Raw genomic sequence first — 57,671 nt, 5'->3', positions numbered from 1 at the left:
AACGGCGCCCGGTGACCCAAGCGCTTGCCGGAATTATCGGCGTCGGAATTTCTGCGTGGTTCGCCAACAGCACCGGTAAGGCTGCGGACTTTTATCTTCCCGGCTTCCTGACTAATAGCGCGTACATCGTTGCGATGGTGATTTCAATTGCTGTGAAGTGGCCGGTTGCTGGCTTGTTGTTTGGTTTTATCCGCAATGAGGGCATTGAGTGGCGCAAGAACCCACTACGTGTTCGCGCCTATCAATGGGGCACGTGGATCATCGTTGCTGTACTGGCCTTGCGCCTAGCTGTCCAGGTTCCGCTCTACTTGATGGGCGACGCCGGACTAGCGGCGCTGGGGACAACCCGCCTTTTGATGGGTGCACCGCTGTACATATTGGGTTTGTGGGTGGCATGGATCCTTACCCGCGACGAGGCTGCTAAATACGACGAGTCGACAAAGAGCTAGAACTTAAAGAACTAGAGCTTAAAGAACTACGGCGCCGCTCGCCCTGAAGGCGACACGGCGCCGTAGCGCTACCGGGACTGGCGAATCTAGCCGTCGAAGCCGTCGTCCTCAGGGGTTTGGGGATCTTCAGCCAAGGTGGCGTCTGGCGCAACTGCCCGAGGCTCGTCGTCCTCGTTGATACTGGCGGCGAGAAGTTTCCGCAGCCCGTCCTCGGCCGCAATGGTGGTAACGAGGAACAGCTCATCTCCACCCTCTAGGACGTCATCAAGGCTGGGCGTAATGGGCGCTTGGTCACGCAAAATAGCCACGAGGGTGGCATCGAGCGGCCACTCGATGCCACCAACAGTTTTGCCAATCAAGTGCGAATCGTGCGGAACCGTGAATTCCACAAGGGAGGAAACACCGGTTTGGAGGGTGAGCAGGCGCACCAAGTCACCAATCTCCACGGCTTCCTCAACTAGTGCTGTCATCAACTGCGGTGTGTTCACTGCAACGTCTACACCCCAAGAGTCGTCAAACATCCAGTCATTTTTGGGGTTGTTAACACGGCCCACGGTGCGGCCCACACCGAATTCGGTTTTGGCCAGCAAGGAAACCACCAGGTTGACCTTGTCGTCACCGGTAGCCGAAACAACAACGTCCGCTTCTTCAAGCTTTGCGTCCTTGAGTGTGCTCAGTTCGCAAGCATCGCCAACCAGCCAGTGGGCCCCGCGCAGTCCGCTGCGGCCAATGACTTCGGGCTTCTCATCGATCAAAAGAATTTGGTGCTTGTTGATGAGCAGCTCACGGGCAATGGAGCAGCCAACGCTTCCCGCCCCTACGATCACAACTTTCACTGTTCCTCCTTGGCGGGAGCCTTAGCCAATTGGTGGGACGCATGGTCCAAACCGTCAACGGGGACGATTGCGTGGATGGTGTCGCCTTCTTGATAACTGCCAGCGGGGTCAACCATCACGCCCTCACCAAAGCGGGTTAGGTAAGCAATTCGAATTCCTCCAGCAGCCTCGATTTGGCTCAGGCGGTGACCTTGCCAGTCTTCGTGGAGCTGCATTTCCGCCAACATCAGGCGGCCCGAAGGTTCACGGAAGTCCCCGGTGATGGTCTGCTCGGGAAGAATCCGGCGGAGCACCTGGTCGGCGCTCCAGCGCACAGCAGCCACCGTGGGGATACCAAGTCGCTGGTAAATCTCGGCCCGCCCTGGATCGTAGATTCGGGCTACAACGTGAGGGACATGAAACGTTTCGCGGGCAACGCGAGTGGCCAGAATATTGGAGTTGTCGCCTGAAGAGACAGCTGCAAAGGCGTAGGCCTCTTCAACACCAGCTTGTTTGAGCGTTTCACGGTCAAACCCAACGCCTGTTACTTTGCGTCCACTAAATCCGCCTCGTAGCCGGCGGAAGGCTCGGTCATCTTGATCGATGATGGCTACCGAATGGCCCGCGTCTTCGAGGGTGTGCGCCAGTGTTGCACCCACCCGGCCACAACCCATGATCACAAAATGTGCCACTTGGGAATCCTTACTGTCTATACGCCACTGTTAGTCCGCCCACCCCGGCGTGTCCACGCCACCACATTCGCTGCTAAAACATACAAATGCTGGGGCAATAGCTGGGTCTAATCTACCGGCGGCGACCCAATTCATGACATTGGCCCGCAAGACGACTAACTTTAGTCAGGTGCTCTCACTATTGAACGCTATTAAACGCGTCCTCGTTGGGCGGCCGTTCCGCAATGACAGGTTGGCGCACACCCTCCTGCCCAAGCGGATCGCCTTGCCGATTTTTGCTTCTGACGCCTTGTCATCGGTGGCTTATGCCCCGGACGAGATTCTGCTGACCCTAGCCCTCGCTGGTGTGGGGGCTGTGGCGTTCTCACCCTTGGTGGGTCTGGCAGTGATGGTGGTACTGCTGACGGTTGTTGCGTCCTATCGCCAAAACGTTCATGCCTATCCTTCCGGTGGTGGTGATTACGAGATCGCGAACGTCAACCTTGGCAAATATGCCGGCTTGACGGTGGCCTCGGCACTTTTAGTGGACTACGTCCTGACGGTGGCTGTGTCCATGTCGTCTGCGGCAGCGTATCTGACAACGGCCGTGCCCATACTTCACGGGCAGCAAGCGATGATAGCGACTATCGGCGTCGTTATTTTGGCGCTTGTGAACCTGCGCGGTATCAAGGAAGCAGGAACAGTATTTGCTGTTCCCACCTACATTTTTATGGCGTCCATATTGGGGATGACCGTTATAGGTATCATTCAAGCCCTGACCGGGAGTTTGGGCCAGGCACCGTCAGCAGCGTTTGAAATTGTTCCCTCACCCGGCTTTGACGAGGGCCTTGTTGGATTGGCTGGCGCGTTTTTGTTGCTGCGGGCATTCTCCTCTGGTGCGGCAGCCCTGACGGGCGTTGAAGCCATCAGCAACGGTGTACCCAACTTTCAAAAGCCCAAGAGCAAAAACGCAGCCACCACCTTGCTGCTGCTTGGCGCCCTTGCCGCTGCGATGCTCGCGGGAATTCTGTACTTGGCCAACGCCACCAAAGTGCACATTGTTCTAGACCCGGCCAAGGAATTCTTGCTCAACGGCAAGCCGCTTCCCGAGGGGTACATCCAGAATCCGGCCATTAGCCAGATTGCGCAGACAGTTTTTGGCGCAGGGTCAATCCCGTTTTACATTGTGGTGGCCGCAACTGGCATCATTCTGGTTTTTGCCTCCAACACTGCGTTCAACGGCTTCCCAGTTTTGGGGTCCATCCTGGCGGAGGATGGCTACCTCCCGCGTCAATTGCGTACCCGAGGCGACAGGCTGGCCTACAGCAACGGTGTCCTAGCCTTGGCTGGCGGGGCTTTGGTCCTGATCTTGGCCTTCAACGCGGACGTCACTAAACTCATCCAGCTGTACATCGTTGGAGTGTTTATTTCCTTTACGGCCAGCCAGCTGGGCATGATCCGGCACTGGGGCCGGGAATTGCGCCGCGTTAAGGACAAATCACTGCGCCGGCGAATGATCAAGTCCCGCACCATCAACATGATCGGTTTTGGAATGACCGCGTTGGTGCTCGTCATTGTCCTGATCACCAAGTTTGAACAAGGTGCCTGGATCGCACTGTTGGCAATGTTTATCCTCTTTTTGATTATGTGGAGCATCAAGGCCCACTATGACAACGTGGCCAAGGAACTCTCCGTTGACGAGGATTCCTCACCACGGGCCCTGCCCTCACGTGTCCACGCCGTGTTATTGGTTTCCCACGTCCGTAAACCGGTTCTGCGGGCCTTGGCCTATGCCAGGGCTTCACGCCCTTCGCGGTTGGACGCAATCATTGTGGACATCACACCGGAGGAGACCCAACGCACACTCAGCGACTGGGAAAAACTCAAGATCCCGGTTCCGCTGACAGTCCTCGCGAGCCCCTACCGCGACACGATCACTCCCATCATGGAGTACGTGACCAATATGCGCCGCGACTCGCCCCGGGACCTCATTGTTGTTTACATCCCCGAATACGTAGTTGGAAAGTGGTGGGAGCAACTCGTCCACAACCAGACTGCGCTTCGAATCAAAACCAGGCTGCACTTCGAACCCGGAGTGATGGTGGCCAGCGTGCCATGGCAGCTGAAATCATCGGAAGAGGCAAAGAAACTGCAGGCACTTAAATGACCCAAGCTCAAGGCCGCACCGTGGAACTGACCGTGGGCCCGGTTGCACACGGCGGGCACTTTGTGGCGCGTTACGAAGGTCGCGTGATTTTTGTCCGCCATGGGCTCCCCGGCGAACGGGTGATGGCGCGGCTGACTGACTCCTCGGAGGACGCCAAGTTCTGGCGTGCCGACGTTGTGGAGGTCCTTGACGCTGCCCCCGGACGACGCGAACACTTTTGGGCTCCAGCAGATGCCCTTGCTGCCGCCGGACGCCGCGTGCCAGCGGTGGGTGGCGCAGAATTTGGGCACATTGAACTTTCCGTACAGCGTGAGCTCAAGGCCACGGTGATTGCCGAGCAACTTCAGCGCTTGGCAGGGCTCGAAACTTCCGTGGAAGTAGAAGCCGTGGAGATTCCTGGCGCTGGCGAGGACGGCCTGCATTGGCGTACGCGGGCGAGCTACGCCGTGGGCCGAGATGGGCGCCTAGGAATGCACGCGCACCGTTCGGATCGCATTATTCCGGTTCAAGAAATGCCTCTCGCTTCAGAGCAGATTAATGCTTTGCGTTTGTGGGAACTGGACTTAAACGGAATTGAGCGCATTGAAGTGGCTGCGCCGGCTAACGGCAGTGCACCGCTGGTGCTGCTGAATCCGGCGCCGGGAACTTCGGCCAAACGACTCTCGGCGATTCTCGCCGGCATTGATCCAGCGGCTTCGGTTGCCACGTTCAACCCGGGCGGGAGTGAAACCTTGCGGCTGCGCGGCCGTACCTGGCTGAGCGAGTCAGTGGGTTCTCATGAATACCGCGTGACTGGCGAAGGGTTTTGGCAGATCCACCGCCGGGCTCCGCAGACGCTCTCCGGGGCGGTTCAAGAATTCTTGAACGACGGCGGCTATCTCACCCCGGGTGCGAACGTGGCGGACCTGTATGCGGGGGCTGGTTTATTCACGGCACCGTTGGCCCAAGCGGTGGGGGAGAGCGGTGCGGTGCTATCAGTGGAGGGTGCACCAGGCGCCAGCCGGGATGCTCGCAAAAATCTCCATGGAATTCCTCAAGTGGAGATTGTGCAGGGCAGAGTTGAGAGTGTGTTGCGGCGCCAACCTCGCGCATTCGATGCCATTGTTCTTGACCCGCCCCGCGCGGGTGCTGGTACACAAGTGGTAAAGCAACTTATTGCGAGTTCACCACGGGCCATTGCCTATGTGGCATGTGATCCGGCTTCCTTCGCTCGTGACCTAGGCTACTTCCGCAATGCGGGGTGGAAGCTAGCGCAGTTGCGTGCGTTTGACCTTTATCCGAATACGCATCACGTGGAGACGGTCGCGTTGCTGCTACCGGCATCTAGTTAGGTAAACCTAACTAGCACGTGGTGATCTGCCAGACAAAGATGAAACTGTTGCGAGAGGAGTCCTGCGATGAGCACTGTGGACAGCTTCGGGTCAAAAGGCGTACTTAATGTAGCCGGATCCGAGTACGAAATTTTCCGGTTGAACTCCGTTGAAGGCGCCGATAGCCTTCCGTTCAGCCTCAAGGTATTGCTTGAGAACCTCCTGCGGACTGAGGACGGCGCCAACATCACGGCCGACCACGTTCGCGCTTTGGCCGGTTGGGACCCGGATGCCCAGCCAAACACCGAAATCCAGTTCACGCCAGCCCGCGTGATCATGCAGGACTTCACCGGCGTCCCCTGTGTTGTGGACCTGGCGACCATGCGTGAAGCGGTCAAGGAACTCGGAGGTGACCCCAAGCGGGTTAACCCCTTGGCTCCGGCTGAAATGGTGATTGACCACTCGGTTCAGATCGATGTCTTCGGTAACTCTGGCGCGCTTGAGCGCAACATGGAGATCGAGTACCAGCGCAATGGTGAGCGTTACCAGTTCCTGCGCTGGGGCCAGACTGCGTTTGATGACTTCAAGGTAGTTCCCCCGGGAACCGGTATTGTCCACCAGGTCAACATCGAGTACTTGGCACGCACCGTTATGACCCGCGAGGTTGACGGCGTTTTGCGCGCATACCCGGATACCTGCGTTGGTACCGACTCCCACACCACCATGGTCAACGGCCTGGGTGTTTTGGGCTGGGGTGTTGGTGGCATTGAGGCCGAGGCAGCAATGCTCGGCCAGCCCGTTTCCATGTTGATCCCACGCGTTGTTGGTTTCAAGCTCTCCGGTAACATCCCGGCTGGCGCTACCGCTACCGACGTCGTATTGACCATCACAGAGATGCTTCGTAAGCACGGCGTTGTTGGCAAGTTTGTGGAATTCTACGGCGAAGGTGTTGCAGCTGTTCCGCTAGCTAACCGCGCCACCATCGGTAACATGAGCCCGGAATTCGGTTCCACGGCTGCTATGTTCCCGATCGACGACGTCACCTTGGATTACTTGCGCCTCACCGGCCGCTCCGAAGAGAACGTGGCACTTGTAGAGGCCTACGCGAAGGAACAGGGCCTGTGGCACGATCCTTCCCGCGAACTGCGTTTCTCCGAGTTCCTCGAGCTGGACCTGTCCACGGTTGTTCCCTCCATCTCTGGCCCCAAGCGTCCTCAGGACCGCATTGAGCTCACCGATGCCAAGGAGCAGTTCCGCAAGGACATCCACAACTACGTTGGAATCGAAGACGGTAGCGTTGACGAATCCCTCGAGGAGTCGTTCCCGGCTTCGGATTCGCCGTCCTTCACGCACGCTGACTCGCACACCACCGAGTCCCCACGCGTCGTTTCGGCAGCGAACGGTGCACACGGCCGTCCGTCCAAGCCGGTTCACATCAAGACTGAAGACGGCCGCGAGTTTGAGCTCGATCACGGTGCCGTTTCCATCGCCTCGATCACCTCGTGCACCAACACCTCCAACCCCTCGGTGATGTTGGCAGCAGCTCTGCTTGCTCGCAACGCAGTGGAAAAGGGCCTCGTGTCCAAGCCGTGGGTCAAGACCTCCGTGGCTCCAGGTTCAAAGGTAGTTACTGACTACTACGAGAAGTCGGGCCTCACTCCGTATTTGGAGAAGCTTGGCTTCTACATTGTTGGCTACGGTTGCGCAACGTGTATTGGTAACTCGGGTCCGCTTGAGTCTGAGATCTCCGAGGCCATTCAGGCCAATGACCTCTCCGTCACGGCAGTCCTCTCGGGTAACCGTAACTTTGAAGGCCGTATCAACCCGGACGTCAAGATGAACTACTTGGCTTCCCCGCCGCTGGTTATCGCCTACGCCTTGGCTGGTTCCATGGACTTCGACTTCGACGCCGATGCACTTGGCCAGGACGCTGACGGCAACGACGTGTTTTTGAAGGACATTTGGCCGAACCCTGTTGAGGTTCAGCAGGTTATCGATTCGTCCATCGACGAGGCCATGTTCACCAAGGGTTACGAGGGTGTCTTCGAAGGTGACGATCGCTGGAAGGCGCTCAACACCCCTGAAGGCGACACCTTTGCTTGGGATCCGAAGTCCACCTACGTTCGGAAGCCCCCGTACTTCGAGGGTATGACCGCTGAGCCTGCTCCGGTCCAGGACATCTCCGGTGCTCGTGTGCTGTTGAAGTTGGGTGACTCTGTTACTACAGACCACATCTCCCCGGCAGGTTCCTTCAAGTCAGACACCCCGGCCGGTCAGTACCTGTTGGCCAACGGTGTGGAGCGCAAGGACTTCAACTCCTACGGATCTCGCCGTGGTAACCACGAAGTGATGATCCGCGGTACCTTCGCGAACATCCGCATCAAGAACCAGCTATTGGATGGAGTTGAGGGTGGTTTCACTCGCGACTTCACCCAAGCTGACGGCCCGCAGGCTTATGTCTACGACGCCGCTCAGAACTACCAGGCTGCCGGCACCCCGTTGGTGGTCTTGGCTGGTAAGGAATACGGTTCCGGTTCTTCACGTGACTGGGCAGCTAAGGGTACTGCGCTTCTGGGCGTCAAGGCTGTTATGGCTGAGAGCTACGAACGTATTCACCGCTCCAACCTGATCGGCATGGGCGTTTTGCCCCTGCAGTTCCCGGAGGGTGAATCCGCAGCAACGCTGGGCCTGACCGGCACCGAGACGTTCGCAGTTGAGGGAGTGACGGAGCTGAACAACGGCACCACCCCCAAGACTCTGAAGGTCACGGCAACCGCAGAGGATGGCAGCAGCAAGTCCTTCGACGCTGTACTGCGCATCGATACGCCCGGTGAAGCGGACTACTACCGCAACGGCGGCATCTTGCAGTACGTACTGCGTCAGATCTCCGCCAACTAGTCGCCACTAGATTGCAGTTGTGGCTGTTTTGAGTTCTCAGAACAGCCACAACTGCTAGTCATTTGGGCACGGCGTGGCCTCCGCTGGTTTGCACCGGCGGGGGCCTTCTGCTTTTTTCGGATGTGTCCATCCGGGAACGCGCTAAAGTTAACGAGCACGTCAAACACCCTAAGGAGGGGCCGTTGGGACTCTTGGAGACCATCCAAAATCCGCAAGACCTTGAGCAGCTGAGCACAGCAGAGCTTGAGGAACTAGCAGAGGAGATTCGGATGTTTCTGATCACCAACGTCGCCCAGACCGGTGGCCATTTGGGCCCCAACCTCGGTGTAGTTGAGCTGACTATCGCGATCCACAAAATATTCCAGTCGCCTCAGGACTCGGTCATCTTTGATACGGGCCATCAGTCATACGTGCACAAGCTCCTTACCGGGCGCCAGGACTTCTCAACCCTGCGCCAAGAACACGGGCTCTCCGGATATCCTTCACGCGCTGAGTCGGAGCATGACATCGTGGAGAGCTCTCACGCCTCCTCGTCACTTTCTTGGGCTGACGGCATCTCGCGTGCACGCCAGCTGACTGGCCAAGATGATCGCTACACAGTGGCCGTTATAGGTGATGGTGCACTGACAGGTGGTATGGCCTGGGAAGCGCTGAATAATATTGCTGCGGACAAACGCCGAAAAGTCGTCATTGTTGTCAATGACAATGGGCGTTCCTACGCGCCAACAGTGGGCGGTTTTGCGCAGTACTTGGCAACTTTGCGCCCCACGATTGATTCGTTGCGTACAGCTCCGGCCTACGAGGGAACACTGGACTGGTGGAAGAAGCGGCTCCAAGAGGGCGGCATGGTGGGCCAATTTACTTACAAGAGCCTGCACGCTACCAAAAAGGGGCTCAAAGACTGGTGGGCTCCTCAAGGTATGTTCGAGGATCTGGGCATGAAATACATCGGCCCAATCGATGGTCACAGCCTGCCAGCGCTTGAAGACGCCCTCTCCAAAGCCAAGAATTATGCGGGACCAGTTATTGTGCACGCGATTACCGAAAAGGGCCACGGTTATGCGCCAGCCCGCGCGCACGAGGCTGACCAGTTCCATGCTGTTGGTGTGATTGACCCGGAAACAGGGCAGCCCACCGAAGCATCAGGCAACGCTTCCTGGACCAGCGTGTTTGCTGATGAAATCGCCGCTATTGCCGATGAACGTGAGGACGTTGTTGGGCTTACCGGTGCAATGCTGATTCCGGTTGGTTTGCACAAGTTCGCCAAGAATCACCCCGAACGAGTGATCGACGTTGGCATCGCAGAACAGCACGCCCTCACGGCCGCGGCTGGCCTCGCCTTTGGTGGTTTGCACCCGGTAGTTGCCATCTACGCAACTTTTTTGAACCGGGCCTACGATCAGCTTTTGATGGACGTGGCCTTGCACAAGGCCGGTGTCACCATCGTTTTGGACCGCGCCGGGGTCACTGGACCGGACGGCGCAAGCCACCACGGAATGTGGGACATGGCGCTGGTGCAGAGTATCCCCGGACTGCACCTGAGTGCGCCGCGAGACGCCACGAGGTTGCGTGAGGAACTGCGCGAGGCAGTGGAAATCGAAAACGCTCCGAGCGTTGTCAGATTCTCTAAAGGCGAAGTTCGTGCGGAGATTGATGCACTTGAGCGTCTTTCCGACGGTGTGGACGTACTGGCTCGTCGCCCCGCAGACAGTTCAGAAAACGATGTGCTGATTATTAGTGTCGGTGCCATGGCCGAGCTAGCTCTTGACGTTGCCAGCCGCCTGGGAGATCAGGGGATCAGCTCAACCGTGGTGGACCCGCGGTGGGTGCTGCCTGTGCCCCGCTCAGTGATTGCCTTGGCCGCACGGCACCGGCTTGTGGTGTGCATTGAAGATGGTGTCCGCACAGGTGGTGTTGGTTCGCGTATCCGCCAGGAAATGCGCGCGGCAGGTGTAGACACTGCCCTCAACGAGGTGGGCCTGCCGGCTGAATTCCTCGATCACGGTTCGCGTTCACAAGTCCTTGCACGGGTTGGCCTGACGGCGCAGCAGATCACGCACGACGTCGTCGCTCAAGTTCTGGGAACCAAAGTACCGTTTGCCCGTCCACTCCCGGGCCAAGCGCACCCCACCACCGGGAGCATGCCAACATTATGAGCTTTAGCGAGTTCGGCACAGACTCCGAGGGGCCTCAAGTGGGTGACCTTGTGGTGGTTCGTCACCGCAAATATAACGGCGGTGCCCACTGGCTGTATGCGAGCGAAGCTTTAGGGCAGGACCATCACGGGGTGTGGCTGGCTAGGCCAGCGGGGACGCTTTTGAGCAGGCCAGGTGTGGGCCTGTATTCGCGTTCGCCGGTGTTGTTATTGATTCCTCGGCTCACGGCTAACTCTGGTGCTGAATACATGGTGGAGTTCTTTGACCATCAACATCCCGGCGATTTCCGCGTTTATGCGGACATCGTTAGCCACTCCAAGTGGACCCCCATGCGGCCTGCCGGCTGGGAAATTTCGGCGATTGATATGGACCTAGACGTGGTTCGTTCCACCACCCGAGGTGACTACATCGACGATGAAGACGAATTCCTTGAGCACCAAGAGATTTTTGGCTACCCCCAAGAGCTGATTGCTGCAACTCGTAACGCAGCAGACCAACTCTTTGAACACCTTGAGCAGAGCACCGGCCCCTTTGACGGTTCGGCGGCTGCATGGTTTGAAAAGCTTTATGCACTATTTGACGCCGAGCCGGTGGCTGAGAGCGTCGCAGGAAAGAGAGCAGAACTTTAATGAGCGGAATCATCCGGGTTTACAAACGCGACGACGAGGGAATCCTCCAGTTCCGCGAGGCATGGTATGACGAAGTCACCGAACAAGTGGTGGTGAACTTTGGCACGGTGGGGCATCAGAGCAAAACTGAAGAGACTGACGTTGAATCCACCGAAGCAGCAGACGCTTTGTTGACCGCATTTGCGGCGCAATGCGAAGCAGATGATTTTGTGGATGTGCCACTTGAAGAGCAATTCTGGGCGGTGGCGCAGTACTCCCTCAAATCACCAACGGGCACAGACCGGGATAAATACCTTCAGGACAAAGCAGAACGAACCATCATTGAATACTTCGCCTGGCGGGGTATTGGCATCGTGGACCGTACCGAGATGAGCAACGGTAAGTTGAACATTTTTTGCATCGTCCCGGATGCCACGAGGGCCGTCCAAGGCCTCAAGGTTTGCTTGCGTGAAGCAAACTTGGACTTCACCAAATTGAGTATTGGTGTGGCCCCGTACAACGACATCGAAAACATCAAGGCGAAGCACCTTCCAGCCGCTGCCAAGACTTTCTCGTTAGGGTAACTTTTATGACTGAATATCGCCGTGTAGGTACTTCTGGACTGACTGTCTCTACCGTAGGGCTGGGTTGTAACAACCTAGGCCGGCCGGGAACTGTCACCGAATCACAATCCGGCACTGACGCCGTCGTCCATGCTGCGATTGATGCTGGCATCACACTGTTCGACGTTGCTGACGTCTACGGGCGTGAAAAAGGTTTGAGTGAAACTATGCTGGGCAAAGCCCTGCAGGGTCGGCGTAATGACGTTGTTGTGGCCACCAAGTTCGGTATGGACATGGAAGGGGCTAACGGCAACGACTTCGGTGCTCGTGGCTCGCGCCGTTACATCGTGGCGTCTGTAGAAGCCTCTCTGCGTCGACTCGGAACCGAGTGGATCGACTTGTACCAGTTCCATACGCCAGACCCGCTAACGCCCATTGAAGAGACGCTCAGCGCTCTTGATGACTTAGTGCGTTCAGGAAAGGTCCGCTACATTGGGCACTCGAACCGGGCAGGCTGGCAGATCGCCGAGGCTGAATTCACTGCACGGGCACTGGGTACTGAACGTTTCATTTCTTCGCAGAATCACTACAACCTTTTGGACCGACGCGCAGAGCTGGAAGTAACCCCGGCAGCTGAAGCCTATGGTTTGGGTGTGCTTCCGTACTTCCCGTTGGCCAATGGTTTGTTGACCGGCAAATACTCTTCCGGCAAGGCTCCGGAAGGCTCGCGCCTGTCCCACAGCCGAAGCAACCTCTTGGAGAAAGCGGACTTTGAGCAACTGCGTGCCTTCGGCGAATTTGCTCGCGCCCGTGACATTACTGAAGTGCAGTTGGCGTTCTCTTGGCTCGCTGCGCAGCCGTCAGTTGCCAGTGTAATTGCCGGGGCCACTCGCCCTGAGCAAGTTGTAGAGAACTCAGAGGCAGCCGGCTGGTACCTCTCAGATGAGGATCTTGAAGAGCTGGACCAAATCTTCCCCAAAACACCAAAGGTCGCTTTGTTCTGAGTCGCTGATTTCGAAGGCTTAGAAGAACAGCAGCCCAATAACCTGCATAAAAGTAATGGGTGGTTGAGCTCCGCATCTGGAGCTCAACCACCCATTAGTTTTGTGCTGTACAACTGCTAGCTCGCCACTTAGGCGTTGGCGTCCTCACTGTGGAAACGCTGGCCGTTGATCCGCTCGGAAGCACCTACACGGTCCAGATACGGTGTAACACCGCCCAAGAACAAAGGCCAGCCGGCGCCCGTAATCATACAAAGGTCAATGTCCTCGGGACCTGCCACAACGCCTTCCTTGAGCATCAGGCCAATTTCTTCGGCCAGTGCATCTTGAACGCGGGTGAGCACTTGTTCGGAAGTAGACGGTGAGTTTCCAAAGCTCAAGAGAGCAAGGGTCTCCGCCGGGATTTCCTGCTTGCCGTCAGCGCCTGGAGCCCAGATGGTTTTGATGCCGTTGTCGATCAGCTTCTGCAGATTCTCGGAAACCGCAAAGCGATCACCGAACGCCGCGTGCAAGGACTCCTGAACGTGCTGAGCCACCGGCAGACCAACCATGGCGCCGAGGGTAAACGGAGTCATTGGCAAGCCCATGGGGCGCAAAGCGTTGTCAGCCACGGCGGGATCAGTGCCTTCATCGAATGCTGCAATAACCTCGCCCATCAAACGCAAAAGTACCCGGTTGACTACAAATGCAGCTGCGTCCTTGACTAACACGGCCGTCTTCTTGAGGTTCTTAGCCAGCACAAAGGCGGTGGCAAGAACTGCGTCATCGGTTTTTGGCGCGCGCACAATTTCAACCAGCGGCATCACTGCAACAGGGTTGAAGAAGTGGAAGCCCACCAAACGCTCTGGGTTTTTCAGGTCCTTCGCCATCTCCGTTACGGACAAGGAAGAGGTGTTGGTGGCCAGAATGCACTCGGGGGAGACGATTGCCTCGACTTCAGCAAACACTGACTTCTTGACGTTGAGCTCTTCGAAGACTGCCTCAATCACAAAGTCGGCGTCGGCGAATACCTCTTTTGACACGGAGCCGGTGATCAACGCTTTAGTGCGGTTTGCGGCGTCGGGCTTAATCCGCTTTTTGGCCAAGAGCTTATCGATCTCGCCGTGGATGTAAGCAACACCCTTGTCTACGCGTGCCTGGTCGATGTCAGTCAACACCACCGGCACCTTAAGCTGCTTTGCAAACAGCAGCGCCAGTTGACCAGCCATCAGCCCGGCACCCACAACACCAACTTTGGTGATGGGGCGTGCCAGCGACTTGTCTGGTGCACCGGCCGGGCGCTTGGAGCGTCGCTGGACTAGGTCCAAGAAAGCGTAAACGGTGGACTTGAATTCGTCTGTCTGCATCAGCTCCGCTAGCGCATCGCATTCCAGCTCCGCAGATTCGCTCTGGCTCAGAGTACGGTTTGCTTCCAGTACGTCTAAGACCTTGCCGGGAGCAGGTGCTGCACCTGAGGTCTTAGCCTCCACTACGGCACGTCCAGCGGCTACAGCCTTGGCCCAGCGCTCTGCCACCGCTGGGTCAGTGGGGTCAACAGCGTTAGCGCGCGCGGGGGTAGTTTTGCCGGCGAGGACACCGGCAGCCCAGATAATGGACTGCTCAATGAAGTCGGCTGGTTCAAAAATGGCGTCAGCGATTCCCAGTTCGAACGCCTGAGGCCCGGAGAGTGGCCGGTTGTTGTTCAGCGCGTTCTCGATCATGACCTTGACGGCGTTTTCTGGGCCGATCAAGCGCGGCAGAAGGTACACGCCGCCCCACCCGGGGACAAGCCCCAAAAATGCTTCGGGCAGAGCAACCGCACCGGCACCAGTGGAGATCGTTCGGTAATCGGACTGCAGCGCGATCTCGAGTCCGCCACCGAGTGAGAGACCGTTGATAAAGCAGAACGTGGGTACGTCCAAGCCAGAGAGGGTGGAGTACACGCTGTGGCCCAATTTAGCCATAGCCAAACCCTGGTCGCGGGTTCGGAGACTCTTGACTGCGGACAGGTCAGCGCCAGCTACCAAGAAGTAGGGCTTACCGGTGATTCCGACGGCGGCAATCTCGCCGCGCTTGGCACGGTCGCCCAACTGCTCCAAGACGCCTTGGAGTTCCAGCAAAGTGTTCGGTCCCAGTGTTGTGGGCTTGCGGTGGTCAAGATCGTTGTCGAGCGTGACCAAAGCCAGTATGCCCGGGCTCTTGCCGCCGTCGACGCCGGGAAGGGGGATGTCTTTGACGTAGGAGTGGGTAATGGTTTCGTTTGGAACGAGTTCTGCGAGCTGAGAGAAGGTTGTGGTGCTCATGCTGCGGCTCCTGCGGCAATTGAATCGGTGTTGTAGTCAGCGTGGTGCGGGTTTTCCCAGATGACAGTCGCGCCCATACCAAGCCCGATGCACATCGTGGTGATGCCGTAACGAACGGAAGGATCAGCCTCAAATTGGCGTGCCAGCTGGTTCATTAACCGCACACCGGACGAGGCCAGCGGGTGACCAACAGCGATTGCGCCACCGTAACGGTTGACGCGCGGGTCGTCGTCGGAAATCCCAAAGTGGTCCAAGAAGCTGAGGACTTGTACGGCGAAGGCTTCATTGATTTCAAAAAGCCCAATGTCATCGATGGAAAGGCCAGCATTTTTCAGTGCCTTCTCCGTGGCCGGGACGGGTCCAATGCCCATCACCTCTGGTTCAACGCCCGCGAAGGCGTAGCTCACCAAACGCATTTTGACGTTCAAACCGAGCTCTTCTGCAGCGTCGGAGGAGGCCAGGATTGCGGCAGTTGCACCGTCGTTCAAACCTGCTGCGTTACCAGCCGTGACGCGGCCGTGAGCCCGGAATGGGGTGCGCAGTCCAGCCAAATCTTCAGTGGTGGTTCCTGGCCGGGGCGGCTCGTCCACGGAGTTGAGCGTCCAGCCTTGACCCGGTTTGATGGTGGCAACGGGGACCAGATCGGGCTGGATGTTGCCGGCTTCGTAGGCTGCAGCGAGCTTGTTCTGGGACTGAACGGCATAGGCGTCGGTGCGCTCTTTGGTGATGGCCGGGAATCGGTCGTGAAGGTTCTCTGCCGTGTTGCCCATGTTCAGAGCAGCTGGGTCAACCAAACGCTCCGCGGCGAAGCGGGGGTTGGGGTCTGCGCCGGCACCCATGGGGTGGTTTCCCATGTGTTCCACGCCGCCAGCAATCACTACATCGTAGGCACCAAAGCCGATGCCGGATGCGGTGGTGGTAACTGCAGTCATCGCACCAGCACACATACGGTCGATGGCGAACCCGGGGACGGTGCGGGGGAGCCCGGCCAAAAGAGCGGCGGTGCGGCCAATGGTGAGCCCCTGATCGCCGGTCTGCGTGGTGGCAGCGATGGCAACTTCGTCGATTCGCTCAGGTGGGAGTGAAGGATTGCGGCGGATCAGTTCCCGAATGCACTTCACCACCAAATCATCTGCGCGTGTACCTGCGTAGATGCCTTTCTCGCCTGCTTTACCAAAAGGCGTGCGGACACCGTCAACAAAAACAACGTCTCGAACAGCCCGGTTGCGCCGGATCCCTGATTCTTGGCTCACGTGCTACTCCTCGTTGAGATAGTGGCTCCGGATACTTTGATCCGGCAACAATATCTGCAATGTTACTTGCGAGTAACTTAGCCTGCAACACGGCGCGCGAATGCTACTTTTCTTGCAGTGGATCCGGGTTGAGGAAAGCGTTCAGAATCGGTTCAGCGGTCAACGAGATCTGCCAAGCTCTGGCCCCTAATTCGGCCATTTGTGCCTTGATGGACTCGGCGGTGATCTCTATCGGTGGCCACCACGCCAAGCGTCGTAACGTATCAGGGGTTAGCAAGTTTTCTATGGGCATATTGAGTTCAATGGAGAGCTCTTGGAGAGCCGCCCGCGCTGTCGTCAAGCGTGCTGCGGCTACGGGGTCCCGATCTGCCCAAACGCGTGGCGGCGGCGGAGCATTGGTTGGTACGTGAAGCGGCGGCAGCTCTTCGAGTGACCGTGCAGCTTGAATGCAGCGCAACCAGCGTGGCGCTTCCCTTTGGGCAGCCCTACCGTGGAAGCCCTTGGTGCTCAGGAGCTGCGGAACAGTGGTTGGCATGGCCTTCGCAGCAGCCACAAGGGCTGCGTCGGGGATAAGCCGGCCGGGGGCAACGTCTCGCTTCCGTGCCAGTTGGTCTCGCTCCATCCACAACTCGTGGACCGCTGCGAGTTGGGTTCGGTCTCGAATCTGGTGCAAACCCGAGGTCCTGCGCCACTGTTCCGGCTTGGGGGCTGGGATCCCGGCATCAAGAATCGCCTGGAATTCCTCCAGGGCGTAGCCGAGTTTCCCGTCGCGCTCCAAAAGCTCAACCAACTCGTCGCGCAATTCACTGAGAACTTCAACGTCAAGTGCCGCATACTTCAACCACGGATCCGGCAAGGGGCGAGTGGACCAGTCGGCAGCGGAGTGTTCCTTCGCGAGCGAGAAACCAAGCAGTTGTTCAATCACAGCGGCCAACCCCACTCGCGGCAGGCCAGCAATGCGAGCTGCCAACTCGGTGTCAAACAACCGTGACGGCCACATGCCTAGTTCGGACAAACACGGTAGGTCTTGGCTAGCTGCGTGCAGAATCCATTCGGTGCCTGCGAGTGCATCATCGATGATTTTCAGATCATCAAACGGTTCTGGGTCAATCAACCACGTACCGGCTCCTTCGCGGCGGATTTGCACCAAAAAGGCACGTTGTCCGTAGCGAAAACCGCTTGCCCGTTCGGCGTCAACACCGGCTGGTCCGGTGCCCGCAGCAAGCGCCGCTGCGCAACGTTCCAGGGCTTCAGGGGTGGCCACCACTGAGGGTACGCCTTCGCGTGGTGTATCAAGTTCGACGACGGCGGGGACTCCACCGTCGAAACCTTCCACACTGATGGTGGTTTCGGATTCAGCGGTCGGAGCGCCGGCCGCGGTAATGTCCAGATTCTTTGGGGTCATGGTGGCACTAAGTTTAGCGACTTCAGTTGCGACGCCGGTGCGGCAAGGCCGCGACTCCTTCCGGGAGAGGGGGAAGGCCTGCGAAAGTGCAGACCATTTCTGACCAGGCTTCGAGGTGAGCTTGAATGTCAGCACTGCCGGGTGTCCATGACGCGCGCAGCTCAATATCAATGGCGGCAGGGCGCTCGGCTAAACTTCCAAAGCTTTCTGAGAGAATCCTTGTCGCAGTGCCGCCGGCTGCATGGAAGTCTGCGTTGTGGGCGGCAAGGGCGTCTAGAAGCCAAGTCCAGGCTACTGAACTGAGCATCTCGTCATTGCCCATGTCTGCTTCAAGCTGGGCACGGATGTAGGTGACGATCCGGAACTGCCCACCCCATACGGTTGACCCATGGGGATCGTGGAGCAGGATAAATCGCCCGGTTGCGAGCTCGGGCGCGTCTTCGTCGCTCGCGGCCAGTGCGGCCGGGCCGTGCAAGGGTGTGACTCCGGCAGGAAAGGCCTCGCCGCTTACTTCGGCACCCATTGCTACCGCGTAGGGGGCTAGGCGTGCCGGTGCCGGAATCTCGTCAAGGCGCAATTCAGGACGGCACTGGGCTTTTCGCAAGGATCCCAGGGCGCTCAGGAATTCTGAGGGCAGTTGTGCTATGGCGCTCACCACAGCAGAATATGCCCCCGGTGCCATACGGAGCGCGAGGCACGCCGCACAGCACCGGTGACACTACTGACTATTCGGCGATGAGCTCTTGTCGCAGTGCTGCTGCGAAGGCATCAACGTCCGCCTCGGTGGTGTCGAATGAGCACATCCAACGGACCTCTGAGCGGGCCTCGTCCCAATCGTAAAAGCGGAACTGTTCGCGTACTTTGTTGGCCGCTGCGGCGGGCAAGATGGCAAAAACGCCGTTCGACTCGGTGCTCTGGGTAACAGCGATGCCGGGGATGCTCTCCACGGCGCTACGAAGTCGGGTGGCCATGGCATTGGCGTGTCCTGCTGAACGTAACCAGAGATCATTTTCTAGCAGGGCAATAAATTGTGCTGACATAAAACGCATCTTTGAACCAAGCTGCATGTTCATTTTGCGGAGGTACGTCAGTCCCGGGGCGGCTTCAGGATTCATCACAACAATCACTTCGCCAAAGACCAGCCCGTTTTTGGTGCCGCCGAAGGACAAAATGTCCACGCCAGCATCGCGGGTAAACTCCCGCACTGGGATTCCAAGATGAGCTGCAGCGTTCGCTAAGCGGGCGCCATCCATATGCAATTTCATCCCCTTGGAATGGACATGATCAGCAATGGCTTTCACTTCTTCTGCTGTGTAGCACGTGCCGAGCTCGGTGGTCTGGGTGATGGATACTGCCAGCGGCTGGGCACGGTGTTCGTCGCCAAAGCCCCACGCTTCGCGGTCGATCAATTCCGGTGTCAATTTGCCGTCACTGGTGGGAACTTGCAGCAGCTTCATTCCACCAATGCGCTCCGGCGCACCGTTCTCGTCCATGTTGATGTGGGCGGTGCTGGCGCACACCACAGCACCCCAGCGTGGCAAGAGCGACTGCAAACTCAGGACGTTTGCGCCGGTGCCGTTAAAGACTGGAAAAATCTCGATGCCAGCGCCGAACAAGCCTTCCATCACTTCTAGGAGGCGTTGGGTGTACACGTCTTCGCCGTACGCCACTTGGTGCCCATCATTGGCTGCAGCAAGAGCAGCCAAGACTTCCGGGTGTACGCCGGAGTAATTGTCTGAGGCGAAACCCCGGGAATTCGGGTTGTGCAAGCGTGTTGCAGCAGGGGATAAAGCGGTATCAGTCACAGAATCGTTCACGCTTTCAGCTTAGTGCGGGGAAAGGTCAGTGTGTGCGGGAAGGGTTATGGTGCGGCCGTTGACGTCCTCGGCAGCCTGATCAAAAAGTCCGACGGCGGATTGGGCTACTTGGGAGACGTGGGTGAAACCCGGGAATTTGCGTTCTGGATGTGCGGCGATCATGTCATTGTCCAGTAGGGCCTTGACTCGGAAAATCGTTGCGGCGGCTTGCCCATGGTCTTGGCCTCCGGCTTCTTGGCCGAAACCTTGGGCAACACCCTGAGTCCACACCTCTGCGGCAGCTTTTGCGGCGTTGTAGTTGGCGCCGCCGGCCGTTGGTGTCTCAAGGGCTGTGGAACTGATGATGGCAAAGCGTCCACCAGTGTCCACCAAGGCTGAATAAAAGGCTCTGCTGGTGTTGCGCAAAGTGCCCACGCATTGCCGGTGTAAAAAGTCCCAGTCTTCATCGCTTTGCTCAGCAAGTGTTTTGCCGCCGCGCCAGCCGCCAACCAGGTGCATCAGCCCATCAATGCGCCCAGCCTCAGCCAAAATTTCGGCGCCGAGTTTTTGCACGGCTGCGAAGTCGCTGAGGTCGCATGTTTTTGCAACTACCTCAGCGCCTGCCTGACTGGCAGCCGCAGCAATGCGGTCTCTGTTGGAGCCAACTGTGTAGACCTTAAAGCCAGCCTGGCTAAAGGCCGCGGCGGTGTTGATGCCGGAGGCGGAGCTGCCTCCAGCAACAACAATTGTTCGCTTTGTAGCCGGGCTCATAACCATCACTCCGTTGTTGTGTTGGTGTGCAATGCCGTGGCCCCGGTGATGCCGGCGGTTGATTCGATCACGGTGTGCATTTTCTTTTCGAGCGCCTCGTAGAACATCGAGAGCGGGAACTCGTCGTCGAGAACTTGGTCAGTGAGCCCGCGCGGCGGGCCGTCCAGTGGCAAGGCTTCGGGCCCCTTGGCCCAAGTTGATGCAGGGTTGGGCGTCAAGGTGTTGGAGATGAGTTCATAGGCGGCAAGCCAGTGAGCGGTTTTGGGCCGGTCGATGGAGCGCCAATACAACTCTTCGATGCTTTCGCCTAGAGCAATAACAACTTCAGGGACCTCGGCCCAATCGATGCTCAGGCGGCTGTCCGTCCAGTGCAGAACGTGGTGTTGGTGCATCCAAGCGAAAAGCAGCTGGCCACCGAGGCCGTCGTAGTTGCGCACTCGGCTACCGGTGATAGCAAAGCGGAAAATGCGGTCAAAAATCACGGCGTATTGAACAAGCTCAGCGTGGCGGCGAGCTTGCTCTGAGGCTTCTTCGTCGCTCTGGATCCGGACAGCTTCGCGGAAGGCGGTGAGGTCACAGCGGAGCTCTTCAAGGGAGTAGAGGAAAAACGGCATCCGTTGTTTGATCATAAAAGGATCAAAGGGGAGATCGCCGCGCATGTGGGTGCGGTCGTGAATCAGGTCCCACATCACAAAGGTCTCTTGGGTGAGTTGCTGATCATCAAGCATTTCCGCGGCACCGGCAGGGAGCTCAAGGCGGGTGGTCTCTGCAGCTGCTTCTAGGACTCGGCGGAAGCGAGCGGCTTCACGATCGGCAAAGATGGCTCCCCACGTGAAGGAGGGCGTCTCGCGGACGGCAACGGTTTCGGGGAACAACACAGCAGAGTTGGTGTTGTAGCCGGGGGTGAAGTCAATAAAGCTGATGGGAACAAACAACTTGTTGGAGTAGTCGCCGGACTCGAGTTCGTTGATGAAGTCGGGCCAAATGACCTCAATCAGCACAGCTTCTACCCAGCGGTTGGTGCTGCCATTTTGGGTGTACATCGGGAACAGAACAAGGTGCTGCAGTCCGTTAGTCCGCTGCAGCTGAGGTTGGAATGCCAGAAGGGAATCCAGGAAATCGGGTTCTGCAAATCCGCCCTTAGCCCACGCCTTAAGGTCGGCCTGAACTGCAGTCAGGTATTCGGCGTCGTGCTCAAAATGGGGAGCGAGTTCCGCCACCGCAGTTACCAGGATGTCAACGGCGGCACCGGCTTGAGCATGATGAGCTGGGTCCTCGATGGCACCGTTCTGGGTTTGCATGCCTTGGAGCACCATGGCCGCAGACTTGATGGCCAACCAGTATTCATTGTCGGCGGTTATGCCGTTGTTGGTGGTCAGTGCTGCTGCGGTCATGGTTGGCTCGCTTTCCTTGGTGCTCGGTCCTCGATGTTGGTAATGCTCGGGTCTGCTGTGAGCCTAGCAAGACCTAAGATTTACTAATCGAAAAATGGACTGAGCCAAAGAAAGAGTTATGCTCAGGCATCTCCGGAGGGCACAAGGCGCAAGGAAATTGAGTTGATGCAGAAGCGCTGGTCTGTGGGGGTTTCGTAGCCTTCGCCCTCAAAAACATGGCCCAGGTGCGAATCACACGAGGCGCAGCGCACTTCGATCCTTTCCATTCCCATAGTCCGGTCATGGATATAACGCACTGCACCTTCGGCAAGCGGAGCCCAAAACGAGGGCCAGCCACAGTGGGAATCAAACTTTTCCGCGCTCGTAAAGAGGGTGGCACCACACGCCCGGCATGCGTACTCGCCCTGATCGTGAGAATCCCAGTACTCGCCGGTGTAGGGACGTTCAGTGCCAGCCTGACGGAGAACTTGGTATTCCTCCGGGGTGAGTTCCTCGCGCCACTGTTCTTCTGTTTTTGCGTTAGCTCCGGTGCTGCTTGCTTGGGTTTCTGAAGTCATGTTGGTCCTCCACTGCCTAGATCTAATGCTTTGTCCCCACTCCTACAACGTTTAGGAGTCGCCAATAAATCCCGAGCCAGCGTAGAGGTGCAGTACGGGTAGGCCCAAGGCTTGCTGGGCACGGTTGGCCCAGTCAGTCCGGAATGTATCGGCAACTGCGTGTGGGCGAGTAATCACCACAGCCTGGCTGGCCCCAAGCTCGCGGACTTTAGCCACCAAAGCATCGACCGGGTCGCCGTCCGAAACTTCCCCGCTCACCTCTGAGCCCAGACCAGCAAGTGCCGTGAGGGACCTGTCCAGAATTCCTTGAGCACTTGCGTGCACTTCAGCAGGGTTGGGCGCCTTGGCGCTCAGTTCGCGGAAGGCCTCAGCAAATTCCAAGAGGGAGAGGTGGTCCAGGAAGTCCACAAGCAAGTGGCGTTCGGTGTCCGCCGGCACCAGAAGATGCAGGGGAGCGTCAGTACCGTCTAGGAGTTCGGATATGTTGGCTCGATCCTCGGCGCCGAGGACTTCTTCGGTCATGATGATGATTGGCTCGCTCATGGAACAACACTAAGCCCACGCGCGTTGCTGACTACACGAATTCCAAGAAATTGTAAGAATGGTTCTATGGCCAATCCTCAGTGCGCCCAGGCACCGCTCGCGTCCAATACAGCTTCTTCGCTCTCAAGCGACCACAAAGTCTTACGGTGGACTTTGGCCGGTACGGGGATTGGCGTAGGGGCGGCTGCACTCGTGGCAGCCGGAAGCTCGGCGCTGGCCACCTACTTTGCCCGAAGGGTTATTACGCCCACAGCGATCCGTGTGGAGGATCAAGAAATCCTTGCCGTGGTGCAAGGAAAAAATTCTCTCGAAGTGATCCTCAAAGCCAATGACGATGTCACAGTGCCCGGGACTTACAGTCTGTTTTTCGACCAAGGACGTGGTCACGCCAGGATCGGAAGAATCCTGTCCTATGCTCCGGCGGAGGGGACAGTATCGCGTGAGGTGCAGGAGGTTTATAGCGGTGATCTCAAACAAGCGCGGCGGGGGTATTGGAGCGGAGCCACTTACCCCAACCCGCAAACGTTGGGCTATCCGGCGCAGGAAGTTCTTTTGGACGTTACCGGCGGTCAAGCTCCGGCTTGGTTAGTCGAGCCAGCCGCTGACGCTCGGCAGCAACCGGATATTTGGGCGATTATGATTCACGGGCGCGGAGCTAGCCGCTTAGAGGGTCTGCGTTCGCTCAAGGTGGCAAGGGAACTGGGCTTAACTTCGTTGCTAATTTCTTACCGGAACGACGGCGAAGCGCCCCTTGCGCAGGACGGTCGCTATGGTCTGGGGTCAACTGAGTGGGAAGACGTGGAAGCTGCCATTGCTTTTGCGCTGAGTAGCGGAGCCAAAGAAGTCGTGTTGTTCGGCTGGTCCATGGGTGGTGCCATCGCTTTGCAGACGGCGGATCTGTCCCGGAACCGTGGCCACATTCGGGCCATGGTCTTGGATGCTCCGGTCATCAATTGGGTTACCGTCTTGGCTCACCACGCCCAGCTGAACCGTATTCCGTCCCTTGTTGGACGCTACGGCCAGATGATCCTCACCCATCCTGTGGGTAGGCGGCTTACTGGCTTGGCAGCACCAGTTAACTTGAAGTCGATGGACTGGGTGGCGCGAGCCGTCGAGCTAAGGACGCCCACCTTGATTCTGCATAGTGTGGACGACGAATACGTCCCCTACGGTCCATCAGCACATCTTGCGCAGAAGAACCCGGAAATCGTGACCTTTGTGCCCTTTGAAACGGCTCGCCACACCAAAGAGTGGAATGTTGATCCTCAAAAATGGGACGAGACAGTCAGTAGCTGGTTGCTACGTGAGCTTAAGCCCAAAAATAACCCCGGCAGCTCCCGCACCGGAGACTGAGCTGGATGCCGCTTAGGAGTGATCGCGGATGTCCGCGGACACGGCTCCTAAGAAGTCCAGCAGGTCCTGAGGGTTCACTTCAATGTCTATTCCACGTTGACCACCAGAGACCAGAATAGTGCTGAAGTCCATAGCTGAGGCGTCCAGAACTGTTGGGGAACTCTGCCGTTGACCAAAGGGGGAGATGCCGCCCAGAACGTATCCGCTGCGGCGAGTAGCAAGGGTGGGATCGGCCATCACGGCCTTTTTCTGTCCCAAAACGCTCGCGATAGCTTTGAGGTTTAGTGTTCCGCTGACCGGAACCACCGCCACAGCAACGGAACCGCCGAGGTCCACCATCAATGTTTTGAAGACCCGGGCCGGGTCAATGGCGAGTTCCGTCGCCGCCTCAAGCCCATAAGCGGTATTGTCTGCGCTGTGGTGATATTTATGCACGGTGAAGCTAATACCAGCAGCCGCGAGCACCGCCGTCGCACGTGTCCCTTCACCGCCTTTGGCGGCGCGTGATGTTTTAGCCAATCTCTAGCTAATCCGCGCTTGTACTTGCCGCTTGATCCGTCCAAGCATCGCCGTCATTCCGCGCATCCGTAGGGGAGTGATGATCCGCGTTAGTCCAAGAAGTTCGGGCATATCATCCGGAACGGCCAGGATCTCGGCAGCACTGAGACCGTCAAGACCTTCGTGGAGTACGCTTGCAAATCCTCGAGTGGTGGGTGCCTCTGCCGGTGCCTTGAAGAACAAGTCCACAGTGCTTTCGGGCTGGTTGCCGTTCATCTCCAAGGTCAGGAACAAAGGGGACTGACATTCCACTACCTGCTCGAGCAGCTCGGGATGATCCACGAGCCGCTCGGGCAGGTCGGGCAATTCTTTTGAAAACTCGAGCAACAATGTCAGCCGGTCACGCTCTTCGAGTGCCTGGAAATCGTCAACAATTTCGGCCAAAGCCGCCGGGAGATTAGTGCTGGTCATGCGTTCAACTCTACCGGTGCCCTAAGCGTTGGCAGGAACCGAGCCGCGCTCAGCACCCTTGACGATGGGAACACGGACTGCGTTTCCCCATTCAGTCCACGAACCGTCATAATTGCGTACCGAATCGAAGCCCAAGAGGTACTTGAGCGCAAACCACGTGTGGCTGGAGCGCTCACCAATGCGGCAGTAGGCAACTATGTCATCCCCAGCGGCCAGTCCGGCCTCACCCAAGTACAAAGCCTCAAGTTCTTCACGGCTCCGGTAGGTACCGTCTTCGGCAGCAGCGCGTGCCCACGGGATAGATGCTGCGGTCGGAATGTGTCCACCTCGCAAAGCGCCTTCTTCTGGATAGGCGGGCATGTGAGTGCGCGCCCCGGTGTATTCATCCGCGGAACGAACGTCGATCAACGGCTTGCCGAAGTGGGCCAGGACGTCTTCGCGGAAGGCTCGGATGGGAGCATCATTGCGTTCCACAATGGGGTATTCGCCTGGGGTGACTACCGGTTTGTCAGTGCTGAGTTCGCGACCTTCGGCAATCCACTTGTCACGGCCACCGTCCACCAAACGAACGTCCTCGTGACCAAAAAGGGTAAAGACCCAGAGCGCGTAGGAAGCCCACCAGTTGGACTTGTCTCCGTAGATGACCACGGTGGTTTCGCGCGAGATTCCTAAGCGTGAGGCAAGCTGGGCGAATGCCTCGCCGCTGATGTAGTCACGCGTGACTTCATCATTGAGATCGGTGTGCCAATCTATCTTGAGTGCTCCCGGAATGTGGCCAACTTCATAGAGCAGAACGTCTTCGTCAGACTCAAGAAGAACCAGTTCGCCGTTATTCAAGGCGCCTGCCGCAACTTGATCTGCCAGCCACTGCGTTGACACTAAACGTTCGGGATGGGCATAGCCAGCAAACTTGTCGTTGGAGTCCACTTCATAGCTCATGAGGGTGGCCTTTCATGTGTGGGGCTTGGACGCCATTCATGCTGATAGTTCATTTCAAACGAATTCAGCTGAAGCAATGGCGTACGTGTGCATCTAACACTAACCACGTGGAGCCCTGAAATCTTCCGGATGATTAACACTGCGCAACGTGCGGGCCAGGGCCATCTCGCTTGGTCCCGGTTCTACTGTGTGCGGTGACGGGCGGTATTCTGGCTCTGCACCAACAACAAGCCCGGGGCACGCAAGTAACAAAGAGAATGGAATCCTTTTGGTACAGATCGAACAACTGGCTGCCCGAACGCCGTCAGTCTCGGCCGAGCAGATCCTCAACGGATTCCACCCCTCAACTCGTTTTGGCGAAGTTTCTTTTGAGAGTTACCGCCCGGACCCTTCCCAGCCATCCCAGGCTGCCGCGGTAAAGGCTTTGCAGGAGTTCGCTGCGGGTGTGGGCAACACTTCCGGAGGTTTGTTTTCTCGCCTGTTCGGTAAAAAGAGCGTTGCCAAGGCTGGCATCTATCTAGACGGCGGATTCGGTGTGGGAAAAACCCACTTGTTGGCTTCACTATGGCACTTAGTTCCCGGACCTAAAGCCTTCGGCACCTTTGTGGAGTACACCAATCTGGTGGGCGCACTTTCATTCCGTAAAACCGTTGAAGCGCTGAGCGGATACACCCTAGTCTGCATCGACGAATTTGAGCTAGACGACCCGGGGGACACGGTTCTGATGTCCCGATTGATGCGTGAATTGGCAGACGCCGGTGTAAAGCTTGCTGCAACATCCAACACCTTGCCCGGTTCCTTGGGGGAGGGGCGGTTCGCTGCTGTGGACTTCAAACGCGAAATTCAAGTCCTGGCCGATCAATTTGATGTCATCAAGATCGACGGCGAAGATTTCCGTCACCGTGGACTGCCGGCAGCTCCGGCACCATTGCGCAACGACGAACTTCAACATCATATGGATGCCGAATTCGGCTCAAAAACGGTGGCAGTTGACGAATTTTCTACCCTCTTGGCGCACCTCGCCGGAGTTCACCCCAGCCGCTACCGCCAACTGATTGACGGCATAGATGGTGTGGTGTGGAAAAACGTCACCACCATCACCGAGCAAGCAGTGGCCCTGCGTTTTGTAGTTCTTGCGGACCGCCTATATGACAAAGATGTGCCGATCTTGGCTAGTGGCGTCCCTTTTGACAAGCTGTTCACCGAAGAAATGATGGCTGGCGGGTATATGAAAAAGTATTTCCGCGCCGTTTCGCGACTGACAGCTTTGGCTCGCGAGGGGCAGAATCACGAGCCGTCCTAGCTCACATCGTTAAACGCCAAAGGCGTCGGTGCCACCTCACGGCAGGACCGACGCCTCTTTGACATTCTTTGGGCCTAGGAACCTTGTTCACGTGCTCTTTCGAGCAGTGTAGAGGACCCTACGGCGACAGGTATTTAGGCTGCCGGAGTTCCGTCGTTGTCGTTCTTTTCAACGAAGTCGGAGGCACCCTTTTGGACTGCGTCTACCTGACCTGCGAACTTGCCGCCGGTTTTTTCGTCGACAAAATCACCAGCTTTTTCGATGCCATCCTTGATGGCCTCCGAATTGCTGTTGATCAGTTCCTGCGCCTTGCCCTTTAGATCGTCAAATACAGACACGGGCACCTCCCTTCAATTGCGGAGCCAGTTCGCTCCTCTGTCGAAGAGCCTAGCGCTGTGAAAAGCAACTGCCAAGGTTTTTTCTGTGGGCGTAATCGGTTGCTGGCGTTCTTCGCGGTTCACAGCGGGAGGTTTGGGGGAGACGTAAAAGGAGCCAACCCTAGGGGCTGACTCCTTTAGTTTTATGCTCGTTTTAACAAAAAAAGAGAGCGGACGACGAGATTCGAACTCGCGACATCCACCTTGGCAAGGTGGTGCTCTACCAGCTGAGCTACGTCCGCACGGATGGAAATCCATCCGTTACAAGTGCTTGCGCACTTGAGTGGGCGATACTGGGATCGAACCAGTGACCTCTTCCGTGTCAGGGAAGCGCGCTACCGCTGCGCCAATCGCCCCTATGTTCTTGCTGACCTTTTACAGTCACAAGACCAGGGTTTTCACCGAGGTGGGTACGGGATTCGAACCCGTGTATACGGCTTTGCAGGCCGCTGCCTCGCCTCTCGGCCAACCCACCGTGTTAGTAATTCTCAGTGAGATTACTGTGACAGTGTCCTGCGAGCGGACGACGAGATTCGAACTCGCGACATCCACCTTGGCAAGGTGGTGCTCTACCAGCTGAGCTACGTCCGCAGATGGAGTCGATGTTCTTCACTCTTTCAAGTGAGTTACCCGCGCTCCAACGAGTAAAAACTCTATAGGAGGTTCAAGGAAAGTCCAAATCGAACGCGGGGCAACCGGGTGTGACTTACATCCATGTAATTTTGGAACCGTCCAGGCGCCCTAGGATTGGTCAGCTGGCCAAAGTCCGGTTAGCATTCATATGCACCAAAGTTCATTGCGAACCTCGCCGAGAGGAACGACGATCCTTGGGGTACAGCAGGGGCGATTGGCGCAGTGGTAGCGCGCTTCGTTCACACCGAAGAGGTCACTGGTTCGAACCCAGTATCGCCCACCCTGAGGAAACCCGTCAGCACACAGAAAACGTGGAGCTGGCGGGTTTTTTGTATACCCGTCTTGTATAACCACCACGACGGTGGAGCATGGTAAATGCGGGGCCAACGAATGGTGAGCCTCCAGATTTGTCAGTGGCTTGTGGAAGAGTTCTATCTATGACTGCACCACTTCTAGCTCATGCAACTGAACGCGGCAGAATGTATGCCCGCTCCACCTCGGAGCAGGCAATTGTTCCGTCAATCACCACCGTGATCTCTCAACAACCACACGGTTTGGATGGTTGGTTCAGCTATATGGGAGCGAGTGCCCTATCCAAAGACCCTGCATTGGGTGGAGCATTAGCAAGTCCTGGAAAGCTTCGGCAAGCTGTTCAACGGGCCTCGAATGCTGCCGTTGAATATCGTGACGCTGCTGCAGCACGTGGTGATCGCGTCCATAACTATTGTGAGCAATACGCACTGCGTACCTTGGGCCGGCCGCATACCTTGCCGGAAAGCCGCGAGTTGCTCGCGGCCAACGGAGAAGAAGCTTTCGCTGCCCGTTTTGATCAATGGTGGGAGCAGTATCAAGTAGAACCGTTGGCTCCTGAGATCACCGTGTGGAATCAGAGTGTGGGTTACGCCGGGACCCTTGATTTGGTAGCAAAGATCAACGGCAGAATTTGTTTGATCGACTACAAAACTAAGGGCACCACCCGCGACGGCGCCGTCAAAGCTCTTGATGACAAGGTTGTAATGCAGCTGGTGGCAGGTATGAAGGCGGAAGAGAGCCTGGTAGACGGCGCAGCAGGGGAGTGGGAATCTTGGCAGTACGGAGAATCGCCGCTACTCCTGGCCGTGGCTATTGGCGAGACCGAAGTTCGGCCACAGCGCGCCAATCCTGAGGTGTTGAAACATCACTGGTGGAAGTTTTGCGCATTGCGGCGAGTGTGGGAAGCCTCAGGGGACTCTCAAGCCGCTGGTGCGGCGCTACTGCCGCTCGCGCCACCGCGATAGTTGTGCTGTCTAAGCCAGTCCGCGGATTCGAGTGCGGCGACTAAACTAGGTAGAGGCCACCTGAGTGGGCGATTCAGCAGGCCCCTCTGCGAAAGCTGGCTACGGCACGATGCAGGAACACAACGTTAGGACATTACAGGCATGGCAATTCTGAACATTCGCATTATTGGTGACCCAGTACTGCGGACTGTTGCCGATCCGGTCACCGAATTTGGGCCAGAACTGGCCCGGCTGGTGGCTGACATGACTGAAACCATGGAAGACGTTGATGGCGCAGGTTTGGCGGCGCCGCAGGTCGGCGTGAGCCAACGAGTATTCACCTACCGAATTGACGGTGTTGAGGGACACATCATCAACCCCGTGCTGGAGAACAGTGATGATTTTCAGGACGACGTTGTAGAAGGTTGCCTGTCCATCCCCGGTATTAGCTTCCCCGTTCGTAGGCATAGGACCACACGCGCCACGGGCGTGGACGTACACGGCAACCCGGTAGTAGTTGATGCCGAAGGTATGTTGGCCCGCTGCTTCCAGCACGAAACAGATCACCTCGACGGTGTCCTCTTTACGGATCGGCTAGAGGGCGAAAACCGCAAAGCTGCATTGCGCGCCATGCGGGACGCTACCTACAACAAGCACGCAGAACGTACGACGGCGAAGCGGGCTAAGACTGTAGGTTCAAGTTTTGGTGGGGCTAGTTCAGCTGTTGGCAGTTTCGGCCAGAGCGTGGACAACTAAGCGTGCGGGTACTTTTCGCAGGAACCCCTGAAGTTGCAGTTCCTTCCCTGGACGCGCTCCGGAGTGCTGGCTTTGACATTGTGGGGGTGCTGACCCGCCCGGACGCAGCCCTTGGACGTAAGCGTGTTATCACGCCCTCTCCCGTGGCTGCTAAGGCTCAGGAGCTTGGTATTCCGGTCATCAAAGCAGCCAAAATCACTACCGAAGTGAGTCAAGAAATTGCCGCGCTCGCTCCAGATATTGCAGCGATTGTTGCCTACGGTGGCCTAGTTCCAGCGGCAGCGCTGACAATCCCTCAGCACGGCTGGATTAACCTACATTTCTCCTTGCTGCCCGCATGGCGTGGTGCGGCACCGGTGCAGCATTCAGTGATGAACGGTGACGACATCACTGGTGCCTCCACATTCCTCCTCGAATCAGGTCTAGACACCGGGCCCGTGTACGGGACTCTGACTGAAGAAATCCGGCGAACAGATACCAGTGGCGAGTTGCTAGAGCGGCTTTCGCGCAGCGGTGCGGTGTTGTTGACGCAAACCCTGGCTGCCATTGACGCAGGCGAGGCGTTCGGTGTTCCACAAAGTGGTGACATAACGCTGGCGCCGAAAATCACCATCGATGATGCCCGGCTGGACTGGAAACAGCCAGCATTGGCCATTGATCGACGATGCCGTGCAGTCACCCCTGAGCCTGGCGCTTGGACCACGTGGGAAGAGAAAACAATTAAGATTGGAGCTCTTGTGATGCGGCCAGACGTGCGGGACCTTGAACCCGGCCGGCTGCAGATCGTTGGGCGCAAGGTAGTAATCGGTACGGGATCGCACGGGTTGGAAATTGCCCAATTGCAGCCTGCCGGCAAAAAAATGATGGCTGCGGCCGATTGGGCCCGGGGACTCCCGGCGCCGGAAAGTGTGGTGTTCCTGTGAGCGAATCTGGTACAAACGGAGCTCGAGGAAACTCCCGTCGGGATGCTAAGGGCCGTGAGCGTAACCGCTCCGCTTCGCGAAACTTCACCCAGCAGGCACCTGCGCAGCGGACCCGTAAAGCTGACCCTGCTCGTCTAGTAGCTTTTGAAGTACTGCGTGCTGTCTCTGGTGAGGACGCCTACGCCAACCTGGTATTGCCGTCCCGGATTCGGCACCATAATTTGGACAAACGCGACGCCGGATTTGCCACCGAACTCAGCTACGGAGCCTTGCGATCACGCGGAACCTACGATGCCATCCTGACCCGCTGCGTAGACCGGCCCCTGGAAGAACTGGACCCTGCCGTACTTGATGCCCTGCGCCTGGGCGTACATCAGCTGCTTGCCATGCGCGTGCCGGTCCACGCTGCATTGGATCAAACGGTTGGTCTTGCTAGGGCTGTCATTGGCGCTGGTCCGTCCGGATTAGTGAACGCCGTTCTACGCAAAGTTTCCGCAAAAACGCTTGACGAGTGGCTTGTTGAACTCACCGATGGCATCGAAGATGCAACAAAGGTTGCTTCGATTCGCCACGCGCACCCCGAATGGATTGTCCGGGCACTACGTCAAGCCTTAGTGATGCACGGCCGGCAAGCGAGCGAGCTCGACGACTTGCTTGAAGCTGACAATGCGGCACCAGTGGTTAACCTCGTTGCGCTGCCGGGTATCGGCGACATTACCGAGGCTTTTGATGCCGGAGCTCAGCCTGGCGATTTGGTGGAAGGATCCGCCTACTCCAGCGGTGGAGATCTAGGTCGAATCGACGGTATTCGAAACGGTAGCCTGCGTGTCCAAGACGTTGGCTCTCAACTGGTGGCGCGCGCACTAGCCAACGCGCCGTTGACGGGCGAAGCTGCCAAAGCCAAAGAGTCCAATGGTGAGAAATGGCTGGATCTTTGTGCGGGACCTGGTGGAAAGGCTGCGTTGTTGGCAGCTCTTGCTGCCGAAGATGGCGGAACCCTACTTGCCAACGAACCCGCGCCACACCGCGCCAAATTGGTCCGCCAAGCGCTCAACGCCGTTGAAGGTTCTGCATGGCAGGTCCGTGTTGGCGACGGTCGTGAAGTTGGCGCCCAGCAACCGGAAAGATTTGACCGGGTACTTGTTGACGCGCCCTGCAGCGGTCTGGGTGCACTCCGCCGTCGTCCTGAATCACGGTGGCGCCGTACGCCCGCAGACCTAGCTTCCCTAGCCCCGTTGCAGCGAGAATTGTTGGCCTCGGCTTTGGATGCCGTCCGTCCCGGTGGTGTGGTTGCGTACGTAACCTGCTCACCGCATCCGGCAGAAACCACGGCAGTGGTGACAGACGCCTTGCGTAAGCGTGAAGGATTTGAGTTGCTCAACTCGGGCAACATTTTGGATAGTGTGAGCCTGACCGGCGAACTTGATGCTGGCCATAACATGAGCGCTCAGTTGTGGCCACATGTCCATGGCACTGACGCTATGTTTTTGGCGCTGATCCGCAAAAACGCCTAGCGACTAAACGAACACCCAGATCGGTTCAAACGATTAAGGATTGACCATGAGTGCTTACTGCATTAACCCGAGTATTTTGTCCGCTGACTTTGTGAATCTTGAATCCGAGCTCACAGCGATTGCCAACGCGGACTCAGTCCACGTGGACGTGATGGACAACCATTTTGTTCCCAACCTGACGCTGGGCTTGCCGATTGTTGAGCGCATTCAGGCGGTCAGTCCTGTGCCTTTGGACGTGCACTTGATGATTTCCGACGCCGATCGCTGGGCGCCGCAGTACGCTCAAGCCGGTGCCGCATCGGTGACGTTTCATGCCGAAGCGGCAACGGCACCGATCAAATTGGCCAGGGAATTGCGCACGCTTGGCGCTAAAGCGGGCATGGCCTTGCGACCGGCAACCCCACTTGAACCCTATGTGGACATGCTCAGCGAGCTGGACATGTTGCTGCTGATGACCGTTGAGCCAGGTTTTGGTGGGCAAAAATTCTTGGACGTTGTTCTGCCAAAAATCCGCCGGGCGCGTCAAGCCATTGATTCCTCTGGTGCGCGCATTGCCCTGCAGGTGGACGGCGGAATCACCGAAGAGACAATTATTCGCGCGGCAGAAGCAGGCGCTGACGTTTTTGTGGCCGGGTCTGCGGTCTACGGTGCACAGGATCCAGCTGCGGCCATAGACGCCTTGCGAGCAATCGCGGTCAGAGCAACGCAATAATTTGACGCTGTCAGCGGGAATAGCCTGACCCCGTTGACTGTTGTGCAAAAATAGCAATACACAATTTACGTGCTCCGGGGTCGGTGTAAGTCCGAACCGGCGGTTATAGTCCGCGACCCGTGCGCGTCACTTCACAGCTCTGCTGAGGGGAGATGCGCCGGTTGAACTGGTGAAATTCCAGTACCGACAGTTAAAGTCTGGATGGGAGAAGCACGTACAGCAGCTGTGCAACGCATTGCCTTAGGGCAATTAGGCGTTGCGCGTTGTGCTGTCGTTAACCCCCGGAGCCGCCGCGGCTTAGGAAGGAACGACATGGAAATTCTGCGGTGGCTCTTCGAAGCGCAAATTCCCGTTGGGGGATCGGCATTACTGCTTCGCGAAGTGCTTGGAAACGTTTTTGGGCTGGCTAGTGCCCTCGGCGGAATGCGCCGTAAAGTCTGGGCTTGGCCAGCGGGCATTGTTGGCAACCTGATCCTCCTCACTGTCTTCCTTGGCAATGTTTTTGGTGCAGCTGCCCCAGCCACTCTTTGGGGCCAAGCAGGCAGGCAGATGATGTTTATCGCCGTCTCGGTTTATGGCTGGCAACGCTGGCGCCAATCACAAACGGCAGCCGCCGAAGCTAACAGCCAGACCGGCCACCAAGCAGCTGCCTTTGTGCCACGCTGGGCAACCGTCAAAACCCGTTGGATTCTTGTGGCTGCCATGATCATTGGAACCGCTGCACTGACCCCTCTTTTTGATCGGCTTGGTTCGTACCCACCGGTTTGGGCTGATGCGTGGACGTTTATGGGTTCACTTCTGGCGACGTATGGCATGGCCAAGGGCTGGACCGAGTTCTGGCTGATTTGGGTGGCTGTGGACATAGTGGGTGTGCCGCTGCTATTTGGTGCCGGCTACTACGCAAGCGCCTTTATGTACCTGTTCTACGGTGCCTTTACCCTCATTGGGTTCTTTGTCTGGTGGCGCGCGCAACGCAAGTCAGCCACAGCAATTGCCCATGAACCGCTACTCACGGATCCAGTAGGCCATCCGTGAGTCCTTCCCAAGAATCACTCACGGACGGCGCAGTCAGCGATGCTGAACAGCAAGGAATGCTTTCCGCATTGGCGGCAGCCGGGCAGGGTCCCCGCGGCGCCAATCCCTTAGTGGGCGCAGTGGTGTTAGATGCATCCGGTAAAAACTTGGTGACTGGTTTTCACCGTGGTGCCGGGACAGCCCATGCAGAGGCTGACGCCATTAACCAAGCCCGCCAGGCCGGTATTGACCTGCAGGGAAGCACCATGGTGGTCACGCTTGAGCCGTGCAACCACCAAGGCCGCACCGGACCCTGCGCTCAAGCGATTATCGATGCTGGCATTGGCCGGGTGATCTTCGCAGTCGCCGATCCTCACGATCCCGCTGCAGGAGGTGCCCAAACTCTCCGCAACGCGGGGATTGACGTCGTACAAGGCCTTTACGCCCAAGAAGGCAAGGAACTGAACCGGCGCTGGTTCCAATCCGTTGCCGAGCACAGGCCCTTTGTCACGCTCCACATTGCCCAAACACTGGACGGGCGTATTGCGGCGGCGGACGGAACAAGTCAATGGATCTCCAGCCCTGAATCGCTACGCGATAACCACCAAACCCGCCAGCTGATTGACGCGATCTTGGTGGGAAGTAACACCGTTGCAGTCGATAATCCCCGGCTCAACGCCCGCTTGGCCGATGGCAGCCCCGCGCCCCAACAACCCGTGCGGGCAGTGATGGGTCTGACCCCAGTGGCGGCCGACGCGAACATTCGTGGCACCGATGGTCGCTTTGTACACCTCCCCACGAGGGATCCAGCCGAAGCGTTGGCGGCCCTCTTCGGAATGGGTGTTCGGCACCTGATGGTGGAAGGCGGTGCCGGGATCATTGGTGCCTTCCTTCAAGCCGGTCTAGTGGACGAGCTCATTATGTACTTGGCCCCCACATTGCTTGGCTCGGGGACCGCGTCCATCGCTGACTTAGGAATCACCACCCTCGCCCAAGCTCAAAAGTGGCAATGGGACCAAGCCAGCTCCGCGGCCGTAACCGTACTGGGCAGCGATCTTCGCTTGCGGCTTACTCCTTCCGCGGCACCGAAAGTTTAGAAAGGAACCACCGTGTTTACTGGAATTATTGCTGAACAAGGCACAGTTATTGGGCTAGAACGCGAAGGGGACAGCTCCGCACGATTGCGATTGTCAGCACCGACGCTGGCAGCTGATCTTGGGCTCGGCGGTTCGATTGCCGTCAACGGGGTTTGCCTGACCGCTGTTGAAAATAATGGCACCGAATTTTTTGTGGACGTGATGGGGGAGACCTTGCGTCGCAGCACCATCGGGTCACTAGAGATGGGCCAAAAAGTAAATTTGGAACGCTGCGTCCAGGCTGGTGACCGCCTCGACGGCCACGTGGTTCAGGGCCACGTGGACGGAGTTGGTGCTCTTCTGGAGCGCGAATCACAAGGACCGTGGGATCGCTTGCGCTTTTCGGTTCCGCAAAATTTAGCACGGTACATTGCCGAAAAAGGTTCCATCGCCATCGACGGCGTATCCCTCACCGTGACGGCCGTCAGCGAAGCAACGTCCACGGAGCCCTGGTTTGAAGTAGGGCTCATCCCGATCACGTTGGCCGAAACCGGGCTCGGCGCCAAAACCATCGGCGGCGAGGTCAACCTTGAAGTGGACGTACTGGCTAAATACACCGAGCGTCTGTTGAGCTTCGGGCCGGCCACCACTCCAGCCGCAAACGGTACTACGGCGGCAAACAGTGCGACGGCGGCACATCAGTGAGCGCGCCGGAGATCGTTTTGGACCCTATTCCCACCGCTCTGGCGGCTTTTGCCGCCGGACGTGCCGTCGTCGTAGTAGATAATGAGGACCGCGAAAACGAAGGTGACATTATTTTTGCCGCACAATTTGCTACCCCCGAACTAATGGGCTGGACCATTCGATACACCTCGGGCGTTATTTGTGTTCCCTTATCCGCTGAACGGGCTTTGGCTCTTGATTTGCCTCCCATGACGGCTGTGAATCAAGACGCAAAGGAGACTGCCTATACGGTTAGTTGCGATGCGGCGCTCGGTGTGAGCACTGGAATTTCCGCTACTGACCGGGCGCTGACAGCTCGTGTTTTGGCGGATCCGTCATCCACGGCGACGTCTGTGACTCGGCCGGGGCATATTTTTCCGCTGCGGGCAGTTGACGGGGGAGTGCAGGAAAGACCGGGCCATACTGAGGCAGCGGTTGAACTGTGTAAATTGACTGGTTTGGCCGAGGTTGGTGTGATCGCCGAAGTGGTGCGAGATGACGGAGAGATGATGCGTCTTCCGGAACTTCGTACTTTTGCAGATGAGCATCATTGCGCGTTGATTTCGATTGCCGACTTGGTGGAGTTTGTCCGGGAGACACACACGTCGAGCGACCATAGGGCCAGCGGCACCGTTACAAAGGAGTACTGATGAGCACGGGAACAAATGTTGAAGCAGGGGCGGGTGACGCCGTTGAACACACCAAACACCCTGTTACCGCGGGGCCGATCGTTAAGCTGCCCACCGCTTTTGGGGAGTTTGTAGCTCAAGCATTCACTGACGACGCTACGGGAGTTGAACATCTCGCGGTGAGTTCAGCACAGCCGCCATCTGACGGAAAACCGCCGTTGGTTCGTTTGCACTCTGAATGCCTGACCGGGGACGTCTTTGGTTCGTACCGGTGTGATTGTGGCGAGCAGCTGGCCTTCGCCCTCGAAATGATTCACGAGCATGGCGGCACCTTGCTCTACTTGCGTGGTCAGGAAGGCCGAGGCATTGGGCTGGCAAATAAGATCAAGGCCTATGCGCTTCAAGAGGTCGGTTTTGACACCGTGGAAGCTAACGAGCAACTCGGTTTGCCCGTAGATGCGCGTTGCTACAAGGCTGCTGCGCAAATCCTGGCGGACATGGGCCTAACGGAGATTCGTTTGCTGAGCAACAACCCAGACAAACAGAACCGTCTAGCCCAAGCCGGTGTACGAGTCGTTGAAATGGTGCCCACCGAGGTTCCTTCACGAACAGAGAACATCCGCTACTTGCAAACCAAAAAAGACCGAATGGAGCACCGGCTGATTCTGGACCAGAACACGCTTGCTGTGCCCAGCGCAGATCCAGCCACCCTTTCAACACCCAGCAACACTTCAAACACAGGAACGGAAACACTATGAGCGGCCACGGCGCACCAGTCATTGACGTCAAGTCCATCAACGAATCAGGAGCAGCATCACTGAAACTAGCGATTGTTGCGGCCAGCTGGCACACCGAGATTATGGACGGTCTCCTCGCTGGGGCATTGCGCGCTGCCGAGGAAGCTGGCGTTCAATCGCCTCGCGTGATTCGCGTTCCGGGTACTTTTGAATTGCCCGTTGCTGCGGCGCGTTTGGCTAAGGACTACGACGCAGTGGTGGCGCTGGGTGTAGTGATTCGTGGTGGCACCCCGCACTTCGAGTACGTTTGCCAAGCCGCAACAGTTGGTCTCACCGAGGTAAGCGTGCGAACCGGTGTTCCGGTTGGTTTTGGTGTTCTTACCTGTGACACGGAGGAGCAAGGTCTAGACCGGGCTGGACTTCACGGTTCGTCCGAGGACAAGGGACATGAGGCAGTGACTGCGGCCGTGGCCACCGCTTTGGTCCTCAACGCCGCATAATCGTTGGCATTTGTGGGTTCGCTCACCTTCTGCCCGTCATATGCGGGTGCGGCTCATCTGCAGCACGAACTAACAAGTAGGCTGGATACGTGAAGAATTTCGAGACCCTGTTCGAAGAACTCAGCGAAAAGGCCCGGCTACGGCCGGCCGGATCGCGCACCGTGGCCGAACTTGAATCCGGTGTCCATGGCATTGGCAAAAAAGTCGTAGAAGAAGCAGCCGAAGTGTGGATGGCTGCCGAATACGAATCGGACGAGGAAGCAGCGGAGGAAATCTCTCAGCTGCTCTACCACTTGCAGGTGTTGATGCTCGCCAAAGGCTTGAGCCTGGAAGACGTCTACAAGCATCTATAGCCACAAACTGACTGGCGTTCGCCGGTCTGTGGCCTGAAAGTGTCTTGTTTGCTCAGTACTTCCTCTCACCGAAAGTTTCCCAATTATGTTGCGTGTTGCTGTTCCCAATAAAGGTTCCTTGTCCGAGGCCGCATCGTCGATGCTCAGCGAAGCTGGGTACCGTCAGCGTCGAGATACCCGTGAACTAGTGATGGTTGACCCCGATAACGACATTGAGTTCTTTTTTCTGCGCCCGCGTGACATTGCTGTTTACGTAGGCCAAGGAACACTCGATGTTGGAATCACCGGCCGGGACTTGCTCTTGGACGCTGAGGTTGAAGCAGAGGAGCTCTTGGAGCTGGGCTTTGCTGCCTCCACTTTCCGATTTGCCGGACCGGTGGGTAACTTCACTTCTGTTGAGCAGCTCGAAGGCAAGCGCCTAGCCACCAGCTATGACGGACTACTCAAGGTTTACCTTGCTGAGCGCGGGATCAAGGCAAGCGTGGTTCGGCTTGACGGTGCCGTGGAGTCGTCCGTCCGCTTGGGTGTAGCTGACGCTATTGCCGACGTTGTAGAAACCGGCAACACGCTCAAGGCAGCCGGAATGGAAATTTTCGGGGAGCCGATCCTGCGCTCTGAAGCTGTGTTGATTGGCCGTAAGGGTGAACGACTCCCTGCTGCTGAGGTTCTCATCCGCCGCCTGCAAGGCGTTTTGGTGGCCCGTCAATACGTCCTGATGGATTATGACATCCGCAAAGACCTGGTTGAGCAGGCCGCAGCGTTGACTCCTGGCCTTGAATCTCCTACAGTCTCTCCTTTGCGCGATTCTGAATGGGTAGCTGTGCGCTCGATGGTGCCCAAAAAAGCCACAAACCAAGTGATGGACGAACTCTACGATCTGGGTGCGCGAGCTATTTTGGTCAGCAGCATTCACGCGTGCCGCATCTAGCCCCCACACTCGTTGGCGGATAGTTTCCGCCCTGTACTTCAGGAGTAACCGTGACAGTCGCCATTCGTGTGATTCCGTGCCTCGATGTTGATGCTGGGCGCGTGGTTAAGGGAGTTAACTTCAAAGGTCTTCGCGATGCCGGAGATCCGGTTCAGCTCGCTCACCGTTACGACCTTGCAGGCGCTGATGAACTCACTTTTTTGGACGTTACAGCATCATCAGGAAACCGGGAGACCACGTTTGACGTAGTCAAAAGAACCGCGGAAGAAGTCTTTATCCCGCTGACAGTCGGTGGTGGGGTACGTGGTGTCGCCGAGGTGGACAAGCTGCTGCGCTTCGGTGCGGATAAAGCATCCATCAACACGGCTGCTGTTGCCCGGCCCGCCGTGATTGATGAGATCACCCGTCACTTTGGCTCTCAGGTTTTAGTCCTCTCCGTGGACGCTCGCCGAACGGTGGGGGAGAACGACGCACGGAAGACGCCGTCGGGCTTCGAAGTCACCACCCACGGCGGGCGGCAAGGCACCGGGATTGACGCTATTGCCTGGGCGAAGGAAGCTGCAGATCGTGGTGTGGGTGAGATATTGCTTAACTCGATCGACGCAGACGGCACCAAAGATGGATTCGATCTGGAGCTGATTCGTTTGGTCCGCGCAGCAGTGAACATTCCGATTATTGCGTCAGGCGGTGCTGGCATCCCTGCACACTTCCCGCCAGCCGTGCAGGCAGGCGCCGACGCAGTGCTGGCGGCTTCAGTGTTTCACTTTGGCCCGGACAGCATGATCAGTCAGGTCAAATCCGCCATCCGCGAAGCTGGGTTCGAAGTCCGCTAAGCAGGCGCGCTGCTAACCGGGCGAGAGCTGGCGCTTGATGGCTTAGAGCCCGACGTGCGCCGACTGCAAAAGTGCGACGGCGTCCGGCTGACCTTCGAAAGTGACGAGGGCGTGCTTTGTGCGCCCGTGAGCGTGCATCAACAACTCGCCGGGTTCGCCAACAATCGCCACGGATACTGGTGCTCGTTTGGCCACATGCCGAGGGCCTGAAGGATGAACCAACACAATCCCAAGGTCCACCCCTCGGTACAAGAATGCTGCGCGCTTGATCAGTTCGTCCCACAGCGCGTCAGAGTATTCATTGTCCAGCGCCCGCGGTGCCCAACGGTCAGCTGCGCGGCGGATATCTTCGGTGTGAACAAAGTACTCGATGAGATTCGAGCTCTCATCGAAGGCGCGAATTTTCATCGGTGACAGTGCTGGCGGGCCCGCCCGGAAGCGATCCACGAGCTTGTTGTATGCGTCATCTTCAGTCAAAGTCGCTGCCAGCTTGGTTGTGGCTTTATCTGAATTCTTGGCGAGCGAACGCAAGATCAGGCCCAATCCCACTACCGGCTTGTGCTCACGCAAATACAAGTGAGCGGCCAATTCCTTAGTGGTCCAGCCTTCGCAGAGCGTGGCTGAGTGTGGGCCGGCGGCGAGCAGCGTCTCGGCCAGGACTTCGCGGGAAGGATCTACAAAATGCATCACTTGTGAAACTAGCACGGTAGAGCCCTTTGGGGGCAGAAGGACAAGCAGTTTTTGACGCGAAGCTGAGGCACTAGAATTGAGCCGATGTCTGAACCACTAAGCCCCCAAGACCAAACTGGCGTAGCCGTCCTGTCTCCCGAGGTCGCCGAGCGTCTCAAAAGGGACCCTGCAGGACTGGTAGCAGCGATTATCCAGCAGCACGATTCCCACGAGGTTTTGATGCTTGGCTGGATGGATGACGAAGCCCTTCGGCGCACTTTAACCACCGGCCGGGTGACGTTTTATTCGAGGTCACGCCAGGAGTACTGGCGCAAGGGGGACACCTCTGGCCACCAGCAGTGGGTCAAATCGGTGGCCTTGGATTGCGACGGCGACGCCCTCCTAGTGCGTGTTGAGCAGATCGGTGCGGCCTGCCACACCGGCACCCGTACATGCTTCGATGGACGCGATCTGGGCGCCGTGGTGGGAACCCCGCCCGCATACGGCGCCGCGCAAGTGCCGGCTCAGGGGAACAACGTAGACCACATTCAAAGTGTCCAAGGTGGAGCAGCGTAAATATGAAAGACCTAGGAATGATTAGCCCGAGCTTGGAAGAGTTCAGGGAATTAGCCCGTACCCGGCGCGTTATCCCGGTAACTTTTAAAGTTCTGGCAGATGCGGAAACCCCCATCGGTTTGTACCGCAAACTCGCTGACGGCCAGCCAGGCACCTTCCTGATGGAATCAGCAGCTGTAGGCGGAGCTTGGTCCCGCTACTCCTTTATTGGCGCTAACTCGGCGGCGACTCTTACCAGCAAAAACGGCGGGGCTCATTGGATTGGTGAACCGCCTGCCGATGTTCCCGTTGACGGGAACCCGGTGGAAGCCCTCCGGGCAACCATTGATGCGCTGAAAACTGAGCGATTTGAGGGGCTGCCTCCCTTCACTTCCGGCATGGTCGGTTTTGTCGGTTGGGAGTCTGTGCGCCATTGGGAGAAACTGAGCGCGGGCCCCGAGGATGATTTGGCGCTGCCAGAAATCGCTATGAACCTCATCAGTGATATGGCTGTGCATGACAACATGGACGGCACTGTTCTGTTGATCGCCAATGCCATCAATTACAACAACACCACCGAGCGAGTGGACGAGGCCTGGCATTCAGCTGTCCAACGGCTGGAGGCAATGCTAAAGCGTGTTTCCCAGCCGATGAGTCAAGCCATCTCGGTTATGGATGTGGCTGAGCAAGAGTTCTCCGAGAGTGTTAAGGAACGCTGGCCTGAAGCTGACTACATGGCCGCCATTGACCGTGGCAAAGAGGCCATTGTGGACGGCGAAGTCTTCCAAGTGGTGATTTCGCGGCGCTTCGAAATGGAAGCTAAGTCCTCGGCGCTGGATGTGTACCGCGTTCTGCGCAACACGAACCCCAGCCCGTATATGTACTTGTTCAGCTTTGATGACGCCGAGGGGGAGCCATACACAATTGTGGGTTCATCCCCTGAAGCTCTGGTAACGGTGACCGGCGATGAGGTCATCACCCACCCGATTGCTGGCTCCCGGCCGCGCGGTGCAACAGTGGAACAGGACAAGGCGCTGGCTCAAGAGCTTTTGGCCGATCAGAAGGAACGCGCCGAGCACTTGATGCTAGTTGATCTTTCCCGCAACGATCTTTCCAAGGTCTGTGTTGCAGGGACAGTGGACGTCAGCCAATTTATGGAGGTGGAGCGCTTCAGCCACATCATGCACCTCGTGTCCACTGTGGTGGGAAAGCTTTCCCCCAACGCCACCGCATACGACGTTTTGGCAGCAACCTTTCCGGCAGGTACGTTGTCCGGCGCGCCGAAGCCACGCGCTTTGCGTTTGCTTGACGAGCTGGAGCCATACCGCCGTGGAGTTTACGGCGGTGTTATCGGTTACCTTGACTTCGCTGGTGACATGGACATGGCCATTGCCATCCGCACAGCCTTGTTACGTCATGGCAATGCCTACGTTCAGGCCGGTGGCGGCATTGTTGCCGATTCACATAAACCATCAGAAGCGTTGGAAACCGTGAACAAGGCGGCAGCGCCGTTGCGCGCAGTGCATGCCGCAGCCTCTCTCAAGGACGTGGATGTCAGTGTGCTGGCTGAGGAGACTAAATCCCCGGTGCACACAAATGCCCAACCCAACCCGGAAACTGAGGCTGCAAAGTGACTGGTTCGGAGGCAGAGCCCACTGCATCTGATACTTCAAGGGGAAAAATAACCGAAACTACAGTCTCGCGCTCGGCCACCACGCCGCGTTGGGCCCGTAAGGGCACGGTAGTCCTCCTGACGGTAGCCTTGGCCTTGGTGGTCTTTGGTACCACCACCCAAACGTGGCTCAACGTCACGCTGGATCCCAGCGATGTACGCGTGGCACCCTTGAAAGTTGCTGGGTCCAAAGCCGCTACAGCTGTGACTGCCTTGGCGTTAGTGTCCTTGGCTGGCGCGCTGGCCGCTTCCATTGCGGGCCGCGTTGCTCGCTGGATTATTGCCGTGATGATTGTGATCTCCGCAGCAGGAATTGTTTCTGCAGGCGCCACGGTCTTGGCGGATCCGCTCAGTGCTGCACAGAGCGCCATCGCTTCGGCCACCGGCATTGCAGAGGGGAACGCAGACGTACAAACCACAGTGTTTCCTGTGATCGCGATGGTGGCGGGGGTGCTCTTGGCGCTATCCGCCGTCGTCCTTCTTTTGGCTGGTCGGCACTGGAAGCAGAACACACGATATAAGTCCGCCGCAGCGGCTGCCGCTTCAGGCACCGGCGAGGGGACCAACGCCGAGCATGAGGCATCTGAGGACTTGGACGAAATCGACAGTTGGGACAGCCTCTCCCGCGGAGAAGACCCAACGTAACGCGAAGGCCTCAGATGGGGTCAAATAATGGCAGAATGTAAGCAGTATTCACCCTGAGGAGATAGACATGAGCAAAGCAACCGCTTCCACTTCCACACACGAGAGCGACGTTGATTTGCCGTTGCATGGCGCAGATTTGGGCCACGGCAACAGCCCGGCCGCTTGGACCACCGTGTTCATCATGTTGTTTGGTGCCCTGGTTTCTAGCATCGCTTACGTGATCGCCAGCGCCCCCATTTTCTGGGGTGGCATTGTGGTCATGCTTATTGGTTTGCTGGTTGGTTTTGGCATGCGCAAAGCCGGCTACGGTGTGGGCGGCAGCAAGCTGAAAAGCAACGGCCACTAAGCGTGACCGTCCTCGAGGACATTATTGTTGGCGTCACTGAAGACCTAGACGTACGACGTCGGGACCTCGCCTTAGAGGACCTGAAGGCAATTGCGCTGTCCGCGCCAGCTGCACGCGATGCTTACGCCGCCTTGGGTGGCGATGAGTTGCCGCGTGAGCAGATGCGGGTGATCGCTGAGATTAAGCGCAAGAGCCCCTCTAAAGGTGCATTGGCTGGTATTTCAGACCCGGCAGCTCTAGCTGAGCAGTACCAAGACGGTGGTGCGTCGGTGATCAGTGTTCTGACTGAACAGCGCCGCTTTGGTGGCAGCCTGTCAGATCTGGATGCCGTCCGCGAACGTGTCAGCATCCCTTTGCTGCGTAAGGACTTCACAGTTGACGAGTACCAAATCTGGGAAGCCCGCGCACACGGGGCTGACCTCATTCTGCTTATTGTGGCTGCCCTTAGCGACGCCAAATTGCGCGAATTCTTGGATCTGACTCACAGCCTGGGTATGAACGCGCTCGTGGAGACGCATACTGAGGATGAAATTGACCGCGCTGTGGCGCTGGGTGCCAAGATCATTGGTGTGAACGTGCGCAATCTCAAAACTCTTGATGTTGATCGCGGTATATTCGCCAGCCTTGCTCACCGCATTCCGGCCTCTGCGATTGTTGTTGCCGAATCCGGTGTGCGCAGTGCACAAGATGTAGCCGACTACGCGAGCCACGGCGCTCACGCGGTACTGGTTGGCGAAGCTCTGGTCAGCGACGGCAAACCGGCGCAACGGATAGCAGAGTTTCGCGCAATCGGCGCCCAAGCCATGACTTCCCGCTAAAGCTAGCGAACAAGTCAACTCAAACCATTGAACCAAATGCGAACAGGACGGTGACTGCGATGGTTGACTCAACCACCTCTGACCCTCAAGACACTAACGGCGATTCGCCGGTTGACTCATTTCTTGCGGGGGAGCCGTCCTTGCGCCACGCCGCTGGACCATACTTTGGTTCCTACGGTGGACGCTGGATGCCCGAATCGTTGATTGCAGCGTTGGATCAGCTCGAGGAAACTTTTGAGAAGGCCAAAGTTGACCCTGAGTTTTTGGCCCAAATTGCCGAACTCAACAAAAACTATTCAGGCCGCCCCAGCCTTTTGACTGAGGCCAAGCGCTTCTCTGAGCATGCTGGGGGAGTCCGAATCTTCCTCAAGCGTGAGGACCTCAACCACACGGGCTCACACAAGATCAACAACGTCCTGGGTCAGGCACTGTTGGCAAAACGGATGGGTAAAACCCGTTTGATTGCCGAGACTGGCGCAGGTCAGCACGGTGTAGCAAGTGCCACAGCTGCCGCTTTGTTGGGGCTGGAATGTGTTGTGTACATGGGCGCTGAAGATTGCCGGCGTCAGGCACTGAACGTTGCTCGAATGCAGTTGCTCGGTGCCACGGTTGTTCCGGTGACGAATGGTTCACAGACGCTCAAGGACGCCATTAACGATGCGCTTCGTGACTGGGTAGCCAACGTTGAGAATACTCACTACGTTTTGGGCACTGCTGCTGGAGCGCACCCTTTCCCAGCCATGGTCCGCTTTTTCCACGAGGTTATTGGTGAGGAAGCGCGCGCTCAGATTATTGAACAAACCGGCAGCTTGCCGGATGCAGTGTGTGCGTGCATCGGTGGCGGTTCAAACGCCATCGGCATCTTCCACGGTTTCTTGGATGATCCGTCAGTGAAGATCTACGGTTTCGAAGCCGGTGGCGAGGGCGTTGAATCCGGTCGCCACGCAGCCACCATTACCTTAGGCCGTCCAGGCGTGCTGCACGGAGCACGTTCTTACCTGATGCAGGATGAAGACGGTCAAACCATCGAATCGCACTCCATTTCAGCAGGATTGGACTACCCAGGCGTTGGCCCGGAGCATTCCTATTTGGCGGACATTGGCCGTGTTAGCTACGAGCCGATTACTGATGCTGAGGCTATGGATGCGTTCCGGCTTCTGTGCCAAACCGAGGGAATCATCCCCGCGATCGAATCGGCACACGCTTTGGCCGGCGCGATCAAGGTGGGACAACGGCTTGCCCAGGAACACGAGGACGCCGCCAAAAAGGTTGTAATTGTGAACCTCTCCGGCCGTGGAGACAAAGATGTGGAGACGGCAGCTGAGTACTTTGACCTTTTGGACGAAGATGGAAGCGTCAAAGGCACCAACCTGTCCACACGTAGTGCCAAGGGATCGCAGCAGAAGGCCAGTGAGGTAGGTCCGGCATGAGCCAGGAATTCGTGAGCAAATCAGCCACAGCCATTGATAAAGCCAAGGCCCAAGGACGTTCCGCTTTAGTAACGTACTTGCCAGCCGGCTACCCCGATGTTCAGGCAACGATCGACGCCGGAATTGCCATGGCGCAGAACGGCGCCGACATCATTGAGATTGGTATTCCGTACTCCGATCCGGTGATGGACGGTTCTGTGATTCAAGCAGCTACCACCGAAGCCATTGCCAATGGTTTTAGGGTAGCGAGCGTTTTTGACGTAGTGGCTGGTATCACCGCCAAGACAGATGCTGCCGTTTTGGTCATGACGTATTGGAACCCTGTGGTCCGGATGGGCGTGGATGAATTTTCCCGTCGCTTGGCCGAGGCTGGGGGAGCCGGGCTCATCACTCCTGATCTCATCCCCGAAGAGGCTGGCGAATGGTTTGTGGCTTCGGACAAGTACGGACTAGACCGAGTGTTTTTGGTTGCGCCCTCGTCCACACCTGAACGGCTCACCGCAACGGTTGAAGCGAGCCGCGGTTTTGTGTACGCGGTGTCAATTATGGGTGTCACAGGTGCGCGCTCCGCCGTGAGCGGGACAGCTCAGAAACTTGTTGATGACACGCATGCTGCTGGCGCCGAACGCGTTTGTGTGGGGTTGGGTGTTTCAAATGCTGATCATGTGCGCGAGATAGCAGCCTACGCTGACGGTGTGATCGTAGGAACCGCGTTGGTTGCCGCTATTCGTGATGGCGGCGTTCCGGCGGTCGCTGAGCTCACCAGAACCCTCAGCTCTGGGCTTGTCCCAGTAGAACAGGACTAGTTTTTATGTCGATGATCGTTTCAGCTCCGGTCAACGCTGCGGTTCACGTTGCAGCGTCCATCCCCAGCCCCAATTGGTCGGGTTTTTCCATAGGCCCCATCACGATTCACGCTTATGCATTGTGCATCTTGGCTGGAATTGTTGCGGGCTTGGCGCTCACTGGAGCTCGGTGGAAACGCCGCGGGGCGCCGGAGGGCAGCCTTTGGGACATTGCCATTTGGGCCATTCCATTTGGGATCATCGGCGGGCGTTTGTACCACGTGGTTTCCTCGCCTGACGCCTACTTTGGGCCGCATTTTGACGGCACCGGGGATTTGAGCCTTATCCCGCAGATTTGGCGAGGTGGTTTGGGTATTTGGGGTGCCGTGGTCCTAGGAACCTTTGGTGCTTGGATTGGTTGCCGCCGCGCAGGCGTGAAGTTGCCAGCATTCCTTGACGCAGCAGCTCCCGGCCTCTTGTTGGCCCAGGCTCTTGGCCGTTGGGGCAACTGGTTCAATCAAGAACTCTTCGGAGCGCCCACCACCTTGCCCTGGGGCCTGCAGATTGATTCGGCTAGCCCAAATTTCCCGGCTGGTATGGCTCCCGGAACCCTTTTCCACCCCACATTCCTGTACGAATTCGTGTGGAACGTAGTTGGCGTTGTCATCTTGTTGGTTCTAGACCGACGCTTTAAGTTCCGACGCGGCCGCCTCTTCTGGCTCTACGCGATGTACTACACCCTGGGTCGCGTCTGGATCGAATACCTTCGTATTGATGATGCCCAGCACATCACTATCTTTGGCATCACCACACGTTTGAATGTCTGGACAAGCATTGCCGTTTTTGTTCTGGCACTGATCGTATTCATTGCCCTGTCGCTGCGCGCACGTCCAAACCCGGACACCGTGTACTTGCGTGGTGGGGAGCCTGAGCTGGTTGCTGCGGAAGAAATCAGCAAGGATGAGAATAACGACGGCGCCACGGTTGTCCGTGATTCGGACACCACCGTCTCAAAGAGTGAACAACGTGATAGTCTCGCAGCAACTCACGGCGATCTAGGTACTAAGACCGGTACCGATCGCCAACAAAGTGCCCCGGAAACAGGCGCATCAGATACTGAATCCGGACCCGCAAACAAGCAAGACTGAAACACCCTTCAGTGGACGCTCGTTCAGGCAGATGAGGGCTCAACGTAGCGTTGCGGCAGCGTACTTGTCCAGCTAGTGGTCAGAAGTACGTAACCATTCGTTAACGTAGAGCATCTGCCTTACAATTCTCAGTAAGTATCGCCTTGTTGCGCCCGTCACACGGGCAACATCGTGGGGCCAGTGTTGTCCCCTCCGTAGGCACGACCAGGAGGAAGGACGTTCAGTCATGACTCGAGAGCTTCAAATCCCTAACGGGAGCACACCAACGGCCCCCAGTGGCGTTGAGTCCCCGTTCAAGCGTTTCGCTAATATGCCTGCAGCTCAGGGACTCTACAGTCCTGACCAAGAGCGTGACGCATGTGGTTTGGCCATTATTGCCACCCTGCGCGGCGAGCCAGGCTATGACATTGTGGCCAAGGCCCTGACTGCGCTACGCAACCTCGAGCACCGCGGCGCTGTGGGTGCAGACGAAGGTACCGGCGACGGGGCCGGCCTCCTGATGCAGGTCCCTGACGAGTTCTTCCGCGCGGTCACCGACTTCGATTTGCCGCCAGCCGGACAATACGCCGTAGGTACAGCGTTTTTGCCTGCGGTGGATCGCGAAGCTGAGACGGCCAAAGCTGGCATTGAAGCTCTCGCTGAAGACGAAGGGCTTAAGGTTCTTGGTTGGCGTGAAGTGCCGATTGTGGCCGATCTTGTAGGTGCCATGGCACGAGCATGTATGCCCTACTTCTCGCAGCCGTTCTTCGCTACCGAAAACGGCGAAGTGCTGGACCGCAACGAGCTCGATTCTCGTGCTTGGCGTATCCGCAAGCGTGCCCAAAACAAGTTCGGTGTGTACTTCCCGTCGCTGTCCTCACGGACGATTGTCTACAAGGGAATGCTGACCACAGCTCAGCTGGAACCGTTCTACCCTGACCTTTCAGACCAGCGGTTTAAGACCAAACTGGCTATTGTTCACTCCCGATTCTCCACCAACACGTTCCCGTCATGGCCGCTGGCTCAGCCGTTCCGCACCATTGCCCACAACGGTGAAATCAACACGGTCAAGGGAAACCGTAACTGGATGCGTGCACGCCAATCCCAGTTGCAGAGCCCGCTTTTGGGTGATTCGCCTGAAGAGTTGTACCCCATCTGCACCCCGGGCGCTTCTGACTCAGCCTCCTTTGACGAGGTAGCTGAGCTCTTGTGGCTCTCCGGCCGCCCCATCACTCACTCGATCATGATGATGATCCCCGAGGCCTGGGAAAACCACGCCACGATGGATCCGGCTCGCCGTGCGTTCTACGAGTACCACTCCATGTTGATGGAGCCGTGGGACGGCCCTGCAGCAGTATCCTTTACCGACGGTAATTTGGTTGGCGCAACTTTGGACCGCAATGGCCTGCGTCCGGGACGTTACTGGATCACCGAAGAGGGTCTGATCGTCTTCGCCTCAGAAGTTGGTGTGCTTGATATTGAGCCGTCCAACGTGGTCAAAAAGGGCCGTGTTTCGCCGGGGAAGATGTTCTTGGTGGACACCGAAGCCGGACGCATCATTGCTGACGAAGAGGTTAAAGCGGAGATCGCTGCAGCGAACCCGTGGGCTGACTGGGTCAAGGACAACCTGATCAACCTCGAGGATCTGCCTGAGCGTGAGCACGTGGTTCACACCCGCGCCTCGGTCAACATTCGCCAGCGCACCTTTGGCTACACCACTGAAGAACTCAAGATCCTTTTGGGCCCCATGGCAAGCAAGGGTGCTGAGCCACTCGGTGCCATGGGATCGGACACTCCGGTAGCTGTGCTCTCCAAGCGTCCTCGCTTGCTGTTCGACTACTTTGTTCAGTCCTTCGCGCAGGTCACTAACCCGCCGCTGGATGCTATCCGCGAGGAACTGGTTACCTCGCTGCGTTGCGCTGTTGGTCCCAACGGTAACTTGCTGGACACCTCACAGGTCCGTCAGCCGCAAATCTCGCTGCCGTTCCCGGTGATCAATAACGATCAGCTGGCTAAGATTGCAAACTTGGAAAACGCCGACGGCGATCGCGTAGCCATCAAGGTGCGCGGCTTGTATCGCCCCGAAGGCGGCGAAGCAGCACTGCGGGCCCGTTTGACCGAAATTTGTGAGCAGGTTTCCGGTGCCATCAACCGTGGTGTTCAATATGTGGTCCTTTCTGACCGCGACTCGAACGCCCAGTGGGCGCCGATTCCTTCCTTGCTGCTTCTCAGCGCGGTTCACCACCACTTGCTGCGTAGTGCCAACCGCACCAAAACAGCGCTGTTGGTAGAAGCTGGCGATGTGCGCGAAGTCCACCACGTTGCAGTTCTGGTGGGCTACGGAGCCTCGGCAGTGAACCCGTATTTGGCCATGGAAACCGTTGAAGAGCTCATCCGCTCCGGCGATGTTGTGGGGGTTACGCCTGAAGCTGGCGTTTACAACCTCATCAAGGGTCTGGGCAAGGGCGTCTTGAAGATTATGTCCAAGATGGGCATCTCCACCGTGGGTTCATACTGTGGTGCGCAAACCTTCGAAGCACTTGGATTGTCTCAAGAGCTTGTGGATGAATACTTCTCTGGAACTCGTTCGCAGCTCGGCGGCGTTGGCTTGGACGTGATCGCGGCAGAAGTTTCCGCTCGCCACGGCTTCGCCTACCCGGAAGAGGGCATCGAGAAGCCGCACAGCCCGCTGGTGGGTGGAGGCGAGTACCAGTGGCGCCGCGACGGCGAACCACACTTGTTCAACCCTGAGACGGTTTTCCGTTTACAGCATGCAACACGCGAACGCCGCTACGACATTTTCAAGGCGTACACCAACGGTGTTGACGATCAGTCAACCAACTTGATGACCTTGCGTGGGTTGCTCAAGTTCAAGAACGGAGTCCGCCCGCCAGTTCCGCTGGAAGAGGTGGAGCCGGTTTCTTCGATTGTGAAGCGCTTCTCTACCGGTGCCATGAGCTACGGTTCCATTTCTCAAGAGGCTCACGAGACGCTTGCTATTGCCATGAACCGTTTGGGCGGTAAGTCCAACACGGGTGAAGGTGGCGAAGACGTTGAGCGTCTTTTGGATCCCGAGCGCCGTTCGGCGATCAAGCAGATTGCCTCTGGCCGTTTTGGTGTCACGAGTTTGTACCTGACGAACGCCCAAGACATTCAGATCAAGATGGCCCAGGGCGCAAAGCCTGGCGAGGGTGGCCAGTTGATGGCCCAGAAGGTTTACCCGTGGGTGGCCCGCACGCGTCACTCAACGCCGGGTGTTGGGCTCATTTCGCCGCCCCCGCACCACGACATTTACTCGATCGAGGACCTCGCGCAGCTCATCTACGATGCCAAGCGCGCTAACCCCTCGGCTCGTGTTCACGTCAAGCTCGTCTCTGAGGTGGGTATTGGCACAGTGGCCGCCGGTGTGACAAAGGCTAAGGCCGACGTCGTACTTGTTTCAGGGCACGACGGCGGTACCGGCGCCTCGCCGCTGAACTCGCTCAAGCACGCTGGTGTTCCGTGGGAGTTGGGCTTGGCAGAGACTCAGCAGACACTGATGCTCAACGGGCTCCGTGACCGTGTTGTGGTTCAGGTTGATGGTCAGCTCAAGACTGGCCGGGACGTGGTCATTGCCGCGCTCCTGGGTGGCGAAGAATTTGGTTTTGCTACGGCCCCGCTGGTGGTTTCGGGCTGCATCATGATGCGTGTTTGCCACTTGGATACTTGCCCGGTGGGCGTGGCAACACAGAACCCTGAGCTGCGTGCACGTTTCAGTGGCAAGCCCGAGTTTGTGATCAACTTCTTCGAATTCTTGGCTGAAGAAGTTCGCGAAATCCTGGCAGAGCTTGGTTTCCGCAGCTTGGAAGAGGCCATTGGCCACTCTGAGGTGTTGGACACTCGGGATGCGATCAACCACTGGAAGGCCGAGGGTCTTGACCTGGATCCGATCCTGCACGGTCTGGAATTTGACGATGACGCTCCTTTGCGCAATCTCACCACTCAGAACCACGAGTTGGATAAGCACTTTGACCAGCAACTGATCACCATGTCCGCAGAGGCGCTTACGGATCGCAGCCCGGTGAAGATCTCCCTTGAGGTCATCAACACGGACCGGTCTGTGGGCACCATGCTTGGCCATGAGGTAACCAAGAAGTTTGGTGTTGAAACGCTTGCCACGGACACCATTGATGTCACGCTCACCGGTACTGCCGGGCAGTCATTGGGTGCTTTCTTGCCAGCCGGTATTACCTTGCGGCTCTTTGGCGATTCAAATGACTACGTGGGTAAGGGCCTTTCCGGCGGACGTATTATTGTCCGTCCGGACCGCACAAACGTTTTCGCCGCCGAACGCAACGTGATTGCCGGCAACGTGATCGGTTACGGTGCCACCAGCGGAGAGATTTTCTTGCGCGGCCAAGTGGGCGAACGCTTTATGGTCCGCAACTCAGGCGCCACAGCAGTGGTTGAAGGTATTGGCGATCACGGTTGTGAGTACATGACCGGTGGACAAGCGCTGATCCTAGGACGCACAGGCCGCAACTTCGGCGCTGGTATGTCCGGTGGAACGGCCTACGTTTTGGACTTGCGTCCTGAACGGGTCAACAAAGAAGCTGTGGAATCTGGCGAACTGAAACTCATGCCGCTTGATGCTGAGGATCGGGACATTGTTCACGGTCTCCTGCAGAAGCACGTTGAGGAAACAGAATCGCTTCACGGTACTCGTTTACTCGAGAACTTTGACGACACAGCAGCGCGTATCACTAAGGTGCTCCCGCGCGATTACGCAGCAGTGCTGCAGACACGCCTAGATGCTATCGAAGAGGGCCTTGACCCCGATGGCGAAGAAGTCTGGTCTCGAATCATGGAGGTAACCGGTGGCTGATCCACGCGGATTTTTGAAAGTACGCCAGCGCGAGACGCAGCCCCGCCGCCCCGTTCCGGTTCGTATTATGGACTGGAAAGAAGTGTACGAGGCTCAGGAAAAGGGTGTCCTCAAGGCCCAAGCCGGGCGGTGCATGGACTGTGGTGTGCCGTTCTGCCACCAGGGATGCCCGCTAGGTAACCTCATTCCGGAGTGGAATGACCTTACGTGGCGTGGCCAGGGTCAGGAAGCAATTGAGCGTTTGCACGCCACCAACAACTTCCCGGAGTTCACGGGACGTTTGTGCCCGGCACCGTGCGAGTCCTCATGTGTCTTGGGCATCAACCAGCCAGCCGTAACCATCAAGCAGGTAGAGGTTTCTATCATTGATGAAGCTTTCGAAAACGGTTGGGTTGAGCCTTTGCCACCTACCCGTTTGACCGGCAAAACAGTGGCTGTGGTTGGCTCTGGCCCCGCAGGTTTGGCTGCTGCCCAGCAGCTCACCCGCGTGGGGCACACCGTTGCCGTCTACGAACGTGACGACAAGATCGGTGGCTTGCTCCGCTACGGCATCCCCGACTTCAAGATGGAAAAAGAACACCTGGACCGTCGTCTCGAGCAGATGAAGGCGGAGGGGACCCGCTTCCGTACCGGAGTTTCGGTGGGCACCGACGTTAGCTGGGAACAATTGCGACGCCGCTATGACGCCGTCGTTATTTGCACCGGCGCCACCGTGCCGCGCGATTTGCCGATTCCCGGCCGCGAACTGGACGGCGTTCACTTCGCCATGGATTACTTGGTTCCCTCCAACCGCGCGGTGGCAGGGGAGTCCCTGGAATCTCAGATTCACGCCAAGGACAAGCACGTAGTGATCTTGGGCGGTGGCGATACTGGGGCTGACTGCTTGGGTACCGCCCACCGCCACCAAGCGGCATCAGTGACTACATTGGCTATTGGTCAGCAGCCGCCGGAAGAGCGTGCAGCTCACCAGCCATGGCCAACCTTCCCCACGCTGTTTGAAGTTGCTAGCGCCCATGAAGAAGGCGGTGAGCGCAGCTACTTGGCGTCCACCGTTGAATTTGTGGGTCAAGACGGCAAACTGACCGGCGTGAAAGTTGCCGAGACAGAATTTGTAGACGGCAAGCGACTGCCCAAGGCCGGTACGGAGCGTGTGATCCCTGCTGACCTGGTTTTCTTGGCACTGGGTTTCACCGGCGCTGAGCCAGCTGGCATCCAGGAACAGGTAAAAGCAGAATTCGATGGCCGCGGCAACGTGGCACGCGATGGCTACTACATGACCAACACTGAAGGCATTTTTGTGGCCGGCGATGCTGGCCGCGGACAGTCCCTGATTGTCTGGGCCATAGCCGAGGGCCGGGCCGCCGCTGCAGCCGTTGATCAATTCTTGATGGGTAGTACCATCCTTCCGGCACCGGTGGCACCCACCGATAAGGCGATCTCCGTTCTTTAGTCGCCAGAAATTCAGACGTTAGAAATCTAATGAGTAGTTGTAAGAACTAGGGTAGGTATATGAGACGCGCAAAAATTGTGGCCACTTTCGGCCCGGCCATCGCCAGCTTTGAAAACACGCTTGCCGTGTTGGAAGCCGGCGTAGATGTGGCCCGCATGAACATGAGCCATGGTGACCATGGAGTACATGACAACACCTACGAGAACGTTCGCAAGGCATCCGCCCAATTGGGTAAGGCTGTTGCGATCATGGCTGACCTCCAGGGCCCCAAGATTCGTCTTGGCCGCTTTGTTGATGGTCCTCATGCCCTTGCCGTGGGTGACATCTTCACCATCACCACCGAGGATGTTCCAGGTACCAAGGACATTTGCTCCACCACCCTCAAGAGCCTGACCGAGGACGTCAAGGTTGGTGACGCCCTGCTGATCGACGACGGTAAAGTCGCCTTGCGTGCCATTGAGGTGGACGCCGTCAAGGTAGTCGCAGAGGTAACTGTTGGTGGTGTTGTGTCCAACAACAAGGGCATCAACTTGCCTGGAGTTGCGGTCAACGTACCTGCACTGAGTGAAAAAGACGAGACCGACCTGCGCTGGGCTATGCAGCGTGGCGTTGACATGGTGGCTTTGTCCTTCGTCCGTGATGCCTCGGACATTGTCCGCGTTCACGAAATCATGGACGAAGAGGGCCGCCGTGTGCCGGTGATCGCCAAGATCGAGAAGCCGCAGGCCGTTGAGCAGTTGTCTGAGATCATTGATGCGTTTGACGCGATCATGGTGGCTCGTGGTGACCTCGGTGTGGAGCTGCCGCTTGAAGAGGTACCGATCGTTCAGAAGCGCGCCGTTGAATTGGCTCGCCGCTGGGCCAAGCCGGTTATTGTGGCAACTCAGGTTCTTGAGTCCATGATCGATAACCCGCGTCCTACTCGCGCTGAAGCATCTGACTGCGCGAACGCCGTTCTGGATGGTGCTGACGCTGTCATGCTTTCGGGCGAAACCAGTGTTGGTAAGTACCCCATCGAGACCGTTAAGACCATGGCTCGGATCATTGAGTCCACTGAAGAGCACGGCCTCGAGCGCGTTCCCCCATTGGGTACCAAGCCCAAGACTCGCGGTGGAGCAATCACTCGCGCCGCCGTCGAAATCGCTGACCAAATTGACGCGAAGTACATCTGTACTTTCACGCAGTCCGGTGATTCTGCGCGTCGTCTGTCCCGTTTGCGTCCAATCAAGCAGGTCTTCGCTTTCACTCCTGTGGAGCAGGTCTGGAACCAGTTGGCACTAACTTGGGGCATTACGCCGTTACTGGTGCCGATGGTGGACCACACTGATGACATGACGGCGCAGGTGGACCGTAGCCTGCTCGAGAGTGGCTTGGTAGAAGATGGTGACCTGGTGGTTATCGCTGCCGGTTCCCCTCCCGGACAAGCTGGCTCCACGAACTCCTTGAAGGTTCACCGTGTGGGCGACTTGGCAGACACCAAGAAGTCTGACGGTGTTCCGGTTAACAAGGAAAAGCTTGGCCCGTGGCCTGAAAAGAAGAAAAAGAGCAACGGCAAGATCTAGTTGCACATAAGGAAGGCTCCCACCGAGGTGGGAGCCTTCCTTATTTTTTGAGTATTTAGTTGCGAACTAGTTGACCTGGTTAATGATGGTCTCGGCAACTTCGCGCATGCTCAGTCGGCGGTCCATGGAGGTCTTCTGGATCCAGCGGAAAGCTTCCGGCTCAGTGAGGCCCATCTTGGTGGTCAAAAGGCTCTTAGCGCGCTCTACAAGCTTGCGAGTGGCGAACTGTTCCTGCAGGTCAGAGACCTCATTTTCGAGGGCTTTGATCTCTTCGTGGCGAGAAAGAGCGATTTCCAACGCGGGGATGAGATCGGCCGGGGTAAACGGCTTCACCACGTAGGCCATGGCGCCGGCGTCCCGTGCGCGCTCCACAAGTTCTTTCTGGCTGAAAGCAGTGAGGAGAACCACCGGGGCAATGCGGGCTTTGACGATCTTTTCCGCAGCGGTGATGCCGTCCATGACCGGCATCTTGACGTCCATCAGGACCAGATCCGGCTTGAGTTCTTCGGCTAGCTGAACAGCCTTTTCGCCATTGTCGGCTTCGCCAACGACGTCGTAGCCCTCACCGCGGAGAATCTCAATAATATCCAAGCGGATAAGTGTTTCATCCTCGGCTACCACCACGCGGCGCGCGGGCTGGGCGGGGCTGGTTGAATCCGTCTGTTCTGACACAGGATCTCCTCGAGAGCGGGGTAGTGGGACGCTTAAAGTTTAGTCGCGATGACGCCACCCTTGCCGCCAATGCTCGATTGTTGGTTTTAGCCTATATGCATGTAGAGTAGTTTCGCGCACTGAGTCGCGGAGGGAACCAAAAGGTTACTTGACTCTAGTGTTTCCGCGCCCGAGTGGCGGAACGGCAGACGCGCTGCACTCAAAATGCAGTATCGAAAGGTGTGTGGGTTCGAATCCCACCTCGGGCACAATTGTGATGTCTCGGGTCATAGTTCTCACTATGTCTCGGGACATCGTTCCCACTTTTTGTGGGGATGAATATAGTTACACCTCGGTCTTCGGACCGGGGTGTTTCTTTTTTGCCTGGTAGTCCTTGGTGTCGTCGAGGATGTATTCGGCGATGATTTCTGCTGTGTCGTGATGGATGACTATGACTTCGGTGTCGTGTACTAGCAACCGGACCTTGTCGTATTTGTATGCTCGCCCGATGCCGAGGTGAAGGAGGTGACCTCCGTAGCGCAGGCTGACGGTTCCTGATGCGTCGACTCGGTCCATACGGGCGCGGAAGTGCGGCTGGTCTTTTGTCAGGGCTGGGGTTGCTGAGGTGTACTACTGATCTGAGACAGTCTTTGAAAGGATTGTTCTCATGTCTTCTCGACCCACCTATTCTGATGAGTTCAAGGCTGATGCTGTTGCGTTGGCTAGTTCCTCTGGCCGGCCATTAGCTCTGGTAGCCGTTGAGCTTGGCGTTTCCCTGACCGCTCTCAAACGCTGGATCAGGCTCGACCGTGAAGGCGAGACTGGCGGCGCCCGAACACCGGACACCCCGGTTGATGCAGCGAAGTACAAGGCGATGGAAATCCGGTTACGTGAAGTGGAACGGGAGAACGAATTCCTAAAAAAAGTTTC

54 protein-coding genes, 6 tRNA genes and 1 riboswitch (1 of these 61 running past the window's edge) are annotated in these 57,671 nt (G+C 57.5%); of the genes, 38 read left to right on the top strand and 22 right to left on the bottom strand.

All coding sequences use genetic code 11. From position 1 onward, the window contains the following. On the top strand, nucleotides 1-449 hold the 3' portion of the coding sequence (locus tag ACQR35_RS11665) for a DUF3159 domain-containing protein (RefSeq protein ID WP_430268328.1). It extends 184 nt beyond the left edge of the window; 449 of the gene's 633 nt are visible here — the last part of the coding sequence; its start codon lies off the left edge, out of view; its stop codon occupies nucleotides 447-449. 86 nt (nucleotides 450-535) lie between these two features. Here the strand turns inward: ACQR35_RS11665 and ACQR35_RS11660 are convergent, their stop codons facing one another. Together ACQR35_RS11660 and ACQR35_RS11655 are read right to left on the bottom strand one after the other, a co-directional pair. Further along, complete coding sequence (locus ACQR35_RS11660) at nucleotides 536-1,285, bottom strand: potassium channel family protein (RefSeq protein WP_430268280.1); 750 nt, start codon at nucleotides 1,283-1,285, stop codon at nucleotides 536-538. Then, complete coding sequence (locus ACQR35_RS11655) at nucleotides 1,282-1,956, bottom strand: potassium channel family protein (RefSeq protein WP_430268281.1); 675 nt, start codon at nucleotides 1,954-1,956, stop codon at nucleotides 1,282-1,284. The genes ACQR35_RS11660 and ACQR35_RS11655 overlap by 4 nt, the downstream gene beginning before the upstream one ends. A gap of 169 nt (nucleotides 1,957-2,125) precedes the next feature. On the opposite strand from ACQR35_RS11655, the gene ACQR35_RS11650 reads away from it, so the two are divergent. From ACQR35_RS11650 to ACQR35_RS11620, 7 genes are all read left to right on the top strand, one after another. After that, nucleotides 2,126-4,102, top strand: coding sequence for an APC family permease (locus tag ACQR35_RS11650; protein WP_430270121.1), 1,977 nt, complete (start codon nucleotides 2,126-2,128; stop codon nucleotides 4,100-4,102). Continuing rightward, nucleotides 4,099-5,433, top strand: a complete 1,335-nt coding sequence (locus ACQR35_RS11645; protein ID WP_430270120.1) for a class I SAM-dependent RNA methyltransferase — start codon at nucleotides 4,099-4,101, stop codon at nucleotides 5,431-5,433. Before ACQR35_RS11650 ends, ACQR35_RS11645 begins: the two co-directional genes overlap by 4 nt. A 66-nt stretch (nucleotides 5,434-5,499) precedes the next feature. After that, nucleotides 5,500-8,310, top strand: coding sequence for an aconitate hydratase AcnA (acnA, locus tag ACQR35_RS11640; protein ID WP_430268284.1), 2,811 nt, complete (start codon nucleotides 5,500-5,502; stop codon nucleotides 8,308-8,310). 182 nt (nucleotides 8,311-8,492) lie between these two features. Beyond that, entirely contained in the window at nucleotides 8,493-10,466 is a 1,974-nt protein-coding gene (gene dxs, locus ACQR35_RS11635) for a 1-deoxy-D-xylulose-5-phosphate synthase (protein ID WP_430268285.1), read from the top strand. After that, entirely contained in the window at nucleotides 10,463-11,095 is a 633-nt protein-coding gene (locus ACQR35_RS11630; protein ID WP_430268286.1) for a DUF402 domain-containing protein, read from the top strand. Before dxs ends, ACQR35_RS11630 begins: the two co-directional genes overlap by 4 nt. Beyond that, on the top strand, nucleotides 11,095-11,658 hold the full coding sequence (locus ACQR35_RS11625) for a hypothetical protein (protein WP_430268287.1): 564 nt from the start codon (nucleotides 11,095-11,097) through the stop codon (nucleotides 11,656-11,658). The genes ACQR35_RS11630 and ACQR35_RS11625 overlap by 1 nt, the downstream gene beginning before the upstream one ends. A 5-nt stretch (nucleotides 11,659-11,663) precedes the next feature. Further along, nucleotides 11,664-12,641 carry an aldo/keto reductase gene (locus tag ACQR35_RS11620; protein WP_430268288.1) on the top strand — a complete coding sequence of 326 codons (978 nt, stop codon included), beginning with the start codon at nucleotides 11,664-11,666 and terminating at the stop codon, nucleotides 12,639-12,641. A 128-nt stretch (nucleotides 12,642-12,769) separates the two neighbouring features. On the opposite strand, the gene ACQR35_RS11615 is transcribed toward ACQR35_RS11620, so the two are convergent. From ACQR35_RS11615 to ACQR35_RS11575, 9 genes are all read right to left on the bottom strand, one after another. Then, a complete protein-coding gene (locus ACQR35_RS11615; protein ID WP_430268289.1) occupies nucleotides 12,770-14,920 on the bottom strand; it encodes a 3-hydroxyacyl-CoA dehydrogenase NAD-binding domain-containing protein in 2,151 nt (716 codons plus the stop codon). Continuing rightward, on the bottom strand, nucleotides 14,917-16,173 hold the full coding sequence (locus ACQR35_RS11610) for a thiolase family protein (protein WP_430268290.1): 1,257 nt from the start codon (nucleotides 16,171-16,173) through the stop codon (nucleotides 14,917-14,919). Before ACQR35_RS11610 ends, ACQR35_RS11615 begins: the two co-directional genes overlap by 4 nt. Before the next feature lie 103 nt (nucleotides 16,174-16,276). Continuing rightward, nucleotides 16,277-17,578: an HRDC domain-containing protein gene (locus ACQR35_RS11605; protein ID WP_430268291.1), complete on the bottom strand. Its 1,302-nt coding sequence runs from the start codon at nucleotides 17,576-17,578 to the stop codon at nucleotides 16,277-16,279. Between the two features lie 22 nt (nucleotides 17,579-17,600). Next, nucleotides 17,601-18,236: a DUF3000 domain-containing protein gene (locus ACQR35_RS11600; protein ID WP_430270140.1), complete on the bottom strand. Its 636-nt coding sequence runs from the start codon at nucleotides 18,234-18,236 to the stop codon at nucleotides 17,601-17,603. A gap of 67 nt (nucleotides 18,237-18,303) precedes the next feature. Then, entirely contained in the window at nucleotides 18,304-19,395 is a 1,092-nt protein-coding gene (locus tag ACQR35_RS11595; RefSeq protein ID WP_430270119.1) for a threonine aldolase family protein, read from the bottom strand. 9 nt (nucleotides 19,396-19,404) lie between these two features. Next, nucleotides 19,405-20,145, bottom strand: a complete 741-nt coding sequence (locus ACQR35_RS11590) for an SDR family oxidoreductase (protein WP_430270118.1) — start codon at nucleotides 20,143-20,145, stop codon at nucleotides 19,405-19,407. Between the two features lie 5 nt (nucleotides 20,146-20,150). Continuing rightward, complete coding sequence (locus tag ACQR35_RS11585; RefSeq protein WP_430268294.1) at nucleotides 20,151-21,539, bottom strand: DUF6421 family protein; 1,389 nt, start codon at nucleotides 21,537-21,539, stop codon at nucleotides 20,151-20,153. 122 nt (nucleotides 21,540-21,661) lie between these two features. Next, entirely contained in the window at nucleotides 21,662-22,096 is a 435-nt protein-coding gene (gene msrB, locus ACQR35_RS11580) for a peptide-methionine (R)-S-oxide reductase MsrB (protein WP_430268295.1), read from the bottom strand. Between the two features lie 51 nt (nucleotides 22,097-22,147). Further along, on the bottom strand, nucleotides 22,148-22,639 hold the full coding sequence (locus ACQR35_RS11575) for a hypothetical protein (RefSeq protein ID WP_430268296.1): 492 nt from the start codon (nucleotides 22,637-22,639) through the stop codon (nucleotides 22,148-22,150). A gap of 66 nt (nucleotides 22,640-22,705) precedes the next feature. Between ACQR35_RS11575 and ACQR35_RS11570 the strand changes: the two genes are divergently transcribed. Continuing rightward, nucleotides 22,706-23,992, top strand: coding sequence for an alpha/beta hydrolase family protein (locus tag ACQR35_RS11570; protein ID WP_430268297.1), 1,287 nt, complete (start codon nucleotides 22,706-22,708; stop codon nucleotides 23,990-23,992). 12 nt (nucleotides 23,993-24,004) lie between these two features. Here the strand turns inward: ACQR35_RS11570 and ybaK are convergent, their stop codons facing one another. The 3 genes from ybaK to ACQR35_RS11555 are packed head-to-tail and all read right to left on the bottom strand — an operon-like array spanning nucleotide 24,005 to nucleotide 25,900. Next, a complete protein-coding gene (gene ybaK, locus ACQR35_RS11565; protein ID WP_430268298.1) occupies nucleotides 24,005-24,511 on the bottom strand; it encodes a Cys-tRNA(Pro) deacylase in 507 nt (168 codons plus the stop codon). A 3-nt stretch (nucleotides 24,512-24,514) separates the two neighbouring features. Continuing rightward, nucleotides 24,515-24,961, bottom strand: coding sequence for a SufE family protein (locus tag ACQR35_RS11560; RefSeq protein ID WP_430268299.1), 447 nt, complete (start codon nucleotides 24,959-24,961; stop codon nucleotides 24,515-24,517). A gap of 21 nt (nucleotides 24,962-24,982) precedes the next feature. Further along, the gene (locus ACQR35_RS11555) at nucleotides 24,983-25,900 is read right to left on the bottom strand and encodes a sulfurtransferase (protein WP_430268300.1); all 918 of its coding nucleotides are present in this window, start codon (nucleotides 25,898-25,900) and stop codon (nucleotides 24,983-24,985) included. Nucleotides 25,901-26,168: 268 nt separating this feature from the next. Here ACQR35_RS11555 and zapE point away from each other — a divergent pair, with 268 nt between their 5' ends. Next, a complete protein-coding gene (zapE, locus tag ACQR35_RS11550) occupies nucleotides 26,169-27,203 on the top strand; it encodes a cell division protein ZapE (protein WP_430268301.1) in 1,035 nt (344 codons plus the stop codon). Nucleotides 27,204-27,337: 134 nt separating this feature from the next. On the opposite strand, the gene ACQR35_RS11545 is transcribed toward zapE, so the two are convergent. The 5 genes from ACQR35_RS11545 to ACQR35_RS11525 all read right to left on the bottom strand — a co-directional run bounded on the left by ACQR35_RS11545 (nucleotide 27,338) and on the right by ACQR35_RS11525 (nucleotide 28,171). Continuing rightward, on the bottom strand, nucleotides 27,338-27,547 hold the full coding sequence (locus ACQR35_RS11545; protein ID WP_430268302.1) for an antitoxin: 210 nt from the start codon (nucleotides 27,545-27,547) through the stop codon (nucleotides 27,338-27,340). A 202-nt stretch (nucleotides 27,548-27,749) separates the two neighbouring features. Then, nucleotides 27,750-27,822: transfer RNA gene (locus ACQR35_RS11540), tRNA-Gly, on the bottom strand. A 42-nt stretch (nucleotides 27,823-27,864) separates the two neighbouring features. Next, nucleotides 27,865-27,936 (bottom strand) — tRNA-Val (locus tag ACQR35_RS11535). Nucleotides 27,937-27,984: 48 nt separating this feature from the next. Then, a tRNA-Cys gene (locus ACQR35_RS11530) sits at nucleotides 27,985-28,055 on the bottom strand. A 43-nt stretch (nucleotides 28,056-28,098) separates the two neighbouring features. After that, nucleotides 28,099-28,171 (bottom strand) — tRNA-Gly (locus ACQR35_RS11525). Between the two features lie 250 nt (nucleotides 28,172-28,421). On the opposite strand from ACQR35_RS11525, the gene ACQR35_RS11520 reads away from it, so the two are divergent. From ACQR35_RS11520 to hisF, 15 genes are all read left to right on the top strand, one after another. Then, nucleotides 28,422-28,493 (top strand) — tRNA-Val (locus ACQR35_RS11520). A gap of 157 nt (nucleotides 28,494-28,650) precedes the next feature. Further along, nucleotides 28,651-29,490, top strand: coding sequence for a cytochrome (locus tag ACQR35_RS11515; RefSeq protein WP_430268303.1), 840 nt, complete (start codon nucleotides 28,651-28,653; stop codon nucleotides 29,488-29,490). Nucleotides 29,491-29,631: 141 nt separating this feature from the next. Next, complete coding sequence (def, locus tag ACQR35_RS11510) at nucleotides 29,632-30,225, top strand: peptide deformylase (RefSeq protein WP_430270117.1); 594 nt, start codon at nucleotides 29,632-29,634, stop codon at nucleotides 30,223-30,225. A 2-nt stretch (nucleotides 30,226-30,227) separates the two neighbouring features. Continuing rightward, a complete protein-coding gene (fmt, locus tag ACQR35_RS11505; RefSeq protein WP_430270116.1) occupies nucleotides 30,228-31,148 on the top strand; it encodes a methionyl-tRNA formyltransferase in 921 nt (306 codons plus the stop codon). Then, a complete protein-coding gene (locus ACQR35_RS11500; RefSeq protein ID WP_430268306.1) occupies nucleotides 31,145-32,662 on the top strand; it encodes an RsmB/NOP family class I SAM-dependent RNA methyltransferase in 1,518 nt (505 codons plus the stop codon). Before fmt ends, ACQR35_RS11500 begins: the two co-directional genes overlap by 4 nt. Nucleotides 32,663-32,708: 46 nt before the next feature. Next, nucleotides 32,709-33,374 (top strand): ribulose-phosphate 3-epimerase, encoded by a 666-nt coding sequence (gene rpe / locus ACQR35_RS11495; RefSeq protein ID WP_430268307.1) that lies wholly within the window; start codon nucleotides 32,709-32,711, stop codon nucleotides 33,372-33,374. Nucleotides 33,375-33,439: 65 nt separating this feature from the next. Continuing rightward, nucleotides 33,440-33,592: riboswitch (FMN riboswitch) on the top strand. Nucleotides 33,593-33,686: 94 nt separating this feature from the next. Continuing rightward, a complete protein-coding gene (gene pnuC / locus ACQR35_RS11490) occupies nucleotides 33,687-34,409 on the top strand; it encodes a nicotinamide riboside transporter PnuC (RefSeq protein ID WP_430270115.1) in 723 nt (240 codons plus the stop codon). Between the two features lie 56 nt (nucleotides 34,410-34,465). After that, on the top strand, nucleotides 34,466-35,485 hold the full coding sequence (ribD, locus tag ACQR35_RS11485; RefSeq protein WP_430268330.1) for a bifunctional diaminohydroxyphosphoribosylaminopyrimidine deaminase/5-amino-6-(5-phosphoribosylamino)uracil reductase RibD: 1,020 nt from the start codon (nucleotides 34,466-34,468) through the stop codon (nucleotides 35,483-35,485). 12 nt (nucleotides 35,486-35,497) lie between these two features. Further along, the gene (locus ACQR35_RS11480; RefSeq protein ID WP_430270114.1) at nucleotides 35,498-36,169 is read left to right on the top strand and encodes a riboflavin synthase; all 672 of its coding nucleotides are present in this window, start codon (nucleotides 35,498-35,500) and stop codon (nucleotides 36,167-36,169) included. Continuing rightward, entirely contained in the window at nucleotides 36,166-36,837 is a 672-nt protein-coding gene (ribB, locus tag ACQR35_RS11475; protein ID WP_430268310.1) for a 3,4-dihydroxy-2-butanone-4-phosphate synthase, read from the top strand. The genes ACQR35_RS11480 and ribB overlap by 4 nt, the downstream gene beginning before the upstream one ends. Further along, entirely contained in the window at nucleotides 36,837-37,574 is a 738-nt protein-coding gene (ribA, locus tag ACQR35_RS11470; protein WP_430270113.1) for a GTP cyclohydrolase II, read from the top strand. The genes ribB and ribA overlap by 1 nt, the downstream gene beginning before the upstream one ends. Further along, entirely contained in the window at nucleotides 37,571-38,053 is a 483-nt protein-coding gene (gene ribH, locus ACQR35_RS11465) for a 6,7-dimethyl-8-ribityllumazine synthase (protein WP_430268312.1), read from the top strand. Before ribA ends, ribH begins: the two co-directional genes overlap by 4 nt. 89 nt (nucleotides 38,054-38,142) lie before the next feature. Further along, nucleotides 38,143-38,406 (top strand): phosphoribosyl-ATP diphosphatase, encoded by a 264-nt coding sequence (locus ACQR35_RS11460; RefSeq protein ID WP_430268313.1) that lies wholly within the window; start codon nucleotides 38,143-38,145, stop codon nucleotides 38,404-38,406. Between the two features lie 85 nt (nucleotides 38,407-38,491). Then, complete coding sequence (hisG, locus tag ACQR35_RS11455; RefSeq protein ID WP_430268314.1) at nucleotides 38,492-39,334, top strand: ATP phosphoribosyltransferase; 843 nt, start codon at nucleotides 38,492-38,494, stop codon at nucleotides 39,332-39,334. A 50-nt stretch (nucleotides 39,335-39,384) separates the two neighbouring features. Next, complete coding sequence (gene hisF, locus ACQR35_RS11450; protein WP_430268315.1) at nucleotides 39,385-40,167, top strand: imidazole glycerol phosphate synthase subunit HisF; 783 nt, start codon at nucleotides 39,385-39,387, stop codon at nucleotides 40,165-40,167. Between the two features lie 42 nt (nucleotides 40,168-40,209). Here the strand turns inward: hisF and ACQR35_RS11445 are convergent, their stop codons facing one another. After that, nucleotides 40,210-40,854, bottom strand: coding sequence for a TIGR03085 family metal-binding protein (locus ACQR35_RS11445; protein WP_430268331.1), 645 nt, complete (start codon nucleotides 40,852-40,854; stop codon nucleotides 40,210-40,212). 87 nt (nucleotides 40,855-40,941) lie between these two features. Between ACQR35_RS11445 and hisI the strand changes: the two genes are divergently transcribed. From hisI to pyk, 11 genes are all read left to right on the top strand, one after another. Beyond that, on the top strand, nucleotides 40,942-41,412 hold the full coding sequence (gene hisI / locus ACQR35_RS11440) for a phosphoribosyl-AMP cyclohydrolase (protein WP_430268316.1): 471 nt from the start codon (nucleotides 40,942-40,944) through the stop codon (nucleotides 41,410-41,412). A gap of 2 nt (nucleotides 41,413-41,414) precedes the next feature. Then, complete coding sequence (locus tag ACQR35_RS11435) at nucleotides 41,415-43,025, top strand: anthranilate synthase component I (RefSeq protein WP_430268317.1); 1,611 nt, start codon at nucleotides 41,415-41,417, stop codon at nucleotides 43,023-43,025. A 47-nt stretch (nucleotides 43,026-43,072) separates the two neighbouring features. After that, complete coding sequence (locus ACQR35_RS11430; RefSeq protein ID WP_430270139.1) at nucleotides 43,073-43,708, top strand: Trp biosynthesis-associated membrane protein; 636 nt, start codon at nucleotides 43,073-43,075, stop codon at nucleotides 43,706-43,708. A gap of 67 nt (nucleotides 43,709-43,775) precedes the next feature. Beyond that, nucleotides 43,776-44,054 (top strand): HGxxPAAW family protein, encoded by a 279-nt coding sequence (locus ACQR35_RS11425; protein WP_430268318.1) that lies wholly within the window; start codon nucleotides 43,776-43,778, stop codon nucleotides 44,052-44,054. Between the two features lie 2 nt (nucleotides 44,055-44,056). Then, nucleotides 44,057-44,872: an indole-3-glycerol phosphate synthase TrpC gene (gene trpC, locus ACQR35_RS11420; RefSeq protein ID WP_430268319.1), complete on the top strand. Its 816-nt coding sequence runs from the start codon at nucleotides 44,057-44,059 to the stop codon at nucleotides 44,870-44,872. Between the two features lie 59 nt (nucleotides 44,873-44,931). Beyond that, on the top strand, nucleotides 44,932-46,302 hold the full coding sequence (gene trpB / locus ACQR35_RS11415; protein ID WP_430270112.1) for a tryptophan synthase subunit beta: 1,371 nt from the start codon (nucleotides 44,932-44,934) through the stop codon (nucleotides 46,300-46,302). Continuing rightward, nucleotides 46,299-47,108, top strand: coding sequence for a tryptophan synthase subunit alpha (gene trpA, locus ACQR35_RS11410; RefSeq protein WP_430268321.1), 810 nt, complete (start codon nucleotides 46,299-46,301; stop codon nucleotides 47,106-47,108). The genes trpB and trpA overlap by 4 nt, the downstream gene beginning before the upstream one ends. A gap of 5 nt (nucleotides 47,109-47,113) precedes the next feature. Beyond that, nucleotides 47,114-48,235, top strand: coding sequence for a prolipoprotein diacylglyceryl transferase (gene lgt / locus ACQR35_RS11405; protein ID WP_430270111.1), 1,122 nt, complete (start codon nucleotides 47,114-47,116; stop codon nucleotides 48,233-48,235). A 226-nt stretch (nucleotides 48,236-48,461) separates the two neighbouring features. Further along, a complete protein-coding gene (gltB, locus tag ACQR35_RS11400) occupies nucleotides 48,462-53,078 on the top strand; it encodes a glutamate synthase large subunit (protein ID WP_430268323.1) in 4,617 nt (1,538 codons plus the stop codon). Continuing rightward, entirely contained in the window at nucleotides 53,071-54,528 is a 1,458-nt protein-coding gene (locus ACQR35_RS11395; RefSeq protein WP_430268324.1) for a glutamate synthase subunit beta, read from the top strand. Before gltB ends, ACQR35_RS11395 begins: the two co-directional genes overlap by 8 nt. Before the next feature lie 59 nt (nucleotides 54,529-54,587). Then, complete coding sequence (pyk, locus tag ACQR35_RS11390) at nucleotides 54,588-56,090, top strand: pyruvate kinase (protein ID WP_430268325.1); 1,503 nt, start codon at nucleotides 54,588-54,590, stop codon at nucleotides 56,088-56,090. A 66-nt stretch (nucleotides 56,091-56,156) separates the two neighbouring features. Here the strand turns inward: pyk and ACQR35_RS11385 are convergent, their stop codons facing one another. Next, complete coding sequence (locus ACQR35_RS11385; protein WP_430268326.1) at nucleotides 56,157-56,762, bottom strand: ANTAR domain-containing response regulator; 606 nt, start codon at nucleotides 56,760-56,762, stop codon at nucleotides 56,157-56,159. A 167-nt stretch (nucleotides 56,763-56,929) separates the two neighbouring features. Between ACQR35_RS11385 and ACQR35_RS11380 the strand changes: the two genes are divergently transcribed. Further along, nucleotides 56,930-57,010, top strand: a tRNA-Leu gene (locus tag ACQR35_RS11380). Between the two features lie 76 nt (nucleotides 57,011-57,086). Here the strand turns inward: ACQR35_RS11380 and ACQR35_RS11375 are convergent. Continuing rightward, entirely contained in the window at nucleotides 57,087-57,317 is a 231-nt protein-coding gene (locus ACQR35_RS11375) for a hypothetical protein (RefSeq protein ID WP_430268327.1), read from the bottom strand. A 91-nt stretch (nucleotides 57,318-57,408) separates the two neighbouring features. Between ACQR35_RS11375 and ACQR35_RS11370 the strand changes: the two genes are divergently transcribed. Continuing rightward, on the top strand, nucleotides 57,409-57,671 hold a 263-nt coding region (locus tag ACQR35_RS11370), incomplete at its 3' end, for a transposase (protein ID WP_430269233.1).

The sequence above is a fragment of the Pseudarthrobacter sp. J1738 genome, assembly GCF_050490315.1.
In the GTDB taxonomy this organism is placed as follows: Bacteria; Actinomycetota; Actinomycetes; order Actinomycetales; family Micrococcaceae; genus JBNPEO01.
This window is presented reverse-complemented; position numbering and strand designations above follow the sequence as displayed.

Coding starts and splice junctions, on each gene's coding strand:
- def (WP_430270117.1), top strand. CDS start 29,632: ATGGCAATTCTGAACATTCGCATTATTGGTGACCCAGTACTGCGGACT.
- ACQR35_RS11445 (WP_430268331.1), bottom strand. CDS start 40,854: ATGCATTTTGTAGATCCTTCCCGCGAAGTCCTGGCCGAGACGCTGCTC.
- trpA (WP_430268321.1), top strand. CDS start 46,299: ATGAGCCAGGAATTCGTGAGCAAATCAGCCACAGCCATTGATAAAGCC.
- ACQR35_RS11625 (WP_430268287.1), top strand. CDS start 11,095: ATGAGCGGAATCATCCGGGTTTACAAACGCGACGACGAGGGAATCCTC.
- ribA (WP_430270113.1), top strand. CDS start 36,837: ATGAGCACGGGAACAAATGTTGAAGCAGGGGCGGGTGACGCCGTTGAA.
- ACQR35_RS11630 (WP_430268286.1), top strand. CDS start 10,463: ATGAGCTTTAGCGAGTTCGGCACAGACTCCGAGGGGCCTCAAGTGGGT.
- acnA (WP_430268284.1), top strand. CDS start 5,500: ATGAGCACTGTGGACAGCTTCGGGTCAAAAGGCGTACTTAATGTAGCC.
- ACQR35_RS11375 (WP_430268327.1), bottom strand. CDS start 57,317: ATGGACCGAGTCGACGCATCAGGAACCGTCAGCCTGCGCTACGGAGGT.
- ACQR35_RS11645 (WP_430270120.1), top strand. CDS start 4,099: ATGACCCAAGCTCAAGGCCGCACCGTGGAACTGACCGTGGGCCCGGTT.
- hisI (WP_430268316.1), top strand. CDS start 40,942: ATGTCTGAACCACTAAGCCCCCAAGACCAAACTGGCGTAGCCGTCCTG.
- ribD (WP_430268330.1), top strand. CDS start 34,466: ATGCTTTCCGCATTGGCGGCAGCCGGGCAGGGTCCCCGCGGCGCCAAT.
- trpB (WP_430270112.1), top strand. CDS start 44,932: ATGGTTGACTCAACCACCTCTGACCCTCAAGACACTAACGGCGATTCG.
- ACQR35_RS11620 (WP_430268288.1), top strand. CDS start 11,664: ATGACTGAATATCGCCGTGTAGGTACTTCTGGACTGACTGTCTCTACC.
- ACQR35_RS11615 (WP_430268289.1), bottom strand. CDS start 14,920: ATGAGCACCACAACCTTCTCTCAGCTCGCAGAACTCGTTCCAAACGAA.
- ribH (WP_430268312.1), top strand. CDS start 37,571: ATGAGCGGCCACGGCGCACCAGTCATTGACGTCAAGTCCATCAACGAA.
- ACQR35_RS11585 (WP_430268294.1), bottom strand. CDS start 21,539: ATGACCGCAGCAGCACTGACCACCAACAACGGCATAACCGCCGACAAT.
- ACQR35_RS11590 (WP_430270118.1), bottom strand. CDS start 20,145: ATGAGCCCGGCTACAAAGCGAACAATTGTTGTTGCTGGAGGCAGCTCC.
- ACQR35_RS11425 (WP_430268318.1), top strand. CDS start 43,776: ATGAGCAAAGCAACCGCTTCCACTTCCACACACGAGAGCGACGTTGAT.
- ACQR35_RS11515 (WP_430268303.1), top strand. CDS start 28,651: ATGACTGCACCACTTCTAGCTCATGCAACTGAACGCGGCAGAATGTAT.
- pyk (WP_430268325.1), top strand. CDS start 54,588: ATGAGACGCGCAAAAATTGTGGCCACTTTCGGCCCGGCCATCGCCAGC.
- msrB (WP_430268295.1), bottom strand. CDS start 22,096: ATGACTTCAGAAACCCAAGCAAGCAGCACCGGAGCTAACGCAAAAACA.
- pnuC (WP_430270115.1), top strand. CDS start 33,687: ATGGAAATTCTGCGGTGGCTCTTCGAAGCGCAAATTCCCGTTGGGGGA.
- ACQR35_RS11555 (WP_430268300.1), bottom strand. CDS start 25,900: ATGAGCTATGAAGTGGACTCCAACGACAAGTTTGCTGGCTATGCCCAT.
- gltB (WP_430268323.1), top strand. CDS start 48,462: ATGACTCGAGAGCTTCAAATCCCTAACGGGAGCACACCAACGGCCCCC.
- lgt (WP_430270111.1), top strand. CDS start 47,114: ATGTCGATGATCGTTTCAGCTCCGGTCAACGCTGCGGTTCACGTTGCA.
- ACQR35_RS11575 (WP_430268296.1), bottom strand. CDS start 22,639: ATGAGCGAGCCAATCATCATCATGACCGAAGAAGTCCTCGGCGCCGAG.
- hisG (WP_430268314.1), top strand. CDS start 38,492: ATGTTGCGTGTTGCTGTTCCCAATAAAGGTTCCTTGTCCGAGGCCGCA.
- ACQR35_RS11605 (WP_430268291.1), bottom strand. CDS start 17,578: ATGACCCCAAAGAATCTGGACATTACCGCGGCCGGCGCTCCGACCGCT.
- ACQR35_RS11435 (WP_430268317.1), top strand. CDS start 41,415: ATGAAAGACCTAGGAATGATTAGCCCGAGCTTGGAAGAGTTCAGGGAA.
- ACQR35_RS11560 (WP_430268299.1), bottom strand. CDS start 24,961: ATGACCAGCACTAATCTCCCGGCGGCTTTGGCCGAAATTGTTGACGAT.
- rpe (WP_430268307.1), top strand. CDS start 32,709: ATGAGTGCTTACTGCATTAACCCGAGTATTTTGTCCGCTGACTTTGTG.
- ACQR35_RS11570 (WP_430268297.1), top strand. CDS start 22,706: ATGGCCAATCCTCAGTGCGCCCAGGCACCGCTCGCGTCCAATACAGCT.